This is a genomic window from Saccharomonospora glauca K62 (assembly GCF_000243395.2).
Classification (GTDB): domain Bacteria; phylum Actinomycetota; class Actinomycetes; order Mycobacteriales; family Pseudonocardiaceae; genus Saccharomonospora; species Saccharomonospora glauca.
Window position 1 is genome coordinate 1,988,572 of the sequence record NZ_CM001484.1, and the last position, 57,091, is coordinate 2,045,662.

A 57,091-nucleotide genomic window follows, 5' to 3' on the forward strand; every position below is an offset into this window, starting at 1 on the left:
GTCCGGCCCGCGAAGTGTTTGAGGTAGACGCCCAGCTTCTCCAGGTACATGCGGTCGCCTTGGGTCAGGGCGTCGTACTCGTCCTCCCAGTCGTCGCCGAGGAAACCACTGTGGACGAACCGCACCACGGTGCTGCTTCCGTTGCCCTCGACGTGATATTCGAGTGCCATGAAGGTTCCGTCCGGGTTCTCGTCCTCCCGGTAGGCGAAGTGGCGTCCCGGTTTCCACGCGGTCACCGTGGCCTCGCTGGACCAGTCGGGCATCTCGATTCGCACGCGGCCGCCTTCGGCGGGCTCGACCTCGGTGCGGCCCAGGAACCAGGAGCTGATCCCCGGCCCGGTGGCGATGGCTTCCCACACTTGGTCCGGGGTGGCCTCCACCGTGATGTCCTCACGGATTTCGAAGGGGTGCGGCATGTCACTCAGCTCCTCGTCGTCTCGTCTCACGGTTTTCCGCGTACGGGTGGATGGCCACGATCACGCGGTGGTCGCGCCCGTTCTCGGATTCCTTGCTGTGGTACTTGCCGACCAGGTCGGTCACCGCCTTGGACAGTTCGGAGGCGAAGGCGGCACGGTCCGCCGCGGTGGCGAAGCGCACGCGGGCGTCGATGCCGAACGTCGCCACTCGTTTGCGGGCTCGTGCGGCGCCCGTGATCAGGGCGCCCACCTCGCGCACCAGTCGGGTGGCGAGGGCGAGCAGCCAGCGGGCCGACAGCTGGTCGGGGGCTTGCTCGGGGTCGGGCTGCACCGCCGCCAACGCGGTCGGCGAGATCACATAGGACGCCGCGGTGGCTCGGAGGAGTCGCTCGGTGACGTTGCCCTTCCGGCGGTTCTCCACGAGCTCGATCAGGCCGTGCTTTTCCAGGATCCGCAGGTGGTAGTTCACCTTCTGTCTGGCAAGCCCGACCGTGTGCGCGAGCATGGTCGCCGATTTCGGTTCGGCCAGTTCGGCGAGTAGGCGCGAGCGGGTCGCGTCGAGGCACACCTCGGCGGTGGCCGGGTCCTCGATCACCACGACATCCAGCATGGCGCCACTGTTTCACCGACAAATTTTTTTGTCAAGACAACTCAAGCTGTCGGTGGCTGGGCGAGCGGTGGGGAGGTTCTCGGGAGGACGGGGAGGAGGGAGGTGGCGACATGAAACCGACGCCGGGCGAGCGTGGTCCGGCGTCGGGTGGGTGCGAGTCCCGGTCGGGGGCATCGGAACGCGTTGCGTCACGGGGCGTCGCTGATGACGACCGCCGGGCTCTGGGTTCCGGTGAAGCTGGACGACGACCAGCCCGGCGGGTAGTCGTCCGGCTCGGTGCCGGCGCTGGTGGCGGCGGCGTACTTGCCGGGGCCCGTCGAGGGGGTCACGACGAACGGGCCGCACGTGGTGATCTCGTCGTTGGTGAGGTTCAGGCGGCAGTGTCGCAGGGTGGCCACTTCCCTGGTGCGGTCGTACTGCTGCGCCTCCAGCAGCGCCTCGTCGTGGTGCATCGACCACACCCAGACGCTGACCCGGACGGGTTTGTCGGGTGTGCTGCTGCGCACCTGGGTCGATATCGCCAGCCCGTTCGGAAGGGCCGTAACGCAGGGCCGGATGAGGACCGGGGCGTGCTTCGCGTCGATCCACTCGCGACAGAGCGGGGCCGGCAGCGACGGCGCCGGGGCGGGGCGCTCCTCCTCATGATCGACGGGAGTGCCCTCGGGGGTGTCCGCAGGGGCATCCTCGGGAGCGTCTTGAGGGGTGTCTTCAGGGGTGTTCTCGGGGGCAGCCTCGGGGGTCGAGGGAGCCTCGGTGACGACGGACGGAAGGGTCGTGGGGAGCAGAGCGTGGCCGCCCGTCTCACCGATGACGTCGACCATCAACTGAGCCACCGCGACGAGCAGAGCCAGTACCGTGGCGATAGTGCTGATCAGGGTCGCTTTTCCCGCCACGGGGCGGCGTTGGTTGAATTCTCGGTAACGCTCCACGATGAACGCCCCGTAACGTTCCACGAATGTCATGATCGGTGCCTCCCTCCGGTGAACGAACACGCACAATTTTTTGATCATGGAAAATTCGTGACCGGTGTCGATCCGACGTGACCTCGGGCGAAACCGGTTCCCCGGAGGGCGTTCGCACGCGCGAAGAATCCGACAAATCCGGCGCGGGGGCCGGTGTGATTTCGAGGAAATCACGTTGTGGCACAACGGTTTCGTGCGAATGTCACCGGAGTGCCCACACGAACGGGGGAATCTGTGGTGGCGCGGATCTTGGAGTCCGAAAGAGACTGTCATTCCGTTGGGCGGGAAGCGTTCGCCGTGTCAGACTGCGTTTCGTGCGGGATTTCGCAGTGCGCGCCGTGGCGCTGGTGCGTGCCAGCCATCCGGAACCGGCCGTGGTCGTCACGGTCGTCGCCGCGGTGCTCGCGGCGAGCGTCGGGCGCGACGGCGCGGGAGTGCTCGCGGTGGCGGTGGCGGTGCTCGCCGGGCAGCTCTCGGTGGGGTGGCTCAACGATTTTCTCGACGCGGAGCGTGATCGGTTGGCCGGTCGGCGGGACAAGCCCGTGGTCACCCACGCGGTCTCGCGGCGCGCCCTGGCCCCGGCAACGGTCGTCGCCGCCGTCGTGTGCGTGCCCGCGTCGCTCGCCTCGGGTCTCGCGGCGGGGATGGTCCACCTGCTGGCCGTGGCATCGGCCTGGAGCTACAACCTCGGTGTGAAGTCGACGCCGCTGTCGGTGCTGCCCTACGCGCTGTCGTTCGGGCTTCTTCCCACATTCGTGGTGCTCGGACTGCCGGGATCGCCCCCGCCGCCCTGGTGGCTTCCGGCCGTCGGCGCGTTGCTCGGCGCGGGAGCGCATTTCACCAACGTGCTGCCCGATCTCGCCGCCGACGCGGCGACGGGGGTGCGTGGTCTGCCGCACCGGATCGGCGCGGTGGGGAGCCGGATCGCGGCGGCGGCGTTGTTGCTCACCGCGTCGGTCCTCCTCGCGGTGACGACTACGGCGGAGCCGCTCGTGGCGGTCGGCCTCCCGGCGGTGGCGGCGGCGGTGTTGGTGACGGGTTTCCTGCGGGGACGTCGGGACGGGTCGCGGGCGCCGTTTCGCGCGGTGCTGGTGGTGGCGTTGCTCGACCTCGTGCTTCTTCTCGCGGCTGGTCACACGATCGTGGCGTGAGGGTTCACCGTGACGGTTCCCGTGCCCGGCCGATGGGCTCGGGATCGGGGACACTACGAGAGTGCTTGTCTTACCGGACGGACGAGGGCGGCGATCTCCGGCGGTGCGCCTCCGGGGCGGGGAGCGATGGGGATGACGAGCACGACACGCACGGACCCGGTCGCGGCGGCGCGGGAACTGGCTCCGGTGCTGGCGCGTCGTGCCGCGGAGTACGACGAACGGGCCGCGTTTCCCCAGGCCGACTTCGACGATCTGCGTGCCGCCGGATTGCTGGGGTTGATGGTGCCCACCCGGCTCGGTGGGAGCGGGGCACACTTCGTCGACTACACCACCGTCGCGAGCACGCTGGCCAGAGGCTCGGGTGCGACCGCGCTGATCTTCAACATGCATGCGTCGGTGACGGGCGCGTTGGCGCACACCCCGGACGACGTGGTTCGGGCGATGGGCGCGCCCCCGAGCTACTTCGCCGCCCGCGACCGGATTCTCGCCGACGCCGCCGAGGGTGCCTTCTACGCCGTGGCCATGAGCGAACGCGGTGCGGGGTCCCGGCTGTCGCGCGTGACGACCCGGTACGAGCGGACCGCCGAGGGATTCCACATCACCGGCTCCAAGGCGTTCGTCTCCGGAGCCGGACACGCCGACGCCTACCTGGTGGCGGCGCGGGCCGCGGAACCGGACGCGGACGGGCGGCCGGTCGTGTCGTACTTCCTCGTCCCGGCCGGTGCCGGGGTGACCGTCGAGCCGACGTGGAACTCGCTGGGTATGCGGGCCACCGGCAGCCACGACCTTCACCTGGACGTCCACGTCCCCGCCGACGCGCTCCTCGGTGGCGTCGAAGGACTCACCCTGCTGGTGGCGCAGGTCATGCCGCACTGGCTGGTGGCCTCCTACGCGGCGGTCTACGTCGGGGTGGCGCAGTCCGCGATCGATGCCGCCGCGGCGCACCTGACCGACCGGGGCCTGACCGACCTGCCCGCCGCACGGGCCCGGATCGGCCGGGCGGACGCGGAGGTGGCGGCGGCCCGCCTCGCAGTCACCGAGGCCGCACGACGGGTGGACGCCGACCCCGGAGCGGAGGAGACCCGTCGTGCGGCCTGGCGGGCGAAACTGCTGGCCGGGGACACGGCGGCACGGGTCGCCACCGGCATGCTGGAAGCGGCGGGCACGTCGGCCACCCGCCGTGGTCACGCTCTCGAACGCATCTTCCGGGACGCCCGGTGCGGGGCGCTTCAACCGCCGACCTCCGACGTGTGCGCCGATTGGCTCGGAGTCGCCGCACTGGGTGGTGATCCCGAGCGGGATACGGCAATTCCCCGATGGTGACCACGACCGCCCACATCACCGGGTTCGGGATCGCGACGCCCGAGGACGTCGCCCAGGACGCCCTGTGGGAGGGGTTCTTCGCCCGGCACTTCGCCGAGGCCCCGGCGGCGGGCCGGGTGTTCCGGTCCGCTCGGGTCCGCCGACGCCATGCCGTGGTGAATCCCTTGGTGGAGGACGTGTCGTCGTGGTCGACCGGCGCCCGGATGCGACGGTATGCCCGTGAGGCGCCTTCCCTGGGGCGACGTGCGGTCGCCGCCGCCCTCGCCGACGCCGGACTTCGGCCCGAGGAGGTCGGCATGGTGGTGGTCGCCTCCTGCACCGGGTACACCACGCCGGGGCTGGACATCCGGGTCACCGCGGACCTCGGGATGTCACCCGACGTGCAACGGCTGTTGATCGGGCACATGGGCTGTTACGCAGCGATCCCCGGAATCGGTGCGGTCGCGGACTTCGTGGTGGCCCGGCGGAAAGCGGCGGTGCTGCTGTGTCTGGAACTCACGTCGTTGCACCTGCAACCGGCCACCGGGAGCCTGGACCAGGCGGTGGCGCACTCGCTGTTCAGCGACGCGGCGGCCGCGGTGGTCGTGCGTCCCGACCCCGTGGGGGAACGGGGAGGGCTCGCGATCGTGGACCTCGCGGCGTTGACCGACCCGGCGGGCGCCGACCACATGAGCTGGCACGTCACCGACCTCGGGTTCCGCATGGGACTTTCGCCCAGGGTGCCGGACGTGCTGTCCCGCCACGTGGCTCCGATGATCACCGGGTTGCTGGCTCGGCACGGCCTCACCGCGGCGGACGTCGACGCCTGGGCCGTGCATCCGGGAGGACCGCGCATCCTGGAGGTGGTGGGCGAGGGACTGGGGCTTCCCGACGCCGCCCTCGCGGAGTCGCGGCGGGTGCTGGCCGAACACGGCAACTGCTCCTCCGCGACGGTGCTCCTCGTCCTGCGGGCGCTTCGCCGCGGGGGCAGGCCCGGAGCGGGACGTCGCGGAGGCGTGATGGCGTTCGGCCCCGGTCTGACCCTCTACGCCGCGCTCGTGCGCGCCACGTGACCGAGTCGGTGCCGCACCGTGAGCGGTCGCTCACTGTGAGGGCGCGGGTGTCCGAGTTCACCCGTTTGGAGTCGCTCGTTTTCTTGAATGATTCCAGAAAAGGTGCTTACCTGAAGGCATGCGCCGCTCCCACCACGACCTTCTCCGCGAGTCCGGGCTGCGGGTGACCGCTCCCCGGCTGGCGGTGCTGGACGTGGTCGAGGCCACGCCGCATGTGGACGCGGACACCGTCCGGGGCGAGGTGGCCGAACGCCTGGGAGCCGTGTCGACGCAGGCCGTCTACGACATCCTGCGAACCCTCACCGACGCGGGAATCCTCCGGCGCACGGAACCCGCCGGCTCACCGAGCCGGTACGAGATCGCCACGGGCGACAACCACCATCACTTGGTGTGTCGGGGATGCGGGAACGTCGTCGACGTCCCTTGCGCCGTCGGCAAGTCCCCATGCCTGCACGCGAGCGATGACCACGGCTTCCTCATCGACTCGGCCGAGGTCATCTACTGGGGCTACTGCCCGTCTTGTTTGTCAAACTCCGCTTCCTGAAGGAGAAAGCATGGTCGACACCACGAGCACCTCGTACAACGAGACACCGTCGACACGCGAGAACGGTGCGCCCGCCGGCAGCGACCGCAACTCGCTGAGCGTGGGCAGCAACGGCCCGCTGCTGCTGCACGACGTTCGTCTGATCGAGACGCTCGCGCACTTCAACCGGGAGCGCGTGCCGGAGCGCAACCCTCACGCCAAGGGAGCGGGGGCATTCGGCGTCTTCGAGACCACCGAGGACGTCTCCCGGTACACGAAGGCCGCGTTGTTCCAGAAGGGCGCCAAGACCGAGATGCTCGCCCGGTTCTCCACCGTGGCCGGGGAGCAGGGCTCGCCCGACACCTGGCGCGACGTGCGTGGTTTCGCGCTGAAGTTCTACACCAGCGAGGGCAACTACGACCTCGTCGGCAACAACACCCCGGTGTTCTTCGTGCGCGACCCGATGAAGTTCCCGCACTTCATCCGCTCGCAGAAGCGCACGCCCGACACCGGCCTGCGTGACGCCACCATGCAGTGGGACTTCTGGACCCTAAACCCCGAGTCGGCGCACCAGGTCACCTACCTGATGGGTGACCGCGGCCTGCCGCGCACCTGGCGCCACATGAACGGCTACGGCTCCCACACCTACATGTGGATCAACGCCGAGGGCGAGAAGTTCTGGGTGAAGTACCACTTCAAGACCAACCAGGGCATCGAGTGCATGACCAACGAAGAGGCCGAGCGCCTCGCCGGTCAGGACGCCGAGTACCACCGGCGTGACCTCGCCGAGGCCATCGACCGCGGCGAGTACCCGAGCTGGACGCTGTACGTGCAGGTGATGCCGTACGAGGAGGCGAAGACCTACCGGTTCAACCCGTTCGACCTGACCAAGGTGTGGCCGCACGCGGACTACCCGCTCATCAAGGTCGGCACCATGACGTTGAACCGGAACCCCGAGAACTTCTTCGCCGAGATCGAGCAGGCCGCGTTCGCGCCGTCGAACCTGGTGCCCGGCATCGGTGTGTCGCCGGACAAGATGCTGCTCGGCCGGACCTTTGCCTACGCCGACGCCCACCGTGCGCGGATCGGCACCAACTACTTCCAGCTCCCGGTCAACCGGCCGAAGGTGAAGACCAACTCCTACACCTTCGACGGCAACATGACCTTCGAGCATTCCGGCAAGGCCCCGGTCTACGCGCCGAACTCCTTCGACCGGCCGTGGGCTGACGAGACCGGTCCCGTGGAGGACGGCTGGGAGTCCGACGGCGAGATGGTGCGCAGTGCCTACGAGCTGCACGCGGAGGACGACGACTTCTCGCAGGCGGGCACTCTCGTGCGGGAGGTGTTCGACGACGCCCAGCGCGACCGCCTGGTCGACACGGTGTCGAGCGCGCTGGCCGGTGTGAAGGAGCCCGTGCTGTCGCGGGCCTTCCAGTACTGGCGCAACATCGACGCCACCATCGGTGAGCGCATCGAGAAGGCGTACTTCGAGAAGAAGTGAGCCGCTCCCCGTAGCGGGTGAACACGAGGGCCCGGCCGTCCCCACCCCTGGGGCGACCGGGCCCTCGGCGTTACGGACCGAGGCCCCGGGGCAGCGACGTGAGGCCGTGGTTGAGTAGGGCGTCACCCCTCGGGCCGGAAGGCCGCCACCGCGGCTTCGGCGATGGCCTGGTCCTGCTCACCGGTCCCGCCGCTGACCCCCACGGCGCCGACGACCTGACCGTCCCGCTGGAGTGGGATTCCGCCCGCGAAGACCATCACCCGGCCCCTGTTGGAGACGTGGATCCCGAAGAACTGCGATCCGGGTTGTGCGTTGTCGGCGAGGTCGCCGGTCTGGGTGTCGAAGGCGCGGGCGGTGAAGGCCTTGTTGATGGAGATGTCGATGCTGCCGATCCAGGCGCCGTCCATGCGCGCGTGTGCGACCAGGTTGCCGCCCGCGTCGACCACCGCGATGTTGGCCGGTTGCCCGACCTCCCGCGCTTTGTTCTCACCTGCCGCGATGATCTCACGTGCTTCGTCCAGCGATACCGACGGCAGCTGTCGCATGGCTGTCACCTCCGCATGTGTGTGGCCGCCTGTCGGCCACACCGGCCACCTACCACCGAGAGACGGGCCGAAACACCGAGGACTCGGCGACCCCTCAGCGCCGTCCGTGGTCGATCGGGCGCCCCGTTCCAGTGGGTGGTACGCCCCTCCGAGGACGACCTTCCCGACCGAGAATGGGCGCATGACAACCCGACCGGACAAACGTCTGCCCGACTCGCTGTCGTTCCCGACGAACGCCGTTCACGCGGGTAACGAGATCGATGCCGGTTCGGGGGCGATCCGCACCCCGATCGTCATGGCCAACTCCTACGCGCTGCCCGAGGACCCGGCCCAGTTGAGCTGGTCGGGGACCGACGTCCCGCTCTACACCCGTAACTCGGGCGCCAACCAGCTCGCGCTGCAGAACAAGCTGGTGGCCCTGGAAGGCGGCGAGGACGCCGTCGTGCTGGCCTCCGGAGTCGCCGCGCTGCACGCGGTGTTCTTCACCCACCTGCGCACGGGGGACCACGTGGTCGTCGCCGACGTCACCTACGAGGCGACCTGGCGGTTGTTCGCCGAGCTGCTGCCGGCCCGCTACGGTATCGAGGCCACCTTCGTCGACATGACGGATCTCGACGCCGTGCGGGCGGCGATCCGGCCCAACACGCGGATGGTGCACGTCGAGACCATCGCCAACCCCACCACCAAGGTCACCGACATCGCCGCGGTGGCGACGATCGCACATGATGCGGGAGCGATCCTGGTCGTCGACTCCACGTTCACCCCACCGCCGCTGTACCGGCCGCTGTCCGACGGCGCGGACCTGGTCGTGCACTCGCTGACGAAGTACATCAACGGACACGGTGACGCGATGGGCGGCGCGGTGATCGGCTCGGCCGAGCTGATCGCCCCGATCAAGAACGACGCGATGGTGGACGTGGGCGGGGTGATCTCGCCGTTCAACGCATGGCTGATCACCCGTGGTTCCGTGACGCTGCCGCTGCGCCTGCGCCAGCAGAACTCCTCCGCAGCGCGGATCGCGGCCCGGCTGCGGGAGGATCCGCGCATCGCCTACGTGGCGTACCCGGGACTGCCCGACCACGCGCAGCACGACGTCGCGACACGACAGTTCGGCGGTCGTGGCTACGGGGCGATGATGGCGTTCGCCGTCGCGGGCGATCCCGAGACACAGAACCGGTTCGTCGCGAACCTGCGTGTCATCACCTCGGCGGTGTCGCTCGGCCACGACGAGTCCCTCATCGTGCACGTCGGCACCGAAGGGCCACGGGTCGCGCACTACCCGGAGGAGTTCCGCAAGTGGGGCCACCTGCGGTTCTCGGTCGGTATCGAGGACCCGGACGACCTGATCGCCGACCTGACCTGCGCGCTCGACGAGACCTTCGGGTGAGGGGTCCGCAGCCACCCGGCAGAGCGGGAGCCGCCGGAGCACGCCGCCTGCGGAAACGCTCCGGCAACGGTACGCCACCCTGTGGGCCCGGCTCGGGGGGAGCGGGCCCACAGGGGATCGCTCACCGCATCGCGGCGTGGCGGGCGGTGTCGGCGGCCTGTCTCATCGACTCGACGAGCAGGTCCCGGTACTTCGCCGCCGTGGCGGCGTCTCCTGCGGCGATGGCGTCGTCGATCGCGGACAGTGGCTGCACGGCGTAGCCGGTGTAGAGACCCGGTGCGTAGACCATGTGCTTGAACCACTCGCGGCCGGGCAGCCCCTCTTCCTGGATCAGGGCGCGTTCCTGGGCGATCAGCGCGTCGTTGATCGCATCGAGGCCGTGGCCCTCGGCGCGGACCGCCGCGTTCTCCAGTTGCCGTGTGGCCGCCCGCCAGTCGCGGGCCGCGTCGTAGGCGGGCCGGAGGTCGACCACGGCAGCGTCGGCCTGTGCCTCGTCCAGCGCCCGCAGGTGCCGTACCACCTCGACCGCGTAGTCGGAGTAGGTCATCGGCAGGACGTCGGAGTCGGCCATGCGCAACGCGAACGTCCCGGCGTAGGCGGCGGCGACCGCGTGGTAGGTGTAGCCGGGGTCGAGGAAGTTGCGCATCATGTGCAGGTCGTCGTAGGCGCTGTGGTACTCGCCCGCGGGGGTCGAGGTCCCGAAGTCGGCCGACGCGATGCCGAGGTGGTCGAGGAACGCGGTGTAGTCCGAACCGCTGCCCAGCCGCCCCGGCACGGGACGCTGCGCGCCGGAGGACTGCTGCCAGTTGGCGTACACCGTGCCGTGGTTCGGGTCCGCGACCTCCTTCGCGATGTCGGTGAGCACCTCGTCGAGCGCGGGCACGGAACTGGCGGAGAAGTTCTTTCCGCCGCCCGCGCCGTCCATGTTGAGGTAGACCACCGCGTTGTCGACGAGGTCGGCCCGGTGTTGCTCGGCCCACTCGGTGGCCCCGAGCAAGCCGTACTCCTCACCGTCCCAGCCCGCCAGCACGATGGTGCGCTTGGGACGCCATCCCTGGTCGAGCAGGGTCGACATCGCCCTGGCGGTCTCCATCAGGGTCACCCATCCCGACACGTCGTCCTTGGTCCCGTAGGCCCAGGAGTCGTAGTGGGCGCCCAGCACCACCTTCTGTTCCGGATACACCGAGCCGGGGATCTCGACGACGACGTCGTTGACCGGGATCTGCTCGTAAGCGATGTCCAGATCGAGGTGGACGGTGGTGGGGCCGGGGCCGACCCGGTAGTCGAGGTCCAGTCCACCCTGCCAGTCCTCCGGGGCTCGCGGGCCTTCCAACGCGGCCAGCAGGTGTTGGGCCTGGCCGTAGGAGATCGGGGTGGTGGGGATCGCGGGCAGATTCTCGGCTTCGGACGGATCGAGTCGCGGGGTGCCGGGAACCGACGGCTCGCCGGGGGTGAGCGGGTCGCCGGGGTAGGTGAAGAGGTACTGGACACTGCCCCGCTGGATGCCGTCGGCGTTGCGCCACGGTCCGTCCGGATAGACCGGCCCCCGCGTGAAGCCGTCGTCCGCGGGATCGGAGTACAGAATCACCCCCGCCGCACCGTGTTCCTCCGCGACCTGCGTTTTGACCCCACGGAAGCTGTTGCCGTAACGGGCCAGCACGATCTTGCCCTCGACGTCGACGCCCAGCTCCTCGAGCTTCGCGTAGTCCTCGGGAAGGCCGTAGTTCACGTAGACCACGTCGGCGGTGACATCACCGGCGGGGGAGTAGGCGTTGTACCCCACGACGACGTCGTCGAAGTTCTGATGCCACGGAAAAGGTGGTTCCTTGACCTCCAGCGACCGGTGTTCGGGGCCGGTCATCGTCACGGCGATGTTCTCGGGCACGGAGGCGTAGACGTCGTAACTTTCCAGCTTCGCGTTCAACCCCCAGGAGGTGAGCATGTCGACCGAGTACGCGGCCCGGCGGGCGGCACCCTCGGTACCTACCAGGCCGGGATAGGTCGACATCGCCTCGCTCAGCCGCGCGGCGCTGTCGGCGCTCACTTCCTCCCGGAGCACGCGTTCCCACTCCCGTGGGTCCTCCGATTGGTGCGGCGCCGCGACCGCCGTGGTGGCGGCGACACCGGTGACGAGCCCGAGGGCCATCACCGTCGAACCGAGGGTTCTCCTGATCCGTCGGGGTGCCGACAGGTGTGTCATCCCGTCCTCCCGCTCAGAGGGGGCGAATACCGAACACACCCATACTCACAGTGCGCGACGAGTTTCGTGCTTTTGGTAACCGGGACGAGTGGCAACCTTCGGGGGTGCGAGTGACCGGAAGGGAGCGTCGAGGGCGGTGAGAACCCGGGGACGGCATGGCGTGATCGCCCGTGGTGCTCGCCACGTGGAACCCCGCCACGTCGGCGGGTAAGGTCCTTCGGTGGTCACACTGACGGGTGTGATCAGTTGGCTGTGCATCTACCGGCCGTCGGCACTCCGACGGACAGCGGCGGCACTCAACCACCGCGTCCGCGGAGGTGTTTCATGACGCAGACGGTCGAGAAGATCTCGTCCTCACCCTCGCCGAGCCTGCTCCGCACGGCCGGGCTTCCCTACTTCCTCATCGCGTTCGCCGCGCGGCTGCCGTTCGCGATGATGGTGGTCGGTGTCCTCACGCTCGTCGTCTCCGCGCGGGACTCGATCTCCCTCGGGGGCCTCACCTCGGCCTCCGTCGGCGCGGGGACCGCGTGCTTCGGCGCGCTCATCGGAGCGGCCGCCGACCGTTTCGGGCAACGCCCGGTGTTGCTCGTGATCGCCGCCGCGAACTCCGCGATGCTGCTGGCCCTGGCGCTCGTCGCCTACAGCGACGCTCCGGACGGTGCCGTGCTGGCGGTCGCGTTCGGAATCGGCGCCACGGCACCCCAGGTGGCACCGATGTCACGCTCCCGCCTCGTCACGTTGATCACCCAACGGATGGAGCCCTCCCGCCGGGAACGGACCCTTTCGTCCACAATGGCCTACGAGTCTGCGGCGGACGAGACCGTGTTCGTCGTGGGACCGTTCATCGTCGGGCTTCTCGCCTCCGCCCTCGCCCCGTGGGCGCCGCTGGTGGGGGCCGCCGTGCTCACCGTGCTGTTCGTTGGCGCGTTCGCCCTGCACCCGAGTGGCCGTCTCGTCGCCGCGGAGCGGAGCGCTGACGGGACGGCGCCGTCCGCGGTGCGCGAGTTGTTCCGTGCCCGCCTGCTCGTCGTCGTGGTCGGGATCTTCGGGGTGGGCACGTTCTTCGGCACGATGCTCACCTCGCTGACCTCGTTCATGGACGACCGTGGTCTTTCCGAGCGGGCCGGGCTCATGTACGGGGTGATGGGCATCGGTTCCGCGGCGTTCGCGCTCGGCGTCGCGCTTCTGCCCGCGCGGTTCTCATTGCGTGCTCGCTGGGCGACGTTTTCCGCGATCCTGTTCGCCGGCAGCCTGCTGTTGCTCGCCGTGGACGACGTGGCCGGGATGGCCGGCGCCCTGGCCCTCATCGGCGTCGGTATCGGTCCGACGCTGGTCACCCAGTACAGCTTCGGTGCCACGCGCAGTCCGGCGGGGCGCACGGCCACCGTGATGACGATGCTGGGTTCGGGGGTCATCGTCGGCCAGTCGTTGGGGGCCGCCGTCACCGGTGAGGTCGCCGAGCGCGCCGGAACGCACCCGGCTCTCCTGCTTCCCGTCCTGGCCGCGGCGGTCGTCGCCGTGGCGGGGGCGGTGAACTGGTTCCTCACCGGTGCCCGGAACGAGAACCGGTAGGCGGACTCAGCAGTCCCCGTCGAAGCAGAACGACGACTCGGCCTCGCGGGTCTTCACGACCTCCAACCGGATCTCCGTGTCCGTGGACCGCGTGCCGGTGGGGGTCTGGTCCACGACCTCCCAGTTGGCGTAGTTGAGCGCGAAGGCGTGCCCGTCGACCGGAACGACCTCCACGTCACGGAAACCGGCGTCTTTCAGCTCGTCGTAGGCGAGAGACAGCAACTCGCCCTTCACGTCGGGAACCTCGGCCATGGTCGGGGCCTCCACCTCGGCCATGGCCGGATCCTCGTCGGTTCCCGTGACACTGCTGCCGACGTCGACCGCGATGCCGGTCTCGGCGCTGGAGTGGGTGGTCCTCACCTCGTCGTCCCCACCCTTGGAGAGGGTTCCGATGAGGGCAAGGACGACGACGGCTCCCGCGCCGATGGCGAAGTTCCTCGATGTGTCGGACACGAACGAACCTTTCCGGATTAGCTGGACGGTGAAGGATGGGAAACATCCACTCCGGGTACGAAGGACAGCGCGTCGCATGACGCGAGCGCGGCGTTCGAGACCGACTATTCACGCGATCGAGTGACATGCATCGTGGTGTGGGCGTTCGAGCTTCAAAGTTCCGCGCCGTAGACCCTGACCCGCTCGATGTGGCCGCCGAAGTGCCACTGGGGGCCCGCGTCGTCGACGTTGCGCCCCACCCAGAGCCCGTCGAGCCCGGTGAGATGGCCGAAGAATCCGGAGTCCTCGCTCGATGCCGCCCGGACGCCGTCCACGTGGACGCGAGTTCCCGTGGCGTCGGTGAACACGACGACCGTGTGGCGGTCGCCGTCGGCGATCGAGGTTGAGCCTTGAGTACGGACGAGGTACCGGCTGTCCTGCCGTACCTCGAAGTACGGGACTCCGCTGTTGAGCGACACGGTCAGGTTCGTGGAGGGAGCACCGGTGTCGGAGGCCGACAGCAGCGCTCCGGCGAGTTGCGTGGCCGAGGTGCGGACGTCGACCACGATCGCGCCCTCGGTCAGGTCGCGCACCGACGGCAGGGCGGCGGTGAGGTCGGTGAAGTCGTCGACGCCGTCGTAGTCACGGGCCGGACCGGTGTCCAGTGTCGCGTCACCGCCGAGCACCGGGACCGTCGCCCGCGCCGTCATCCCGGCCGTCCCGACTCGCCAGGTCAGGGTGTACTCGCCGGTGCGGACATCCGAGCCCGGCGTGAGCGGAAACGAGACCACGGTGTCGGCACCGGGATCGAGCGCGGGAAGGGACTGGCGCGGCGCTTCGGCCGTCCAGCCCTCGGGGACGTCGAGCGTGAGGGAGTCGGGGACGCTGGGCAGGTGGCCGTGGTTGGTCACGGTGACCTCGACCGTGCCCGGCCTACCCGCTTCGCCGAGATCCGTGCCGCGGATCTCGGCGCGGAGTCCATTCCGCCCGTCGGCGGGACAGTCGGCGCCCAGCCAGGCGGCGTTGAAGCGGACGAACGTGAGGTGTTCGTACGCGCCGCGCTCGTACAGCAGGCCGAACGAGTCGTTCCCCAGCTCGACCAGGGTGGAGTAGCCCGCCGCCCCGGACTCCACGGTCTTCGCGATCGGCCAGCTCTCCCCGTCGTTGCAACTCATCCTGACGGTCAGGTTGCGGCGTTGGTCGGGGTCGGCGGTGTTGGAGAACATCAGCCAGTGGGAGCGCGGGTCGGAGGTGGTGGCGTTCTCGTCGTACCGGATGATCGCCGCGTTGTTGGTGGGGTCGACCAGTTCGTCGTCGGCGATGGGGCTGCTGTAGGTGACACCGCCGTTCGTGGAGTAGGCGACCAGTCGGTAGTCGCCGCCGGCGGTGCGACTGTTGAGCATGATCCGGCCGTCGGCGAGTTCGACCGTCTTGTTCTCGTCCATCAGTGGTCCGACGGGTTCGCCCGCCCGCCACGTCTCCCCGTGGTCGTCGGAGTAGGCGCTGACCGCCCAGATGCTGCCGTCGTCCTTCCGGAACGCGTACTGCTGGATCAGCCTGCCCGCGAAGGGGCCGTGCTTGACCTGGATGCCGGTGCCGGAGGACGCGAAGATGCCGTACCAGGACGGGTCCTTCACCTCTTCGGTCAGTCGGCGTTCGGTCCAGGTGCGGCCGCCGTCGTCGGAGTAGGAGTAGTCGAGGTGGATCAGGTTCGGGTCGTCGTTGTCGTTGCCGGGGCCGGAGTTCCGGAAGCCGTTGCCGGTGGCGTAGAACAAGTGGACGCGGCCGGTCTCGTCGTCCACGATCAGGCTGGGGTCCCCCGAGCCGACCGTGGTGTCGCCTCCGGCCACGACGACCGGCTCGCTCCAGGTGCGGCCGCCGTCCTCGCTGCGTCGGACGAGGACGTCGATGTCGCCGGGCAGGTCGCCCGCGCCGTCGTTGCGCCGGTCGTAGGCGGCGAGCAGGGTGCCGTCGGGCAACTTCTCCAGCGCGGGAATACGGTAGGTGTGGGCTCCCTCGCCGGAGTGGGCGAGGTCGACCTGTTCGAACAGCGGTTCCTCGGCGTGTGGTCGAGGAGTTCGTTCCTCGGCGGAGCCGGGCAACGCGATCGCGGTGACGCTCGTGGCGAGGCCGACGACGAGCGCCAGGGAGCGGAAAACTCTCACGGTACCTCCCGGGACGGCAGGGGAAGGCACCAGACATCAGACGTGGGACGACCGTAGGAAAGTGGGCGAACCGCGTCAAGCCTCTTTTCGGCCGCTTGTGTCCGGGATCGGGGACCTCTACAGTCCCAGGCTGTCTCGGCATCAGACATCAGACGTCAGATGCTGCGCCGTCGGGTTGTTCGCCCGAGAAGTTCGGCGTGCCCTCGGGCGAGGGGTTTGAGTCCACAATGTACTCCAGGGGGAGTCGGGTTCGACGAGCTTCCCGGTGGTCTCGGGGTGCGGTCCGGACCGCGAGGGCCGCCGCGGCGAGCGGGGCGAGCGCCGGTGGGTTTCCCGGAGTGGCGGTGGTGGTAGTCGAGCGGTCGGAGCATTCCGGCGCCCCGCGCGGTCGCCCCACGGAGGAACCCGGGAGGAAAGCCATGGAACCACCGCGCATCCTGGTGGTCGGCGGAGGGTTCGCCGGCGTGGAGTGCGTGCGCCGGCTGGAACGACTGCTCGCCCCCGACGAAGCGTCGATCACGCTGGTGGCCGCGCGTAACTATCAGCTCTACCTGCCGCTGTTGCCACAGGTGGCGGCGGGCATGCTCACTCCGCAGTCGGTCGCGGTGTCGCTGCGCAGGCTCTTTCGCCGCACCCGGATCGCGCCGGGGGTGGCACTCGGGGTGGATCTCGACGCGAAGGTCTGCGTCGTCCGAGGCATCTCCGATCGCATCCGTATCGAGCCGTACGACTACCTCGTGCTCGCACCGGGCAGTGTCACGCGCACGTTCGACATCCCGGGGCTGGCCGAGCACGCCCGCGGCATGAAGACCCTCGCCGAGGCGGCGTACCTGCGGGACCACGTGATCGCCCAGCTCGACATCGCCGCGGCCGTGCCGGAGCGCGAGGAGAAGGAAGCCCGGCTGCAGTTCGTGGTGGTGGGCGGCGGTTACTCGGGCACGGAGACGGTGGCGGCGCTGCATCGGCTCACCGCCGCGGCCGCCGATCGGTATCCGGGGCTCGACCCGAGCATGATCAAGTGGCACCTCGTCGACATCGCCCCCAAGCTGATGCCCGAGCTCGGGGAGGACCTGGGGGAGAAGGCCACGAGTCTGCTGCGGCGTCGCGGCGTCGACGTCGCGCTCGGGGTGTCGGTCGCCGAGGTCGGGGAGGAGACCGTGCGGCTGACCGACGGCCGGGTGCTGCCGTGCCACACCCTCGTTTGGACCGCCGGGGTGCAGCCGAGCCCGCTGATCGGCACGCTCGACGCGGAGACCGAGCGCGGGCGGCTCAAGGTCACCGAGTACATGGACGTTCCGGGGCACCCCGGCGTGTTCGCGGTCGGGGACGCCGCCGCGGTGCCCGACATCGCCAAGGGGGACGGGGCGATCTGCCCACCCACCGCGCAGCACGCGCAGCGGCAGGGGCGAATGGTGGCCCGCAACGTCGTCGCCGCGCTCCGAGGGCAGCCCATGGTGCCGTACCAGCACCGGGACATGGGCCTGGTCGTGGACTTGGGAGGCACGGACGCGGTGGCCAATCCGCTGGGGGTGCGGCTGACGGGCCTGCCCGCGCAGACCGTCACCCGTGGCTACCACATGATGGCTCTGCACACGTCCGTCGCCAGGGCGCGAGTGTTGACGAACTGGGTCCTCAACGCCACGGCCGGGGACGACTACGTGCGCATGGGATTCCTGGCCAACCAGCCCGCGACGCTGCGGGATCTGGAGCAGACCGACGCCTACCTGAGCAAGGAGCAGATCCGCGACTACGCCCGTGCTTCCGGCGTGTCCCGGTAGCGGCCGGGGGTGTTCGTCACCGTTCGGTTCCGGAAGTGGCGTCGTCCCCGGTGGTCTCCGGCGTGAGCCGGGCCCGAAGCACGTACGCCACCACGACCGACACGATGACCAACGGCATCACGACGAGTCCGCTGGAGAGCAACAGCAGGGTGGCGAGCAATACCGACACGAGGGGCAGGCCGAGCATGGCCACGCACATGGCCCCGATGCCCATCGCGGCGGCCGGAACGGGGTCGAGTCCGGGGAGGTGGGACAGCAGCAGACCTCCGGTGGCGCCGAGGAACATCGCCGGGAACACGGGGCCGCCCCGGAACGCGCTGAGTGACACGCCGTACGCGACGGCCTTGCACACGAGCAGCAGTGCCAGCGTCCCGGCCGAATACCCCGCGCTCTCGACCAACAACGGCCCCAGCGCCTCCTGACCGGAGAACAGCACGTCGTCCGTGCCCTTCGGGGTGAGCACCGCGTAGAGGAAGGCCAGCAGGCCCACGACGAGACCCGCCCCCGCCGTGGCGATGACGACGCGTCGCCGGACTCCGTCCCGCAACGTGCGGCCGAGGCGGTGGAGCGCGGCACCCAACAATGCCGCCCCGATGCCGATGACGAACGCCCACCCGAACTGCGCCACCGTCAGCTCGGGCACCGGCGGCAGGTCGGGCACCGTCAGCGACGGCTTCGGCAGGCCGGTGACCGAGTCCAGACCGCTGAAGAGCAAGGCTCCGAGGCCGGAGGCCAGCAGTCCGGGGACGAGGAGCACCGACGTCCGTCCCGTGCCCGCGCCCGCGACCTCCATCAGCAGGAACGCGCCGAGCAGCGGGGAGCCGAGCAACGTGCTGATGGCGGCGAAGCTTCCCGCCGCCCCGATCAGTGTCACGGCTCGGTCGGGAGCGTCACGGTCGAGCGCGCGCACCGCCCGGGCCGCGAGTCCACCGCCGAACGCGATCAGCGGTGCTTCGGGGCCCAACACCGCTCCGAACGCCAGCGTGCCCAGCGCCGCGAGCACGATGCCGGGCAGGTTCCGCGCCCGAGGTGGACGTCCGGCGTGGAAACCGTCCACAGGGGATTCCCCGCCCGCGCCGGGGAGGTAGCGGATCACGAGCCCTACCGCCAGTCCCCCGATCGTCACCACCGGCAGCGGCCACCATGCCGGTGCTCCGTTGAGACCGAACGCGTGCGGCAGGTCGTCGAACAGCCAGTGCCGCGAGTACAGCGAGAGCTGGAGGAACCCGTACGACACCAGCGCGACGGGCAGGCCGAGCGACCCCGACAGCACCAGCGCCTTCAAATAGTCGCGGGAGCGCAGCAACTCCAGCGGGCTTCGTGGCGTGCCCTCCCGGTCGGACGGACCTTGCGGTGGTGCCCGTTCCGGACCCGCTTTGCCGCTCATGCCTCAAGTGTGCGGTCCTTCGGGGGTGAGTGCAGAGGTTTCGAACTCGTGGCCGCCTCGACGAGTGCGGCGACCGATGCCCTGCCGGAACCGCGTGACGTGCGTAGGCTCGATCGTCAGAACGCCACCGGTGTCTCGACGATGATCACTAGCGCCCACGGGCGGGGCCGACCCACCGCGAGGGAAGGGACGAGATGGCATTGCAGGTGATCGACTCCCCGGGAGACAGCGCTCCGCCGTGGCGCGCGTACGGACGGTTCCGGGCCACCACGACGTGGAACACCGGCCTTCGGCGAGCGGGGTCACCGACTGCATGACCGGCGAATCCACCCGCGGACGGAACCGAGGAAAGCGTCGGGCACTGCCGGGCCAGGTGCCCGCCCCGATGCGCCGGTTCCTCAGCACCGAGGCGGGGAGCGCGGCGGTGCTCCTCGCCGCCACGATGGTGGCGTTGCTGTGGGCGAACTCGCCGTGGTCGGCCACCTACGAAGCCGTGTGGGATACGGAGCTGTCCCTGTCGCTGGCGGGCTGGGAGCTGTCGATGAACCTGGAACACTGGGTCGTCGACGGGCTGATGGCGCTGTTCTTCTTCACGGTCGGGCTGGAGGTGCGCCGGGAGTTCTCCGTCGGGGAACTCACCGACCGGCGACGCGCCACGATCGCGATGGTCGCGGCGGGTGGCGGGCTCCTGGTTCCGGCGATGGTCTACCTCGCCCTGGCACCGGGAGGCGACGCCGGGCACGGCTGGGGAGTGGTCATCGGGACCGACACGGCGTTCTTGCTCGGCGCGCTCGCCGTGGTGGGCCCCACCTTCTCGACCCAGCTCCGTGTCTTCCTGCTGACGTTGACGGTGATCGACGACATCATGGCCGTCAGCGTGATCGGGATCTTCTACTCCGAGTCGATCGACCCGGTGGCTCTGCTCGTCGCGCTGCTGTTCGGGGGAGTGCTCTGGGGGCTCGGGCGGCTCGGCGTGTGGCGCGCGAGCCCCTATGTCATCGCCGTGATCGGGTTGTGGCTCGCCACGGTGGAATCGGGGCTTCACGCCGCGATCGCCGGAATGCTGGGCGGGCTTTTGGTGGGCGCTCGCAACCCCGTCCGGGAGGAGGTCGAGCAGGCGGCACGTCGGTTCCGCGCGTTCCGCCAGTCGCCTCGGGTGGACGTCGGGCGTACGGCCCGGTGGGGATTGGAACGCGCGATCTCCGTGAACGAGCGGCTCCAGGCGGCCGTGCACCCCTGGGCGAGTTACGTCGTCGTGCCGTTGTTCGCCCTCGCGGAGGCCGGGGTCGACCTCCGGAACGGGGTACTCGCCGAGGCGCTTACCTCGCGACTCACGTGGGCGGTGGTCGTCGCGCTGGTGGGCGGCAAGCTCGTGGGGATCAGCCTGAGCACGGTGATCGGGCTGCGGGTAGGGCTGGGCCGGTTGCCTCGGGGAGTCGGGCTCGGGCACGTCGTCGGGGGTGCCGCGCTGTCGGGGATCGGCTTCACGGTGTCGTTGCTCATCGCGGGGCTCGCCTTCGACGACCCGGTGCTACGCGACGAGGCGGTCGTCGGAGTCCTGGTGGCCGCGGTGCTCGCGACGGCCCTGGGGTGGGTGGTGTTCCGCGTCACCGCGCGGTTCGGTGGGCGGCCCGACGCGGATCTGCCCCGCAGGCTCGATCCGCCGGTCGATCCGGTGAAGGACAACGTCCGAGGGAACCCCGACGCCCCGTTGACACTCCTCGAGTACGGCGATTTCGAGTGTCCCTTCTGCTCCCGCGCCACGGGGGTGACCCGTGAGTTGCGGGCGAGGTTCGGCTCGGACCTGCGATATGTGTTCCGGCATCTGCCGCTGTCGGACGTGCACCCGCATGCCGAGTTCGCGGCGCGGGCCGCAGTGGCGGCGCGCAGGCAGGACAAGTTCTGGGAGATGCACGATCTGCTCTTCGCGCACCAGGACGAGCTCGAGTTCGAAGACGTCGTCGGCTACGCCTCGGAGCTGGGGCTGGACGTCGAGACGTTCCTGCGCGATCTGGAATCCGAGGAGACGGCCGCCGTGGTGCGCGCGGATGTGGCGAGCGCGGAGGCCAGCGGGGCGAGAAGCACGCCGACCTTCTTCGTCGGGGAGCATCGGCACGTGGGCCCGCACGACACGGAGACGTTGGCCGAGGCACTCGAATCACTCCGTGACCGGTCGGGCGTCTGACGTGGCGGGCACGGGGCGCGCCCCGGCGCTCACGCCTGCGTCCGCACGGGTGTGCCGGCGTGGTGCAACAGCAGCCACGAGCCCGCGGACCGGGCCCAGATCGACGTCCGCAGTGAGATCGCCCCGCCGCGGCGGGCCGTGTAGGTGAGCAGGATCGCGTCCGGTCCCAACCGCACCGGACGGAAGTCCTCGGCGACGATGCGCTCCGCCGTGTCCGACCTCGTCGCTTCCACGACGGAGCGGCGATCCCACACCCTGCCCGTGGAGCCGAACTCGCGGAAGTCGTCGTGCAGCAGTTCTCGCACCGCGTCGTCGTCCGCCCTCACCGCCGGGTCGAGCAGTCGCAGCTCGCGGGCGATGACGGTCTCGAAGTCCCGATCCACGGGGACGATCCTGCCTCACCGAGCGGACACGCCGTCGCCGTTACTCGTGCTCATCCCAGAATTGACCATTCAAAAAGACTATTGACCGGTCAATTGAGGGTCGGATAGTTTGCCCGCATGGCGACCCCGACGTACCTGCGCATTCGAGCGGAGCTCGAACGGCGGATTCGTTCGGGAGAGTTGCCACCCGGCAGTCGGCTTCCCACCGAGGCCGAACTGCAACGGCGGTACTCGGTCAGCCGCGCCACGGCACAGCGGGTTCTCAACGAACTCGCCGCGGCCGGGCTGGTCGAACGCCATCGGCGACGAGGCACCTTCGTCGCCGGGACCGCTCGCCGAGAGAACCTGCTGCGACTGGTCAATCCCACGCTGACCGGCCCGGAGATCCCCGGCCGGCACGCCGTGGAGACGGCCGCGGTGATTCCCGCCCGTGAGGCGGACGTCGCCCTGCCGGGCGTCGACGACGACGCGCCCGTGAACCAGCTGCGCCGTCTGAAGTTCGACGCCGACGACAACCCCATCGCCGTCGAGTTGTCCGCGGTGCCCTTCGCGCTGGCACCCGCACTGCTTGAGGAGGAACTCACCCACCTCACCGTCCACGACTACTTCGTCCGGCACGGAGTTCCCGTGGCGACCTCGCGGGTCCACATCGACCCCGTGCTGTTGGGGGAGACCGAAGCCCGGCAGCTCGCCTGCGAACCCGGTCGCCCGGTGATCCGGCTGCGCCGACTGACCTGGCTGGTCGACGGCCGTCTCGCCGAGGCGATGTGGCACGTGTTCCGACCGGATCGGGTGGAGTTCTTCATCGAGCAGTCGGTGCTCCCCGCCACCGACCCCGCGTGACGTTTTCCGCACGCTGCTTGTCGTTGCCGTACCCGGCACGCACGCCACAGGAGTGAGCCATGTCCGCATCCCCTCGCGTCGCCGTCGTCGGTACCGGCGTGATCGGTGCCATGACCGCCTGGCGCCTCGCCCGCCGTGGGGCCGAGGTGCTCGCCTTCGACACCTACGCGCCCGGTCACGATCGAGGCGCTTCCGCGGGTGAGTCCCGCATCTTCCGCACCGTCTACAAGGAGGGCGCGGAGTACGTGCCGCTGCTACGACGCTCCGCCCGGCTGTGGCGGGAGCTCGAACGGGACACCGGCAGCGCCCTGCTCACGCTGTGCGGTGGGCTCACGATCGGCCCGCCCGACGACCCGGACGTCGTGGCCGTCCGGGCGTGCGCCGAGGACTGTGGTCTGGACCATGAGGTGATCGACGCCGCCGAGGCCGCCACCAGGTTCCCGCAGCACCGGTTGGACCCCGACGAGATCGCCGTGTTCGACCCGGCTGCCGGGGTGCTGCGCCCGGAGCCCGCGGTGCAGGCGGCGTTGCGGGCGGCCGAGACCGCGGGTGCCCGGCTGGTGTCGTACCAGCGGGTCGACGACGTCACCGAGACCGCGAGTGGCTGGCGGGTCAGCACCGCCGAGGCCCGCCACGACGTCGACCACGTGGTGTTCGCGCCGGGACCTTGGGCACGGCGGCTGGCCCCCTTGCGGAAACTGCCCGTGCGGGCACGGCTGATCACCGCGTGCTGGTTCGCCGCGCGAGACGTGGCCGCGCACCGCACCGACCGGCTGCCGATCGCGATCCGTCGTCACCGGACGGCCGGATTCTCCTGCTTTCCCTCGCTCGACGGCGTGTCGATCAAGATCGTGCCGCATCACCTCGGTTGGCCCGAGTTGGGCGACCCGGACGACCTGCCGCGTACCGCCGACGTGGAGTTCGTCCGCGGGGCCTCCTCCGCCGCCGAACGGCTGCTGCCCGGCGTGGTCCCGCACCCGATCCGAATCGGCACCTACGTCGAGGGATTCACACCCGACGACCACGCTCTGGTGGGACCGGTTCCCGGCTGCTCCAACGCCACCGTCCTCACCGGATTCTCCGGACACGGTTTCAAACTCGCCCCGGTCTTCGGTGAGCTCGCCGCCGAACTCGTGCTCACCGGCACGACCTCGCACGACATCGACACGCTCGCCCCGTCCCGCTTCGCCTGAGTTCCCACTTCTCGTCTCGCGCCGACCACGCCGGCAGCACCTTCCGCTCGCTTCCTGCCCACACCCCGGAGGCAGAGTCATGCCCACTGGTTCCCCCGGTCAGATCATCGGAATCGTCCTCGCCAGTCTCGCCGTGATCGGGTTCGGTCTCGCCATGTCCGTCTACTTCGGACGAAGAGCGAAGACGTCCGCCGACTGGCTCACGGCACGGGAGTCCCTCCCCCTAATCGTCGTGGTCATCACCCAGTTCGCCACGGCCACCGGAGGCGGCGTCCTCATCGCGCACGTCGGCATCGGTTACCGCTCGGGATGGTCGGTCTTCGTCTACGAAGCCTGCGTGATCGTGGGTTTCCTGGTGCTGGCGCTGATCGCGCGCTGGCTACGGGAACAGCGGTTCACCACCGTCCCGGACATCGTGACCCGGTTGTTCGGGGACCACAAACTCGTCACCGCGATCGCCGCACTGGCCGCGCTCGTGGTGCCGTTCGGGTGGTTGGCGACCCAGTTCGTGGCCTTCGCGCAACTGTTCGGCCGGCTCACGGGACTGTCACCCACCGTGCTGGTTTTGGTGATCATGGTGGCGTCGTTGCTGTTCGTCCTTCCCGGAGGTCTCACCTCGGTGGCGTGGACGGACTTCGTCTTCGGCCTCTTCATGATCGTGATGTCGCTCGCCACCGCGTTCTACGCCATCCATCTCGCGGGCGGTTGGTCGGAGATCACCGCCACCGTGCCCGAGAGGATGTGGAGCCTCGCGGGCCTCACCGCCGCGGGCTGGGAGCAGCTCGTCCTCTGGCTCGCCGCGATCGTTCCGGGAACGCTGACCAACCAGCTCTACTACCAGCGGGTGTTCGCCACGAAGAAGGTCACCGACGCGCGGCGGGGGCTCGCCCTGTCCGGGCTGACGATGCTGATCGGCGGCCTCTACGCCGGATGCCTGGGTTTGGCGGTGCGCGCCATGAACCCTGGGCTGGCGAACGAGGAGGAGGCAACGGGGTGGCTGCTGGCGCGCCTGCCGTCCGTGCTGCTCATCGTCTTCGGCGCCTTCCTCGTCTCCACCATCGTGTCCACGACCGGCGCGGCCTTGCAGTCGGTGGTCGCCAACCTCACGCGGGACGTCTACCAGAACATCGTGGGCGGCAAGGCGAGCGAGAGGAAACTTGTGCCGCTGTCGCGCGTGCTCACCGTCGGGGTCTCGGTGCTGGCGGCGGTCCTGGCGATCCTCTTTCCGAAGGCACTCGACTGGCTCGTGGCCACCTACGCTTACTCGGCCGCCGCGCTCGCCGTGCCGATCTTCGGCGGATACCTGCTGCACCGGCGCCGACGACTCACCCCGGCGATCGCGATCGGGAGCATGTTCGCCGGAGTGCTCGGCTGCGGTGTCGCCCACCTCGCCGACACCACCGTGCCGTACGCCGTGTACGGAATCGGCGCGTCGGCGGTCGCGCTCGTCCTCCTCACCTATCTCGTGGGCGGCCCGAGAAGGCCGTCCCCCGACCACACAGCCACGGAGGTGACGTCATGAGAATCGTGGTCGTCGGACTGGGCGTGCTCGGCGCGTCCGCGGCGCGGGCACTGGCACGCGCGGGAGCATCGGTCACCGTGCTGGAACGCACCGGGCCGCTCGCGGGCACCACGGGCACCACCTTCGCCTGGGTCAACTCGCACGGCAAGGACCCGCGCTCCTACCACGACCTCAACGTGGCCGGGATGGAGGAACACGCGGCGCTGGCGCGGTCGGGGAAGGGGCAGCTCGCGTGGTTCCACCGGACGGGGAACCTGGAGTGGGCCGAGGACGAGGCGGGGGCCGAGCGGCTCGCCCGGTCGGTGGCCCGACTGCGGGACCGGGACTACCCGGTGGAGTGGATCACGCCGCGCGCGGCCCGTGACCTCGTCCCGGACCTGCGCGTCCCGGACGGGGTACGCGACATCGCCTACTACCCGAGCGAGGGGTACGTGCTTCCCCCGCTCCTGCTCGCCGCGTTGTGGGGGGAGGCACGGGACGCCGGGGCCGAGTTGCGGTGTCCCGCGGAGGTCGTCGGCATCACGGAAGGCCGCGGCGGCGTCCGTGTCGCGTTGGCCGACGGCGACGAGCTACGGGCCGACGCCGTGGTGCTCGCCACGGGCCGGTGGAGCGAGGCGGTGACCGCGCTCGCGGGCCGCCGGGTCCCGATGGCCTCCCCGGACGTCGCCGGGTCCGCCACGGTCGGCTTCCTGGGCTGGACCACGCCCGTGGCCGCCCGCATCGACCGGGTGCTGACCACGCCGAGGCTCAACGTCCGCCCCGACGGCGGTGGCCGCCTCGTGGTGCAGGGCCTGGACCTCGACGCCCACGCCGACCCCGCCGAGCGACCCGACCCGGACGGCGAGCACGCCCGCACGCTGCTCGCCCGGCTCGCCGATCTGATCGAGGGCACGCGGGGAGCCCGGCTGGAGTCGTTACGAGTGGGGCAGCGATCCCTGCCCGCCGACGGACACCCGGTGTGCGGGTTTTTGGGCGACAGCAGCCGGGTCTACGTGATGGTCACGCACAGCGGCATCACGCTCGGGCCGCTGCTCGGCAAGCTGGCGGCGCGGGAAGTGGTGGACGGGCGGCCCAGCGAGCTGCTGGCCGACTTCCGTCCCCAACGGTGGGAGGGAGTCGACCCCGCCGAGCTTCCTCCCCTGCGGCCCGCTCGGTTCGCCGGTCAACAGTGAGCCGTGGCCCTCGGCGCCACGGGACGCCGAGGGCCACGGCCGGTTCCTAGCCGAGCACCAGCGGGAGGAACAGCACCGCCACGTAGTAGGCCATGAACTGCACCCCGGACGTCATGCCGAGGAACTTGTTGGCCAGACCGCCCACGGCACCGACGGTGACGCTGACGACGAACCCGAGCAGTCCGCCCTCGTACCACGACACCACGGCGATCAGCGCGACGAACGCCCCGATCAGCGCCTCGTGGCTGATGGTGCGGGACACCCACGCGCTGGCCTTCCGGGCGTAGCGCATCGCGAACGGGTAGGCGATCAGCCCCGCGAGGACGACTCCCAGGAGCCCGAAGACGAGGAACTCCCAAGAACCCAACAGCGTGTGCAGGTTGTGCACGCCACCGTCCTCGGCGTCGACGGTGTAGACCGGCGGCGCGTTGAACAGTGGCGACGCGGGACCCGCCGCCACCGGGCTGAGCGGCAGCCCGAACGCCACCAGCGGGATCAACGCCTCGGCGAGGTACGTCGATTCGGTCGTGCCGTTCTTCACGGCCATCAGCGTGGACAGCCGCCGGTACGGGTGCTTGATGCGCGAGCCCACGATCTCGCCGGTGAGCACGGTGGCCGCGACGGGGCTGAGCATGAACGTCGTCGAGGTGGCTCCCGCGGCGACGGCCGTGATGGTGGCCTGGCGTCGGTCGAGCACCCGGAGGGGGTTGGGCCACCACCGGCTGCCGGTGCCCACGTCCGGGGCGAGCCACACGGCGCGCGTGCCGCTGCGCGGCAGCGTCTCGCGACCCGACCGGGAGGTCGACAGCAGCAGGTCCACCACGAGCGGGCCGATCGCGATGCCGAGGAAGAAGCTGATCGACAGCGACGAGCCGAGCTGGTCGGACGCCAGCCCGTTGAGCGCGGACACCAGCAGGGCGAACGGCGCGATCGCGACGACGCTGGCCCACCGGCCGGGGGAGAAGTAGGCGACGAACGCCGCCGCCACCACGAAGACGTACGGCGCGACCGCGGTGATCGGCTCGGCCAGCGGGGCCAGCAGCGACGCCACTCCCACGGCGATCGGCACGGAGATCAGCGCGGCGAGGAACCCGCCCGCGAGCGCCTTGCGTAGGGCGATGTGCGGCGCGCCGAGGCGCCGCATCGCGGTGGCGTCGTCGAGCAACGGCACCGCCGTCGTGTCACCCGGAATACCCAGCAGCGTCGTCGGGATCGCGTGGGTCATGTGCTTGGCGACCGCGCCCGCGATGAAGAACGTCAACACGCCCGCGGGAGGAACTCCTAGGAGCACCACGAGCAGGGTGATCGGGGCCAGGGTGGAGGTCTCGTCGGTACCGGAGACCAGACCGATGGCGGCGAAGACGACGGCACCGAGCAGCCCCATGCCCAGCGCCCACATCAGGTCAGCGACGATCACCGCGGTCCTCCGTTCTCGGGGCGAGGCCGAGTGACCGCATCTCGTCCCGCACGTCCTTCGGCAGTTCGGCGAACGACTCCGGCGTGCCGCCCATCGTCTCCAGCTCCGCCAGCGCCTCCGCCCTGTCGGTGGAGCCGTCCTCGGCCAGCACCCGCTTCGGCGGGAACAACCGCGTGCACACGGCGGCGCCCACGACACAGCCCGCGAGCCCGATGAGCAGCGCGTAGCCGCCCGCGAGGGACGACTGCTCCAAGCTCGCCTCCAGGATCGCCTTCGCCCCGAGATAGACGGGCAGGCCGATGGCCACGCACACCACGATCGAGGCGGCGAGATGGCGCAGGTCGACGGCGTCGTTCCAGACGATCCGGTACGGCCCTTCCTCGGGGCGGGAATCCGCCACGGGGCCGGTGTCCGGGGTGCCGTCACCGGTGACGGCAGGGGTAGTGGCCACGGTTTCCTCCGTTGTGATCGGCGTGCTCGCGTCAGCCGCCGGTGAGAGCCCGAACGGTACGCGAGGGGCTGGGACGACCGAGCTCGGCGGCGAGCCAAACGCTGGTCTCCACGAGCTTGTCGAGGTCGACACCCGTGTCGATGCCGAGCCCGGCGAGCTGCCACACGAGATCCTCGGTGGCGAGGTTGCCGGTGGCGCTCCGGGCGTAGGGGCAGCCACCGAGTCCGCCCGCCGAGGCGTCCACCACGGTGACGCCCCGGCGCAGCGCGGTGAGCGTGTTGGCCAGCGCCTGACCGTAGGTGTCGTGGAAGTGCACCGCCAACCGTTGGATCGGAATCCCGGCGTCGACGAGCGCGTCCAGCACGGCGGCGACCCGGCCGGGGGTGGCGACCCCGATCGTGTCGCCGAGGCTGAGTTCGGTGCAGCCGAGCCGCACGAGCCGTGAGGCGACGTCGACGACCCGCTCGACCGGGACCTCCCCTTCCCACGGGTCGCCGAAGCACATGGACAGATACCCTCGCACGCCGAGCCCGGCCTCGCGGGCACGGGCGACGACGGGCGCGAACATCCGCAGCGCCTCGGCGACGGGGCGGTTGAGGTTCGCCTCGGAGAACGACTCCGTCACGCTGGCGAACACCGCGATGTCGGTGACTCCCAGATCGAGCGCCCGGTCCAGGCCGTGTTCGTTGGGCACCAGCACGGGATACCGCACCCCGTCCCGGCGGGACAGCCTCCGCAGCACCTGCTCGGCGTCGGCGAGCTGCGGCACCCACTTCGGATGCACGAGGCTGGTGGCCTCCACGACCGTGTGCCCGGCGTCGACGAGCCGTTCGATGAACTCCACCTTGACCTCGATGGGCACGAGCGCGGCCTCGTTCTGCAGGCCGTCACGGGGACCGACCTCCCAGATCGTCACCCGGCTCGGCAGCCCCTCCAACGGCGTGGTCCCGTAGTCGGTCGGCATGGCACTGACCTTTCGTGGCGCCGCCGGGTCAGGCGTTCGCGCGCAGCTCGGCGAGCACGCGCTCGGCGTGGTCGACCCGCACCGCCTTGTCGGCGATCAGGCGGGCGACGACGGCCGGCAGTTCCTCCGGCGTGGCTCCCGCCGTGGTCGCGACGTTGCGGGCGTGCAGCGACATGTGCCCGCGCTGGATGCCTTCGGTGGCCAACGCCCGCACGGCGGCGAGGTTCTGCGCCAAGCCCACGGCGGTGATGATCTCGGCCAGCTCGGTGGCCGAGGACACGCCGAGCACGGACAGCGCCGCCTTCGCCACGGGGTGTGCCTTCGTGGCGCCCCCGACCAGGCCGACGGCCATGGGCAGCTCCAGGGTCCCCACGAGGTTACCGTCGGCGTCCTTTTCGAACCTCGACAACGACGTGTAGCGACCGTCGGGGGAGACGGCGTGCGAGTGCGCCCCCGCCTCCACCGCCCGCGTGTCGTTGCCCGTCGCGAGGACCACCGCGCTGATGCCGTTCATGATTCCCTTGTTGTGGGTGGCCGCGCGGTAGGGATCGGCCTCCGCGAGCGCGGCGGCGTGCACGATGTCGTCGACGACCGTGCCGCCCCCGAGCGCGTCGGCGTCGAAGACCGCCCGCGCACGGGCGAGCCGCAGGTCGGCCTTGTTCGTGAGGATGCGCAACAGCGTGCGCCCGCCGGCGATCTCCCCGGCTCGGTCGGCAACGGCCTCGGCCATCGTGTTCACGGCGTTGGCTCCCATCGCGTCGCGCACGTCGACGTGCAGGTGCGCCACCACGTACGTGCCCGCCCGAGACGGCACCAGCCGCACCGTCAGGTCACGCACACCGCCGCCGAGCTTGCCGAGCAGCGGGTCCTGGGAGTCGGCGAGGGCGATGAGTTCGTCACGATGCTCCAGCAGGCGCAGCCGGGCGCCCTCGGGGTCGGCGACGCCGACGATCTGCACCTGAGCCTGCATGATCGGTGTCGTCGCCGACGTGGTGAAGCCCCCGTGCACGCGGGCGATCCTGGCGGCGTTGCTGGCCGCGGCCACGACGGAGGCCTCCTCCGTGGCCATCGGCACCAGCAGCTCGCGCCCGTTGACCACGAAGTTGGTGGCGATGCCCACGGGGACGCCGAGGACCCCGACGACGTTCTCGATGAGACGGTCGGCGAGGTCGACCCCCAACCCCCGCTCGGGGTCGAACACCGCCAGCGACTGCGGGTCGATCTCGGCCGTCTCGGCGACGCGGGCACGCCGTTCGGAGACGGAGAGATCGCGGAAACCCGGAATCCGGCTGGTGCGCGGCATGGAAGTCCTCCCACTTCGGTGTGGCTGCGTTCGACTCGCCACACGCTAAGCCGCAGTGGCCCCCGAGAGTATGGACCGGGAATCCATATTTTCCGGGATCACGATGGGCCAGTGGCCTTGGCCAGCGTGCACAGCCGTACCGCGATGCCGATCCGGAACAGTCGCTCGGGCCGTTGCCACTCCTCTCCGAGCAGGTCGGTGACCCGTTCCAGCCGCTGGAGCACGGTGTTCTTGTGCAGGTGCAACGCCCGCGCGGTGGCCACGGGACTGCACCGGTTGTCGAGGTAGGCGGCCAACGTGGGCACCAGCGCGCTGCCTCGCTCGTCGTCCCACGCCAGCACCGGCCCGATCGTCGCGTCGACGAACGCGGCCACCCGGTCCTCGCCCGGACCGAACAGCGCCGTGTACGGCAGGTACTCGTCGGTGGTGACCGCGCCGTCCCGGACGCCGAGCGCCGGGAGTACGCGCAGACACGACTCGGCGGCCTCGCACCGCTCCCGCAGGGTCGCCACCTCCCCGGTCGAGGGCGCGCCGACGGCCACCACCCCGCCCCCGACGGCCCTGGTCACCGCCGCGTGCACCGTCTTCGCGGCCGTGGCCGGGTCCTCCTCCGCGGTGAGCGCGACGACCCGGTTGGCGTGCTCCCCGACCAGGCCTCCGTTCCCGACGGCCCGGCCGGCGGCCCTGACCGCCTCCCTGCGGTGTTCGCTGTCCGTGGCCACCAGCACCACGGACCGTGTCCGCTCGACGTGCACCCCGCGCGCCATCGCCCTCGCCACGGCGGGCTGCACCCGAGCCGGGTCGTCGGACAACAGGTCGGCCAGCAGATCGCCGCGCAACCGTTGTTCGGCCTCCACCACGGCGTCCTGCTTCAGCAACAACAGCGCGGTGATCTGCGCGGCCCGCTCCGCCGTCCGCTGCTCCACGGGACCGAACGCGAGCGTGCCCTGGTCGAGCACCAGCGCGCCCAGCAGGGTCGATCCCGCCACGACCGCGACGACCACCCGGCTGCGCCCCTCCGGGGTCGTAAGGAAGACACAGCGACCACTGCGCCTGCTGCGCGTGACGGCCTCCCGCACGTCGCCCGCGTCGAGCGAAACGCCGTCGCGGGTGCGCAGCTCGGCGTCGAGCATCGTGACCGTGCACCGCAACGCCCTGCCCAGCGCATCGGCGACATCGGTGGCGTCGCCGCCCTGCAACACCAGGGCGGTCAGGTCCTCGTGAACCCGGCTCGCGCGTTCCATCGCCTCCACATGCCGGGACAGCTCGCCGTAGGCCTTGCGGGTCTCGGCGTCCGACCGCCGGGTCTCGGCGAGCAGCCGAGCCGTCTGAAGCACGACGGCGGCGTGGTCGGCGAACGCCGACAGCAGGGAGATCTCCTCGTGGGTGAAGGTGTGCGGGATGCGGTTCGCGGCGAACAGCGCCCCCAGCACCTCGTCACCGGCGAGCAGCGGCACCCCCAGCAGTGACACCAGCCCCTCGGCCGCGACGGCGGCGTCGATGTCCGAGTCGTGCGGTGCTTGCGTCATCCCCGCGTAACTCGACGTCCACTGCGGACTCCGGGTCGTGACGACCATGCTCGCCAGTCCCATGCCGGGAGGCACCCGCAGGTTCGGAAACGACGGCGCGACGGTGCCGAGCGTGGTGCGCACCCTCAGCTCACCGCTCGCGACGTGGTACTCCGACAGGTAGGTGACGTCGGTGCCGATCAAGTCGTGCGCCCGCTGCACCAGGCGCTCCAACAGCTCGTCGACGTCGCGGAGCTGAGCCAGTTCGTGAGCACTCGAATACAGCGCGGCCAGTTCCCGGCCGCGCCGCCGCCAGCGCGCCGCGGTGGCCTTCAACCTGCGCACCTCGGCGCCGACGCGGGCGGCGACGTCCTCGGGAAGGTCCGCCTCGGCGAGCAGTCGGGCGATGTCGTCGTCACCCGCGTCGGCGTCGTCTCCCAAAGCCGCGGTGAGGACGTCGACGACCAGATCGACCGGAACGAGTTGGGCCATGGAACCACCTGTCGGTGCCGGTACATGGACCCGCCAACCATAAGGGGGACGACGTCGCGGGCCCACCCGGTGGGTGGGGAGAAACCTTCGATCGCCGCCCACGCGAAAGTTCTCAAGCCCTGATTCCCCGCGGTCCCCCACCCGAAGGACACCGTGCGTGGGCTCCCGGCGCCAAACTCCTCGTGGGCGTGGACGGCGGCGTCGCCCCGGCTCGTGCGTCCGCTGCGACGTGCGAGGAACCGGCTTATCGTCGACAGAGCAGGAGCCACCACGGCCGAGTGGAGCGGTTGATGAGCTCACTGACCACACCCACCAGGAGTTCCGGGTTCCTCCAAAGACGTGCCGCGGAGTCCGGTGACCAGGCCGACCGCCGGTACTTCCTGGCCAAGGGGTTGCGGCACCAGATGAACAAGGTGTTCCCGACCCACTGGTCGTTCCTGTTGGGCGAGCTGGCGCTCTACAGCTTCATCATCCTGATCCTGTCGGGGATCTACCTGACGCTGTTCTTCGACCCCTCGATGAGCGAGGTGGTCTACGACGGCCCGTACCGCAACCTTCAGGGCATCGAGATGTCCAGGGCGTTCGAGTCGACCCTGGAGATCTCGTTCGAGGTTCGCGGTGGTCTGTTCGTCCGTCAGGTGCATCACTGGGCGGCGCTGATCTTCGTCGCGGCCATGTTCGTGCACATGTTCCGGGTGTTCTTCACCGGGGCGTTCCGCAGGCCGCGTGAGGCGAACTGGGTCATCGGTGCCCTGCTGCTGATCCTGGGCATGTTCGAGGGCTTCTTCGGTTACTCGCTGCCGGACGACCTGCTGTCCGGTACCGGTATCCGGGCGACCCTGTCGGGCATCGTGCTCTCGGTGCCGGTGATCGGTACCTGGCTGCACTGGGCGCTGTTCGGTGGCGAGTTCCCCGGCACGGTGATCGTGCCGAGGATGTACGCCCTGCACATCCTGATCATTCCGGGCGTCATGCTGGCGCTGGTGGCCGCCCACCTGGCGTTGGTGTGGTACCAGAAGCACACGCAGTTCCCCGGCGTGCGGCGCAAGGAGACCAACGTCGTCGGCGTGCGGATCATGCCGGTGTTCGCCCTCAAGGGTGGCGCGTGGTTCCTCGTGGTGACCGGGTTCCTGATCCTGATGTCGGGAGCCTTCCAGATCAATCCGATCTGGAACCTGGGCCCCTACAACCCGTCGCAGGTGTCCGCGGGTTCGCAGCCCGACTGGTATCTGGCGTGGGCGGACGGCATCCTGCGAATCTATCCGCCGTGGGAGCTCTACCTCGGCAACTACACCGTGCCTCCGGTGTTCTTCGCCGGGGTCTGCGGCATGGGCATCCTGTTCGCGCTGCTGATCGCCTACCCGTTCATCGAACGCAAGTTGTCGAAGGACGTGGCGCACCACAACCTTCTGCAGCGCCCGCGTGACGCACCGGTGAGGACGAGTCTCGGGGTGATGGCCCTGACGTTCTTCATGGTGCTGGAGCTGTCCGGCTTCAACGACATCATCGCGCTCGAATTCGGACTCTCCCTCAACGGGCTGACCTGGGCGGGACGCATCGGACTCCTGCTGTTGCCGCCGCTGGCGTACTTCCTCACCTACCGGATCTGTCTGGGCCTGCAGCGCTCCGACCGGGAGGTGCTGGAGCACGGTGTGGAGACCGGCATCATCAAGCGCCTGCCGCACGGTGAGTTCATCGAGATCCACCAGCCGCTGGGGCCGATGGAGGACGGCCACCCGGTACCGCTGGACTACCAGGGCGCTCCGGTGCCGAAGAAGATGAACAAGCTCGGCACGGCGGGCAGGCCGGTGGCGGGCTCGCTGTGGTCGCCGGACCCGCCGGAGGAGACCGAGGCCCTGGAACGCGCCAGGGCGGAGCAGGGCGACCTTCTCGAAGGAGGCGAGCTGGAGGCGCCGCCGCCCGAGGAGACCGCCCGACGCTCGGGGCGGTGGGGGCGGCAACGCGCGAGGCGTTCGTGACGTCCCGCGACGGCAAGCCCCCGGCGACCGACTCCGCGGCGGTGACGCGGTGTTCAGCTCACGCGCAGCACACTCACCGCGAAATCGGACTCGTCGGTGAAGGGGTCCAGCTCCCAGGTGGCGAACCGGTGTTCGAGCCGTAACCCGACCGCGGCGGCGTCGGCGTCGAACCGCGAGTAGGGGTAGGTGTCCTCACGGCGATACCCGACCACGACGCGGCCGCCCGAACGCACACAGTTCCCTAGGTTGCGCAGCACGGTGCGTTCGGACCCCGGAGCGAGGAAGACCATCACGTTGCCGGGCACCACGGCGAGGTCGAACGGTTCCTCCCCGAGCGTGGCGAGGTCGACGTCGGCCAGATCGCCGACCACCCAGCGCGGTCCGGGGTGGTCCCGCTCGGCGGCCTCGATCAACACCGGGTCGACGTCGACGCCGACCACCGTGTGGCCACGGCGGTGCAGGGCCGCGCCCACTCGGCCGGGGCCGCACCCGGCGTCCAGGATCCGCGAGCCCGGACGCACCATCGCGTCCACCAGCCGAGCCTCCCCTTCCAGGTCGGCGCCCTCGCGGGCCATGGTGCGGAAGCGCTCGACATACCACTCGGAGTGGCCCGGCCGGGTGTCGGTGAACCAGCGAGGTCGGTTCGTCATGCCCCCATCCTGCCCGATCACCGCTCGGCGCCAAGGTATTGGATCTTTCGTCGCCGCTGCGAATTGGCCATGCTCGATACGAGCAACCTGTCGTCGTCGGCGATCCCGACGGCGGTGTGGAAGGGAGGTCCCATGACCACGCGGACGAGCGAGCCGTTGACCGCCGAGTTCCTCGACCTCATCTCCTCGGTGCGTCGGGCCGTGGGCGACGGAGCCGACTCGGCCGTGACCGCGCGGCGAGTCGGGGAGGCACTGTCCGAACGGCTGTCGGCCGGACTGCCGGTGCCGGACCACCTGCGTCGCCACGACCCGGACCACTACACCCAGCACATCGCGCACGTGGAGCCGGGCGGGGTGTTCTCGATCGTCGTGCTCGTGTGGTTGCCCGGCCAGGCCACCGCCATCCACGACCACGTCTCGTGGTGTGTCACGGGCGTGCTCGAAGGGCAGGAGACCGAAGAGGTCTACGAGCTTCGCGAGACGGACGGTCGGACGTGTCTCGTGCGCACCGGCGAGTCGGTCAACGTGTCCGGGGCCGTGTCGGTACTGGACCCGCCCGGTGACATCCACCGGGTCCACAACAGCTGCTCCGAATTGGCCGTGTCGCTGCACATCTACGGCGCCGACATCCACAAGCTCGGCAGCAGCATTCGCCGCACCTACGACCTGCCGGTGGTCGAGCGGGCGGGGTGATCCGGGCGGGCCGTCGTCACTCGGTCGTCACGTCCAGCACCGCCGCGGTGCTCGACGAGGCGATCACGGAGAAGGTGACGGTCAGGTCGTCCCTGCCGAACCGTCCGGTGCCCGCTCCGGTGAGCCGGATCAGCCCGCTGTCGTCGGCGAGCCACACCGTCCCCTTGCTGACGGTGGCCGTGAAGACGGCGTCGCGCACGGGGATGTCCACCGGCGTGGACACCTCGATCCGGCACTCGCCGTCCTCGCACGCCGCGACGTCGGTGCCGTCCTCCGCAGCGGGCAGGGGGGTCGGGGACGTCGACGGCGCACCCGGCGGTTCGCAGTTCGGCGCGAGGTCGTGGGCGGCGGAGAGCGCGGGGTCTTCACGGACGACCTCGCCCAGGTCCGGGTCGCGGGGCTCGATCGCCGAGACGGTCTCGGCGACCTCCCGTGCCCGCGCGCGGAGCCGGTCGAGCGGAAGGTCGTAGTAGTCGAGCGGGGATTCCGCGCGCGGTAGTGTCCGCTCGGCCTCGCGCAACGCCGAGAGCAGGGTGGAGCGGTAGGTGTCCGCGGCGGGGACGCCGATGTCGGGCAACCCCGCCACGGGCTCCCCGACACCCCCCCAGCTCCCCCGACACGGAGCCGAGGTACGACGCCAGGACCGAGTCCTCGAACGCGGCGAACCTCGGATGTTTCAGCACGTCGTCGTCCGGGGACGGCACCCCGGCGAGGACGGCGCGAGCCCGGCACATCGTGTTCGCCCAGTTCACCAGGTCACGACTCGCGAGGGTGTCCATCGTGGGCGGCTGGTCCAGGGGAGGACAGCCGGGGGCGAGGTGCATCGACGGCGCGAGGTCCTTCGTCCGTTCGGCCAGCGCGACCAGCTCCGGCTCCTGACGTCCGATCCCGTCGAGGAGCTCGACGATGCGGGAGGGAGCGAGTTCCCCCGACGTCTCGGCGGAGAGTTCGTCCCGCAGGCGTTCGAGGTCGCGCACCAGCGCGCCGACGTAGTCGTCCGCTTGCCGGATCCCCGAATCCTCCAGGGCATCGAGCCGGGTCAGGACAGTGGACACTTCGGACCGGACCCACCCGGCGTAGCCCGGCGAGTCGGTGCCCTCGCGTAGGTCGTCGAGAGCCTTGGCCTGCGTGCACACGGTCTCCGACCACGACACGAGCGCCCTGTCCGGCCGAGGTTCCGGCAAGGGCTGCCGCTGTGGTTCCTCGGCAGCGCACCCCGTGACCAGGACGAGACCGATGAAGGTGATCGCCGGACGAATACGCATCCCGAACCAGTCCTTCCGCTCACTCGACCGGACGGACACTAATCGCTCCGGACGGAGCGGCGCGCGCTCGTGACAGCAACCGGACACGGGGAGGCGCTCCGCCGTCGCCGGCCTCGGTGGGGTGGAAAGGCCGGCGACGGCGACCGCTCACCGGGTCTCGGTGGTCTTGCGCAGGCCGTCCGGGCGGTCGGGGTCCAACCCGCGTTCGACGGCGAGCCGCCACGCGAGCTGTTGCAGCGGGAGCACCTCCAGGACGGGAGCCAGGTTCTCGCTCAACGAGGGAACCGGGAGGTCGTGTCCGGCCTCCGGACCGACACGCAGCACCTCGGCACCACGCGCGGTGAGGCGGTCGAGCACCTCCGACATCGTCCGGCCGCCCGGTCCGGTACCGCAGACGGCGAGCACGGCGGTGCCCGCCCCGACCGCCGCGATCGGCCCGTGCAACAGGTCGGCGGCGCTGTAGTAGCGAGTGAGGAGGTAGCTGGTCTCGGCCAGCTTCAAGCCCGCCTCGGCGGCCGTAGCCAACGAGTAGCCGCGCGCGGTGGTGACGATGCGCTCGGCGAACCGCAGGCGCGCCGCCACCGCGTCCACCCGCTGGACGCCCGTGTCGAGGCACTGCCACGCCAGCTTTTCGAACTCGTCCGCGTCCGGCGTCGTCGAGGACTCGCGCAACTCCCGCACCAGCAAGTACAGCGCGAGCAGGCTCGCCGTGTACGTCTTGGTGGCGGCGACCGCGCGTTCCGGACCGGCGCCGATGTCCAGCGTGTGCTCGGCGACCTCGCCCAGGGCGGAGTCCGGGGTGTTGGTCACGGCCACCGTCAGCGCGCCTCGGCGACGGGCGGACTCGGTCACCTCGACCAGGTCGGGCGAGCCACCGCTTTGGCTGACCGTGACGAGCAGGACGTCACGCAGGTCCGGCTCCGCCCCGTACAGCGTGGTGGTCGACGGGGACACCGACCCGGCGGGCAGTCCGAGTTCGACCTCCACCAGGTACTTCCCGTAGAGCGCGGCGTGATCGCTCGAACCGCGGGCGGCGAACAGCACGAACCTCGGCCGGAACCGCCGGATGTGGTCGGCGATCCGGCGGAAGGCCGTCCGATCGCGCATCAGGTCGGCCAGGACCCGCGGCTGCTCGGCGATCTCCCGTGCCATCCACGTGCCGAGCTCGGTCTGTGTCGTCGTCATGAGCGTCCTTGTCGGGGGAGTCGGAGCAGGCGGGCGGCGTTGCCCCCGAAGATCTTCGCGATGTCCGTCTCGGGCATGCCCATCTCGTGGCAGACCCGCAGTTGGTCGGCGAGGTAGCGATAGCAGTAGCCGCGCGGGAACCACGACGAGTCGCTGCCGAACACGATCCGGTCGGGGCCGATCGTCTCGTAGCAACGCCGGAACAGGTCCTCCAGCGTCAACTTGTACGGCATCCAGCGCACCCACTGGTTGGAACCGGAGGTGTCCACGTGCACGTTGGGACACGCCCAGGCGAGGAACAGCACCTGCTGCACGTGCTGGACCCCGAAGTGCGGGATCACGAACGGGATTCCGGGGAACCGTTTGGCCACCGGTTCCAGCCACGCGGGCTCGATGTGCGCGTTGTGCGCGATGCCACCGCTGGAACCACAGTGTCCGAAGTGGATGAGAACGGGAATGCCGTGTTCGGCCGCGACCCGCCACACCTCCTCGGCGCCCGGATCGTCGATCCGGTGCGGCAGCAGGGGAGCGAACAACTTCAACCCGCGCAGCCCGAGTTCGGTGACAGCGCGCCGAAGCCGGTCCGCGGCACCCGGTTCGGTCAGGTCACGCAGGTTAGCCATGCCGGAGAACCGCTGCGGGTTCCGGGCCACGAGCTCGGCCACCCGGTCGTCGCCGCACCCGGTGACGAACGTGGCGTGGGCGATGCCGTACCGGTCGAGCTCGTCGAGCCAGAGATCGGCCTCCTCCTGCCAGGTGCGCTCGTCCGAGGGCTGCGGGTCGGGGAAGTCCCACGCCCGCCGCCACTTCGCCGACTGCGCGGCCACGAGCTCCGCGCGTCGGCGTTGGGCCTCCTCGTCATGGTCGGAGCAGGCGAACTGACCTCCGGAGAGATCACGGGTCGCCGGGTCGTGCTCGATACGGAAGTGCAGGTGGAAGTCGATCACTTCGATCCCCTGCACCGTGGGGACGCTCATCGTGACACCACCTCGTCGCGTTGCTCGGGCAGGACGTCGGCCGGTGAGAACCGGCGGTCGTGCGAGGGACGGCTGATCACGGTGGCCGCGACCCGGACCCCGTAGCCGGCCGCCTCGACGAGGGACGCCCCGTCGGCGAGCCGGTGCAGCAGGCCCGCGTTGAACGCGTCCCCGGCACCCGTGGAGTCCTGCACCCGTACCCGCGGGGTCGGACACTCGGTGACCGACCCGTCCGGGGTCACCACGAGCGCGCCACGGGAACCGCACTTGGCGACCACCGTCGTCCCGCTGCTCGCGGCCACCGTGCGCGCGGCGGAGTCCACGTCGGAGTCGTCGGCCAACGCGCACACCTCGTCGGAGTTCGGCAGGAAGACGTCCACGCACTCCAAAAGACGCAGCACCTCGGTGCGGGTGTCCGCCGACCAGTCGCCGGGGTCCCATCCCGTGTCCAGCGCGGTACGGGCCCCGGCCCGGCGTGCCGAGGAGAACAGCTCCCGCGCGCGCTCGCCCCGCATGACGGGAAGGAGGAAGTAACCCGACAGCAGCAGATACCGGGAGGCCAGCGCGTCCGAGGGCACGGCGGAGGAGTCCATGTCGGCCAGCGCGCCGAGCGCGGACAGGAACGCGCGATCGTGTCCGGGGGCCTCCGCCGCGACCGTCACCGAGGTCGACTCACCGGGCGCGCGCACCAGGTGGGCGTGCAGTCCGGGAAGGTTCAGTTCCTCGTCCAGCAGGCGGGCCGTGCCGTCGTCGCCGACGCGACCCACCAGCACGGTGTTTCGCCCGAGGTTGGCCAGGGTGACGGCGGTGTTGGCCGCGGAACCCCCCGGCCGCACGGCGATCGAGGGCACGATCCGCTCCGTTCCGGGCGGTGGGAGCTCGGCCACCCCGGCCACGACGACGTCGAGGTTGACGTTGCCGACGACGGTGATGCGCTCCGCGTGAGGACCTTCCGGCACGGCCGGGGTCACCTCCGATCCCCGGCGAGCACGGCGTCGACCGCGGAGGTCAACGCGTCCTCGGCCCGCCGCAGCTCGGCCCGGCGGGAGTCGAACTCGCGAGTGAGCGCGTCCACGCGCTCGGCGACCCGCTGCGCCGTGCGCCGCACCGCCTCCGTCCCCGGACCTCCCGGCTGTGGGCGGTCCAGCACCCGCTGTGGACGCAACCCGGCGGCGAGCGCGGACGCCACGACGGCGTCGTCGGCCTCGCCGAGGCCCGCCTCGGTGATCGCCTTCGCCACCAGCTCCGTGGTCCATTCCACCGGGGGAGCCTGCCGCACGAGCGCGCCGACGACGGAGTGCGCGCCGCGCCAGGGAAGGCCCGCCGCGGCGAGCGCCTCGGCGACGGCCGTCGTGGTGGCGCCCGTGGCCACCACCTCCTCCGGGGTCGGCGGTTCCAGGGGAGCGATCTCCGTCAGCAGCCCGTGCATCAGGGTGAGGAAGCGCACCGAGCGGTCCCCGGCACGCCACAGGTGCTGCTGCACGTCGGTGGTGGCGTTGTTCGAGTCCTCGTACCAGGCGGCGCCGACGTTGTTCATCGTCGCGGCCAGGTCGGCCGCGGCGGCACCGGCCATCGAGCACATGTGCTCGAGCACCACCGGGTTCTTCTTCTGCGGCATGATGCTGGAGCCCTGGCAGTAGGAGTCGGGCGTGACGATCCAGCGGAACGTCATCCAGTCCAGCATGGTGCGGGCCATCCGAGCCCCGGTCGCCAGGATGCGGGCCTGCACCGCGGCGGTCCGCACGAGGTGTTCGGCGCCCGCCACCGCCTCGTAGGACGAGGTGAAGGTCTCGCGGAACCCGAGCAGCTCCGTGAGCCGGTCGGGTGCGATCGGCAGGTCGGTGCCCGCGAACGCGCACGACCCGAGCGGCGAGACGTTGAGCTCGTCGTAGACGGACAGCAGCTCGTCGGCCTGGCTGAGCAGCGCCTCGCCGTACCCCGCCAGGACGTGGCCCAGCGTGGTGGGCTGCGCGGGCCTGCGGTGGGTGTAGCCGATGATGAGCACGTCCGCGTGCTCCTCCGCCCGCGTCGCGGCGGCCTCGGCGGCCGCGCACGCCATGCGCGCCTGTTCGAGCACGTTCTCGCGCAGCACCATGCGGAAGACCCCGGCGTCGAGGTCGTTGCGGGAGCGGGCGAGTTGCACGTCCAGTTCGGAGCGCTGGATGCCCGCGGCCGCGGCGAGTCGCTGCTCGACGAGGTAGTAGACGTCCTCCACGCTGCCGTCGAACTCGAGTCGGTCGTCGGGGGCCGCGAGCAGCTCGCGCAACCCGGTGAGCAGCGCCCGAGCGCGCTCACCGGGCAGCAGACCCTGCTCGGCGAGCATCACGACGTGCGCGAGGCTGGCCGTCAGCATGGGGCGGTAGAGCTGGGGCGCCGACTCCTCGAAGGCGACCCTGAGATGGTTCTGCCAGTACGTGGACAGCTGGGGCATGAGACAACTTTCTTCGTCGGAAGGCACGGTCAGGCCACCGGAAGCGCGGTGGCCTCGGCCGTCTTCTTGCGCGGCCCGTCGCCGAGCCGGTTGGACAGGACGAGCACGGCCAGGATCAACACGATCTGCAACGTGCCGTAGGCGGCGGCGCTACCGAACTCGGAGGAGTAGATCCGGTTGTAGATCTCCACCGACATCGGCGGCAGTCCCGGCGGATAGATGATCACCGACGCGACGTACTCGCCCACGCCGTCCACGAACGCCAGCAGCGCCCCGGCGAGCACCCCGCGCACCACCAACGGAAGGGTCACGGTGCGCAGCACGCGCCACGGGCCGGCTCCCAGGTTGCGGGCGGCTTCCTCCAGCGACGGGTCCATCTGGTCGAGCGAGGCGCTCGTCGACCGGAACACCAGGGGAACGAACCGGACGAAGTAGGCGACCGGCAGGATCCACAGGGTGCCGACGAGGGTCAGGCCGAGGTTGCCCGCGTTCGGCTCGTTGAACGCGGTCACGAGGTTCACACCGATCACCGTGCCCGGCAACGCCCACGGGAGCATGATCATCACGTCGAGGACGGACCGACCGGGCAGCTTCCACCGGGCCACCACCCACGCCGTCGCCGCGCCGACGAGAATCGCCGCCGCCGTGGCCAGCAAGCTCATCTGCAGACTCACCGAGATGGGCAGCAGACTGTGGGGGTCGGTGAAGATCCGCACGTAGTTGTCGAGTGTGTACTCGCTGGGCAGCACCTGGGTCGTCCACGAGCTGTCCACCGAGAACGACACGAGCACGATCACCAGCACCGGCGCCATCAACACCACGGTGAGCACCAGGCTCCCGACGCCCGCCAGCGTCTTGCCCAACGCGGAGCCGGGGGAGCGACGCGGGCTCGGGTGGCCCTTCGACAGACTGCGGTGCACTCGGCGCCCCTGGTACCAGCGCATCGCCACGAGGAACGCGATCGACACTACCGTGAGCGCCGTCGCCTGGGTGGCCGCCAGCGCCTGATTGCCCGAGGTGCGGGCGGAGACGATCTCCATCGTCAGGGTCTGCACATTGTACAGCTGCGGGGCCGTGAACGACGCCATCGACATCATGAACGTCAACAGCGCGCCGGAGACCAACGCGGGGGTGAGCATCGGCAGCAGCACCGTGCGCCACACCCTGGCCCGGCTCGCCCCGAGGTTCGTGGCCGCCTCCTCCAACGAGCCGTCCATCCCGGCCAGTGCCGCGGACACCGACAGGTAGAAGTACGGGTACATGGTGAAGGCGTGCACGAGGATCACCCCGGCCACGCCTCCCACCGAGGTGGTCGACGGTGCGATGCCGAAGAGCTCGTTCAGCGACCGGGGCACGATCCCGGTCTCGCTGTACAGCAGGACGAAGGAGACCGCGCCGATCAGCGGCGGCAGCGCCATCGGCAGGATCGCGAACACCGACAGCAGTCGCCGCCCCGGAAAGTCGAACCGGTGCAGCAACACGGCCAGCAGCGTGCCGATGACGCCGCAGAACACCACCGAGGCCAGCGACGTGACCACCGACAGCAGCAGCGCCCGACCGGAGGCACCGCCGAACAGGCTGCCGTAGTTCGCCGCGAAACCGTCACCGTCGGCCGAGGTCGCCGCGGTGGTCGCCATCGGGATGACGACGAAGAACAACAGGACCGCGACGACCGGGAGCGCGAGCACGTAGACGAACCGGTCGCTCTCGGGCGAGAACAGCTTCCGTCGTCCGGAGGCGGCGGGCGGGGCAGCGGCCCGGTCGTCGATGGGACGGGTGGTGGTCGGAGCGCTCATGGCCGCACCACCCAGGCACGTTCGGGTTCCACCCGCACGCCCACCCGGTCCCCCGGACGCGGTAGGTCGGCTCGATCGGCCGCGGTGACCGCCAGTTCGAGCTCACCGGCGAGCAGGTCGAACTGACAGCTCGACCCGGTGAACTCGATGTTGCGCACGACGGCGTCGAAGATCCCCTCACCGGCCTCGGTGAACGCGAGGTGCTCCGGGCGGACCGACACGGCGACCGGCTCGCCCGTGGAGACCCCGAGGTCCTCGGGATGTCCGGCCAGCACCGTCGCTCCGCTGCCCAACTTCACCGCCGCCCGGTCGCCCTCTCGGCCGACGACCTCGCCGGGCAGCACGTTGCTGCGCCCGATGAAACGGGCGACGAACGCCGACGCCGGGTGGTGGTAGACCTCTCGGGGCGTGCCGACCTGGTGCAGCTTTCCCGCCTCGAACACGGCGATGCGGTCGCTCATTGCCATCGCCTCACCCTGGTCGTGGGTGACGTAGACGCTGGTGATGCCGGACTTCTTCTGGGCTCGCCGGATCTCCGTCCGCATCTCCTCTCGCAGCTTGGCGTCCAAGTTGGACAGCGGCTCGTCGAGCAGCAGCACGGCGGGCTCGATCACGAGCGCGCGGGCCAGCGCCACTCGCTGTTGCTGACCACCCGAGAGCTGGTCGATCCGGCGCTCGGCGTAGCCGCCGAGCCCGACCAGCTCCAAGGCGTCGGCGACCCGACGACGGCGTTCCTCCTTGGGCACCTTCCGCGACACCAGCCCGTACGCGACGTTCTGGGCGACGTTGTAGTGCGGGAACAGGGCGTAGTTCTGGAACACCATGCCGGTGCCGCGCTTGTTCGGTGGGACGGCCGTCATGTCACGACCGTCGAACAGGATGCGACCGCTGGTGGGCGAGACGAATCCGGCGATCATGCGAAGCGTCGTGGACTTTCCGCACCCGGACGGGCCGAGCAGGGTGAAGAACTCCCCGGCGGAAATGGCGATGTCCACGTCGTGCACCACGGGTGCCGCCGAGCCGTAGCTCTTGCTGATTCGGTCGAGGTGAACGGGGATCATGGGCTGGGTTTCCTCCACACGGGCACCGGTGCGGTCACTGCTTGTTCTTGATGTGCTCGCTCCAGTAGGAGATCCATTCCTTCTCCTTGGCGGAGACCAGATCCCAGTCCACCGGCATCTCGGTCAGCTCCAGCGGGGCGAGCCAGCTCGGCTCCTCCGCGAGCTCGATGGTGGGGAGCTGGTAGTACTCCTCGGCGAGGTGCTTTTGGGTGTCCTGCTGGAACAAAAACTTCAGGAACTCGTCCGCGGCCTTGTCGTTGGGGCCACCCTTGACCTTGGCGATGCCGTCGACCAGCTGCGGGACTCCCGAGGCCGCCGAGACCGTCTTGAACGGGGCGTCGTGGTCCTTCTGCTGCAGCAGCACGTCCTGCAGGTTCCACACGCTCACGGGCGCTTCCTCGCGTTGGATCCGCAGGTACAGGTCGGTCGGGTTGGCGGCGTAGACCTTGGTGTTGGCGTCGAGCTTGCGCAGCCACTCGTAACCGGCTTCGGTGTCGCCGGCCCGCGCGATCATCGCCGAGTAGATGCTGCGCATGGTGCCGGAGGCGGCCACGTCGCGGACGATGATCTTGTCCTTGAACTCGGGCTTGATCAGGTCGTCCCAGTCCTTCGGGGCCTCCTCGGGACTGAGCATGTTCTCGTTGTAGAAGATGACCTCGGCGAGCACCATCTCGCCCACCCAACGGCCCTCCGCGTCACGGTAACGCTCGGGGACCGCGTCGAGCACCTCCTCGGGAGCGGGCGCGAGCAGGTCCTGCTCCGCGGCGAGGGTGAACTGCTGCTGAGTGCCGCCCCACCAGATGTCGGCCTGCGGGCGGCCCTTCTCGGCCGAGACGCGCTCGAACGCCTCCTGCGCGCCGAGGGTCAGCAGTCGGACCTTGCCCTCGTACTCGGGATGCGCGGCTTCGAAGTCCCGCACCACCTTCTCGGCGAGGCCCTTGTCGCGGGCCGTGTAGATCGTCAGTCCGCCGCCGTCCTCCGCGGACTGGAGTCCGCAGCCGGCGGTGAGTCCGGCGAGGAGCAAAACGCCGGAGAGGAGGGTCAGGATTCTACGCATCTAGCTGCTCTTTCGTGGCGATGGCTGCGCGGGGTTCGCAGCGTGGGACAACAGGGAAGGGGAAACGGCCCCGATGTTCAGGGCCCTGGTTCCGAGTTCGGCGTAGACGACTTCGGGAGCGGAGGGAGCCGCTGCCCGAACGAGATCACGAAGTTCGGCGAGCCCGTCGGCGCCGAGCCGGGGCGCGGCTCCGGCGAGCACCACGCGGGCGGGGTTGGTCACGCACGAGCAGACGACGACGGCGAAAGCCCACGCCTCGATGGCCCGGCGACGCAGCGAGGCCACGGCGGGCTCCGCACTGCGTTCCGCCAGCGCGGTGATCGGGTCGGGGCTTTCGTGACCGTCCAGTTCGGCCAGTGCGGCGCCGATACCCGGCACGCTCCACCGCTGCTCGAAGGGACCGCGGTCACCGGTGTGCGGGCCGGGCGGAAGACTCGTGGGCAGGAAGCCGATCTCGCCCGCGAAACCGGCCGCTCCCCGGCACAGCGATCCGTCGCTGACCACGGCGGCGCCGATGCCGTAGCCGATGTAGACGAGCACCAGGTCGTCCACGTCGGTCGCCGCGCCGCGCTCCCGTTCCCCCAGGGCGATGAGGTTCACGTCGTTCTCGATCTGCACCGGCAGACCCAGCTTGTCGGACAGCATCGCGGCCAGCGAGTCCTCCCCGAGGGCACGCAGCACGGGGGAGAGGGTGACCGCTCCTTTTTCCGTGGCGACACCGGGAAGGGAGAACACCACCCGGCTGGGGCGAGGTCGCGGGTCCGCGTCGAGTGCTTCGGTGGCGACCGCGACCAGATCGCCGAGGGGTTCGGCCGGGTCCACCCGGCGGCTGTGACCGCTGAGCAGTTCCCCGGCGAGATCGACGACGGCCGCGTTGGCCTGTTCACCTTCGAGCGAGAGCGCGATCAGCGACTCGGCGGACGGATTGAACCCCAGCAGACGAGGACGTCGCCCACCCGACGAGCCCGCGGTACCGACCTGAACGATGTGGCCGGTGGCCATGAGGTCCCGAACGATCGCCGTGAGCGAGGACGGCCGGTAGCCGGTCAGTTCGGCCAGTTCCGTCCGGGAGACGGGGCCGTGCTCCCGAAGCGCTGCCAGCACTGCTCCGGTTCGGATGCGGCGTAACGCCTCCTGCCCGGTCGGCGCCGACCGGTCGGTTGGGTGAGACATGGCGAACTTTATACGGCATCCGAAGTAAGTTTGGGAAGATCGTTTTGCGTAGTGGTTCAGACACGTAGTGCAACGGTTCCGGCGATGGTCGTCGGGGGAGAGGGTGCCGCCGCCGGGTACGAAATGACGTGGCGCCCGGCCGGAGAGGAGCCGGTCCCGTGCGGGATTCGGCGAGGTCGGAGCGGGGATGTCGCGGCACGGGTCGCCGGGCCCGCGTCCCCGGCGGGGCCGTGCTCGGCGGGCCCCGACCGCCGAGTGGACGCGGGTTCGGCGCGACGGCTGGAACGATTCCGTGACGATCGCCGACGAGAGAGGAAATTGTCGGTTCCTCGCGGTTTTCCAGACGTGCCCGGCCGCGAGATCGCGGGTTACGCGCAGGACATCGACAATCCACCGTCCACGGGCAGGCAGACGGCGTTGACGTAGGCGGCCTCGTCGGAGGCGAGGAACAGACACGCGTTGGCGACGTCCCACGGCGTTCCCATGCGTCCCGTGGGGCTTTGCGCGTGCCGCGCGGCGAGCAGGTCGTCGAGGGAGGTCGCCTGCGACGCCAACTGGTGGCGCACCAGGGGAGTGTCGATGAGGCCCGGTGCGACGGCATTGGCGCGGATGCCGTGAGGCGCGTAGGTGAGTGCGAGTGACACCGTGAGCTGGTTGACGGCCGCCTTCGAGGCCATGTAGGCGGGGTAAGGGTAGCCCACGTGTCGCAGCGCGGCGATCGACGACACGTTCACGATGGCGCCCCGGCCCCGCTCGACCATGCCGGGCAGGACGTGCTTGCAGGCGTGGAACACGCCGTCGACGTTGAGCGCGAACGCCCGCCGCCACCGCTCGTAGCTCAGCTCGACGGGATCGCCGAGGACGGTCGCGCCCACGTTGTTGTGCAGGACGTCGACCGGGCCGAACTCCTCGACGGTTCGGCGGGTGGCTTCGGCGACCCGGTCGCCGTCGGTGACGTCCGCGGTGAGGGCCAGCGCCGTGCCGCCCTCGCCGCGAATGGCGTCGACCGTGCGCCGGGCGGCCTCGGGATCGAGGTCGGCCACGGCCACCAGCGCGCCCTCGCGGGCGTAGGTCATGGCGGCGGCCTGTCCGTTGCTGACGCCGTGTTCTCCGCCTCCGCCGCCGAACACGAGAACCACTCGGTCCTTGAGTCGTTCACTTCGCGACATGATCCGCCTCCTCGGAAAAACGATCGGACCGGCATCTTCCTACCCGCGTGTCCCCGATGGAAAGGCTGTGTTTTCGAGCACATCGGATGGTCGAACGCGACAGTCTGCACCGGATGTCCGCGCTGGCGAGCACCTGTTCGTCCGGAGATCGGGCGGCAGCGACCCGACCGAAGGGAGTCCACATTATGGGACGTTAGTCTCGCTAAGTGGTTGACACGCTCGAACGTCGTCTCCCACTATTCGGAGTGCCCCGTGGCAGGGGTGGACGAGGAGAGCGGCAATGAGGTCGATGCGTTTCCTGCGCGGCGTCGCCGTGCTGGCCTGTCTCGTGCTGAGCGCGTGCGGGTCGGTCACTGCCACGCCGGGCGGGCCGGTCTACACCTGGACCATGACCATCACCGTCGGCGAGTCGTCGACGTGGTACCGGGCGGCACAACGTTTCGCCGACACGCTGAAGCGCGAATCGGACGGCCGGATGCGATTGCGCGTCTTCACCGGTGAGCAGCTCTCCGCGGGAGACGCCGTCGCGGGCGTCGAACAACTGATGAACGGCGACAAGGACTTCTCCTACAACTCCACGATCATCTACGCGGGCATCGACCCCCGCTTCGGCGCGATCAACGCCCCGTTCCTCTACCGGGACCACGAGGAAGCCGACCGGGCGATCGAACACGGCGCGCGCGAGGCGTACGAGCGACTGTGCGCCGAGTTCGGCGTCACGATGCTCGGGTTCGGGGAGAGCGGTTTCCGGCAGCTCACCAACAACGTCCGGCCGATTCGCACGCCGGAGGACCTCGACGGCATCAAGATCCGCATCCCCGGCATCGGACTGTTCACCGACATCTACCGGTCTCTCGGCGCCAACCCGACCACGATGAACTTCTCGGAGGTCTTCACCTCGTTGCAACAGGGGACCATCGAGGGGCAGGAGAACCCGATGGACGTCATCTCCTCCTCGGGACTGGCCGAGGTGCAGGAGTACCTGACGATCTGGAACTACGTGTACGACCCGATCATCCTCGGGATGAACCAGGAGCTCTACGACTCGCTCGACGAGGACGACCGGCGAATCATCCGGGAGGCGGCCCGCGAGGCGAACGAGTTCCAGATCCGGGCCAACCGGCAGGCCGAGAAGTCCCAGATCGAAGAACAGTCGCGGTTGATGGAGCTCACCGAACTCACCGAGGAGCAGATGGACCGGTTCCGGCGGGCCGTGCGCCCGATCTACGACGAGTACGCCGACGTCTGGGGCCCCACCCTGACGAAAGCCGTGACCCCGGAGCGCTGAAGCCGTGCTTTCCCGTCGTCTCGCGCTCGTCGAGAACCTGCTGGCCGCGATCCCCTTCGCCGTCGTGGCCGTGGTCGCCTTCGTCAACGTCGTCAGCCGGTACTTCTTCAACGCCTCCCTGGCCTTCACCTCCGAACTCACCGTCAACCTCGCCGTATGGATGGTCATGATGGGAACCGTCATCGGGCTGCGCGAAGGAGCGCACCTCGGTTTCGGTGCTCTCTACGACAGGACGCGCGGGGTGACCAGGACGGTGTTCACGATCGTCGTCACCGTCGCCGTGCTCGCCTTCCTCGTGGTGCTGTTGTACTTCGGACTGGAGATGGCGCTCCGACAAGCGGAACGAGGTCGAGTCACCCCGTCGATCGGGATTCCGCAGTGGGTGTTCACGATCGCGTTGCCGATCGGCGCTTTGCTCGGGGTATATCGGACGATCCGGGCGAGCCGTTCCGGATTCGGAAGCTCCCCGGTGGATCGGGCACCCGACGAGGAGGCGGACCGGTGATCGGGCTCGTGTTGTTCGGAACGTTCTTCCTCCTGTTGCTGGTGGGCGTTCCGGTGGCGTTCGCGCTCGGTGGCGCGGCGGTGTGCTCGCTGGTGGCGATGGGAGGAGTTGGGGAACTGTCGCTGGTTCCCAACGTCTTCGTCGCCTCCGTCTCCTCGGAGACCCTCCTGGCGATCCCGTTCTTCATCCTCGCCGGCGTGATCATGGAGTACGCGGGGATCTCCCGGAGGCTCGTGGATTTCGCGCAGGCGTGCGTGGGTGGCCGCAAGCACGGCCTCGCCATCGTGGTGATCGTGGCGGCGTTCTTCTTCTCGGCGATCTCGGGCTCGGGACCGGCCACCGTCGCCGCCATCGGGTCCATCCTCATCCCCGCGCTCGTGAAACAGGGCTACGAGGCCCGCCATGCCACCTCGTTGATGGCCAGCGCGGGGTCCATGGGCATCATCGTGCCGCCGAGCATCGCGTTCATCGTCTTCGCGGTGGTGGTCGGCGATTACGCGGGCGTGTCGATCGTGCGGCTGTTCGTGGCCGGAATCGTGCCCGGCCTCCTGCTGGCCGTGGCACTCGGGCTGGCGTGCCTTCGATTGCCGCGAAGGACGGCCACCGTGGCCGCCGGGGGTCCCGGAGCCGCACGAGTGACGGATCCGGTGGAACGGGCCGACGGGGAACGGGAGACCGACGGCGAGGCACCCCGGACGACGGGCGGTTTCCTCGGCACGTTCGCCGGGGCGATCCCCGGTCTGCTCGTGCCCGTGATCATCCTCGGAGGAATCTACGGCGGCATCGTCACACCCACCGAGTCGGCGGTCCTCGCGGCCACGTACGCGCTCCTCGTGGGCGTGTTCCTCTACCGGGAGATCAAGCCGAGGCACCTGTACCGCATCCTCGTCTCCTCCGCCTCCCAGTCGGCCGTGGTGATGCTCATCGTCGGCGCGGCCTCGGTGTTCGGCTACGTCGTGACGGTGAACGACATCGCCTCCAACGTCGCCGACGCGCTGCTCGGACTCACCGACAACCGTGTGCTCATCACGCTGTTGGCGGTGGTGCTGCTGCTCGTGGTGGGCGCGTTCATCGACGCGGTGTCGGCGCTCTATCTGTTCGTCCCCATCGTCGCGCCGGTTCTGCTGGAGGTCGGCGTGGACGTCACGACGATCGGCGTGATGATGGTCGTGAACCTGGCCCTCGGGCTGATCACGCCTCCGGTGGGCATCAACCTGTTCGTGGCGGCCGGCATCGCCAAGGTGTCGTTGGTGGAGGTGGTGCGGGGCATCCGCCCGTTCTTCGTCGCGGGTCTGGCGGTGATCCTTCTCGTGGCCTACGTCCCGGCGATTCCGAACTGGTTGCCCGACCTGCTCGGTTTCTAAGGGGAGGCCAAAGCGGCGCCCGAGGGCGAGCTCGGACCCGTGCCGAGGTCAATGCGGTAAACGATCTTGCTTCCTGATAGGAAGTACTCCGTGCGGGACTTCGTGAAGGGCGTCGGATTCTTCGGGCGAGGACTGGGCATTCTGCTGCGATCGCCCAAGCTGTTGTTGCTCGGTGTGCTGCCCGTGGTGGTGACTGCGCTACTGCTGGCGGCCGGGTTGATCGCGCTGATCTACTGGATCGACGATCTGTCGGCGTTGGTTACTCCCTTCGCGGAGGACTGGGCGGAGGTCTGGCGGGCAGCCGTCCGGATCGCAGCCGGGATCGCGCTGGTCGGACTTGCCGTGGTCGTCGGCATGGTGAGCTTTTCGGCGCTGACGCTCGCCGTGGGAGGCCCGTTCTACGAACACATCGCGGAAAAGGTCGAGGATGACCTCGGCGGGGTACCCGGCGACGCCGAACTCTCGTGGTGGCGGATGCTGTGGGTGGGATTGCGGGACGGCGTCCTGCTCGCGCTGCGATCGCTTCTGTTCACGCTTCCGTTGACCGTGGCGGGATTCGTCCCGGTGGTGGGTCAGACCGTGGTGCCCGTGCTCACGGCACTGGTGTCCGCATGGTTCCTCGCCCTGGAGTTGGTGGCGGTGTCGTTCTACCGGCGTGGGATGGACCTCCGGCAACGACAGGCGGCGATGCGCCGGCGGCGGGGCCTCGCGCTCGGTCTCGGGTTGCCCGCGACGCTGCTGTGCATGATCCCGTTCGCCGCGCTCGTCGTCTTCCCGGTCGCCTTCGTCGGGGGCGTGCTCGTCGCCCGCGAGACCCTGCGTACCGCCGTGCCCGCACACGCCTGAGCCCTCGCACTCGGGTCCTCGCCCAAGGCGACGTCCCGGTTTTGTCGGTACCCGTGGCTAGGTTTCCGACATCGACCGAGACCGCGGACGAGAAAAGAGGGATACGGTGCGGCGAGTGGATTCCGCAGAGGGTGGCCCGACGAGGTTCCGGACGAGCGGACGGTGTACGGCGACCGTCCGAAGGGACCGGCCCCGAACCGGTGGATGGGCCGGTCGCCGTGGGGACACCGAGGGGCGCCTGCTCGGCCCCGCCCCGGCGCCTCGCTCGTCGAGGCGATACGCGAGGGGCACCCGCAGGCCACCCCGGCACGGGAGGCCCTGAACTCGGACGAGCCGAGCAACGCGGTGCGAAGACCGTGCGGGGGCCCGAGCCGGGAAGCGAGCTCGCCGAGAGCTCGGGCTCCGCGATGCCGCCCCGGCGTCCGCTTGCAAACGTCCGTCACCTCGCCGGAAGTGGGCCTCTCCGTCGAGCGAACGTCCGCGGAAAAGTGGGGCTTCAGGAAAGGACTGGTGCGGCATTGGGGACGTATCCGGCATTCGGTGGTGGCAGTGTCGACGTGCTCCCGAGAAACGAGGGAGGGACGCCTCGCTGACACCCCGCCCTTCTCGAGCACGGATTCGCATTTCGTGGTCACGCGTGCCGCCACGGTATCCGGCTGATCGTCGTGGCCGTGGGTGTGGGAATTCGCGGCCTCACCGAATCTTTCCGTCGTCACTCATGGATACCCGACGCTCACCGACCGACACCATCGTCGCGGTGAGCGGGAACCGGCATGGGGCATGGAGGAATCCCGCCCGCCGAGACGAGGCGGCCCGGCACACGCCGAGATCGGCAGGGGCGCGGGGCTCCGTGGTGAGAGCGAGGGGTGCATCTCCGCTCCCGACGTGCTGGCTCGACCGGATGACGAGACGCATCCGAACGAATGAATATCGGAATCGGCAATTGCTCCTGGCGCACGCTACGGTGACCCGTTAGGTTGACCACCACCAATTCTGCAAGCCAGGCCTTTTCGAGGAGGAAACCGTGCCGGGCACCGGTATCTGGCGGACGAAGTCCGTCGAGCAATCGATCGCAGACACCGACGAGCCAGATACCCGGCTACGACGGAATCTCGGTGCCTGGGACCTGATGGTCTTCGGGGTCGCCGTGATGATCGGCGCCGGTATCTTTACGCTCACCGCGCGCACCGCGGGGGACATCTCGGGCCCCTCGGTGGCGCTGGCGTTCGTCTTCGCCGGCATCGCCTGCGCCCTCGCCGCGCTGTGTTATGCCGAGTTCGCGTCCACGGTGCCCGTCGCGGGTAGCGCCTACACCTTCTCCTACGCCACGTTCGGTGAGTTCATCGCCTGGATCATAGGCTGGGACCTCGTCCTGGAGTTCTCCGTGGCCGCGGCCGCGGTGGCCAAGGGGTGGTCGGTCTACCTGCAGGAAGTCCTGGTGATGCTTTTCGGTGAAGGTGTCAGCACCACCGTGCAGCTCGGTTCCGTGAACTTCGACTGGGGTTCGTTGCTGCTGATCGCCATCCTGGCCACCCTGCTCACGCTCGGTACCAAGCTGTCCTCGCGGTTCAGCCTCGTGATCACGTCCGTGAAGGTCGTGATCATCCTGTTCGTCATCTTCATGGGCATCGCCTACATCAGCCCGGACAACTACACGCCGTTCATCCCGCCCGCCGCCGAGGGCGGCGAGGCCGGCGCCGGTGTGGAGCAGTCGCTGTTCTCCGTCCTCGTCGGTGGCTCCGGCAGTGTCTACGGCGCGTTCGGTCTGCTGGCCGGTGCGTCGCTGGTGTTCTTCGCGTTCATCGGGTTCGACGTCGTGGCCACCACCGCCGAGGAGACCCGTAACCCGCAGCGCAACGTGCCGCGCGGCATCCTCGGCTCGCTGGCGATCGTGACCGGTCTCTACGTGGCCACCTCGCTCGTCGTCGCGGGCATGGTGCCCTACGAGCAGCTGGCCACCGATGCGGAGCCGGAGGGCCGCAAGACCCTGGCGACGGCCTTCGCCTACCACGGTGTCGACTGGGCGGCGAACATCATCTCCCTCGGCGCGCTCGCCGGTCTCACCACGGTGGTCATGGTGCTGTTGCTCGGTCAGCAGCGGGTGTTGTTCGCGATGTCGCGTGACGGGCTGCTGCCTCGTAAGCTCGCCAAGACCGGCTCGCGCGGCACCCCGGTGCGGGTGAACGTCATAGTCGGCATCGTGGTGGCCGTGGCCGCGACCTTCTTCGACGCCGGCAAGCTGGAGGAAATGGTCAACGTTGGCACGCTGTTCGCGTTCATCCTGGTGTCGGCGGGCGTGATGGTGCTGCGCAGGACGCGCCCCGACCTCAAGCGCGGTTTCCGGGTTCCGTTGATGCCGCTCGTGCCGATCCTGGCGATCGCCGCGTGCCTCTGGCTGATGCTGAACCTGACCGTGCTGACGTGGCTGCGCTTCCTGGTGTGGATGGCGCTCGGCGTGATCGTGTACTTCCTCTACAGCAAGCGGCACTCGCTGCTCGGCAAGCGGGAAGCGGAGTCCGGTGGAGAACCGGAGGCGGTGGGGGAGAGCTCGGCCAAGGACTGATCCCCTTTCCCCGACAGCGGGTGGGCTTTTCGCCGCTCGAAACGAGCGCGGCGCCCACCCGCTTTTTTGTTCCGACGGGGGTTCTCCGCGCGTTGTCCGTTCGCGCGCCCGCGTGGTATGCAGCTTTCGAGCGGATTCCCCTAGGTGGCGGAGGTGACGGTGGAAGCCACGGAAGTGCTGCGCAATCGGATTTTCAGTACCGTGGCCAAGTCAGCTCTGGTGCTTTCGATTCCCGCTTACTTCGTGGCGTTGTTCGTCAATCGTGAGCTGGGTTTTCTCGAATCGTTGGAAATCCCCATCATCGCGGCTTCCATTCTCGTCGTGCTGAACACCGTGGAAAGGATCGAAAGTCGACTTCAAAACCCCGACTGGTCCCAGGTCAGGACGTACGAGAGCCACACCGAGTTCTACCTGGCATTGCGCGCCAGGGTCGACAAGGCCCGTAGGCGGGTGCACACGAGTTACCTGCGTCCCTATCCGCCGGGGGAACTGGGGGAGAGCGCGTTGAGCTATTTCGCGACCTGTCGCGCGTGGGCGGACCGTTCCGACGAGCATCGATTTCGTCGGGTGCTTCTCGGGTCACGAGACGATGGTATGGCCGACTGGCTCGGGAGGAGCTCGACGCGCAGGAGAACGCGACGCACAGGAATTATCAGGTCCGGGTGTTGGACTGGTCGTTGCGCGGGGAGTCCGAGGCGGTGAGTGTCGCGCTCATCGACGACGAGTACCTTTTCTTCGCCTTCTCCGGCGAACAGGACAACCTGGTGGGATTCAGTGTGCGGAGCAGGAAGTTGGTCAAGGACTACTTCGCGAAGTACCACGACAATCTGTGGAGGGCGGCGCGTCCGTTGACGTCCGAGGTGTTGTCCGGCGGCCGGGCGACATAGGGACGCGGTTCCGCTCGGGCCCCGGTCCGAGCCCGACGTCGGGGCGCGATCGATGAGCGTTCCCCCGTGAGCGGGGTTCGGGCGTCGGTGATGCGGGGAGGGGCGGAGCCGCGTTCGGCAGGAGGGTTTCGCGGTAGTGCCGCAGGGGATCGTCGGTGACGCTGCACCAGCGCCTCAGGTGGTCGGGTACGCGCCAGGAACTTGCGTGTTCGGCGATCCGACGATGGGCGGCCAATGCGGTACTACAGGTGTTGTGCCAGACGCTGGCGAGCTGTTCGCGGGCGTACCGTCGGTCGACGACTTGGCGGTAGGTTAGGAACTGGGAGTGCAGAGAATGCCGTAACGCCACGGCGCGCGGGTTTTCGGCAGTACGAAGCCGGGCGAGGGTGTTCCCGCCGCAGACGGCACAGTTGCAGAGCCAGAAGTGACCGGTCTCCGGGGCCAGGGCGAACACCGCCTCGCACGTGTCGAGCCGGTGATAGCTGAGTAACTCCTTGACGAAGACGGAGACCGTCGTGGGACGGCCCCCACGGTAGGACCTCGCCGGGTAGAGGTGGCGAAGCGTGCTCGTGGTGCCGATCGCGGCGGCGTGGGCACCGTGGCAGAGCGCGCCGATGGCCGAGACGTCGCTGCGCAACACCAGCACCGGCACGCTGACCTTCCGGAGCAGGCGAAGGAAGTGGCGGACCACGTACCGGGCCCCGAAGGGGTCGCCGGAGTGTTCGAGGGCGATCGCGACGGGCACGCCGTGGGCGTCGAGCTCGCGTGCCATGTGATCGACGTCCTCGCGGTGGAACAACCAGCGGGCGGCCAGAGGAAGCATGGCGATGACGGGACCGCGTTGCCACGCCGCGGTGTACAGGATGCTGCGGAGACTATCCCAGTCCCCGAGTTCGAGGTAGCCGGAGTCGGTGACCGCGATCAGGCCCAGCTCGTGCTGCCGCCGGCACCAGGCGGGACGGAGCCCCCGCCTCGCGTTCACCCGATGCGGTCCCGAATACCGGTTGGCGTCGCAGAGCACTGGTCCGGTGAACCCTCGTGCGCGAAGCTTGCTCACGATCGGCTCGGGTGAGTCGCCCGTGATGACCAAGCCGCCGTCGTGAGCGGCGGCAATGTCGGCGGCGACGTTCACTTGGGCCGGGGAGCACTGGATGAGCAGCCGGTGGGCGAGCTGATCCAGTGAGCGGTCCATGATCCCACGGTGAGGGAGGACCGGTTCGGATGTCACCGGTCTTCACACGGTCGCCGACCCGTACCGCTCGAACGGCCCAGAGTGCTGTCGCACGGTGCACGACGCGGCGGAGAACGAATGGTCCGGAGGGGCGAAACCGGACATAGCGGTCGGCGGGCATCGCGTTCGTCTCGGGCGGGGGAGCGGATCGGCGGGTGACACCGGGGCCGTGTCCGGAGCCACGTCGGGTGATTCGAAAGCCGCTGACCTGGAACGATCATGGACTGATCGGGTGATCGTCGCGTCGAGGGCGACGGTTCCACCGGTGCAAAGTTGACTTATTCCAGAAAAGCTGGTTGGCTGCCGCCGTGGCAATCATCGACGCCCCCGCCCTCCTGCGTGGGGCATCACTGCGGGTGACCCGTCCGAGGGTCGCCGTGCTGACGATGGTCGCGGCCAATCCCCACTCGGACGCGGAGACCATCGCGACCGCCGTCCGTCGCGAGCTCGGTTCGGTGTCGACCCAGGCGGTGTACGACGTCCTGCGAGCCCTGACCGACGCCGGTTTGGTCCGTCGTATCGAGCCGGCGGGGT

General features: G+C 69.6%; 48 protein-coding genes (2 of these 48 running past the window's edge). 22 read left to right on the plus strand and 26 right to left on the minus strand.

Annotated features, from left to right (window positions below; all coding sequences use genetic code 11):
* The 3 genes from SACGLDRAFT_RS09555 to SACGLDRAFT_RS09565 all read right to left on the minus strand — a co-directional run.
* Positions 1-416 carry the 5' portion of an SRPBCC family protein gene (locus SACGLDRAFT_RS09555; protein WP_005464019.1) on the minus strand. 322 nt of this gene lie to the left of the window's left edge, so the window shows 416 of its 738 coding nt (coding positions 1-416); the start codon lies at positions 414-416; its stop codon lies beyond the left edge, outside the window.
* A 1-nt stretch (position 417) separates the two neighbouring features.
* Positions 418-1,026 carry an ArsR/SmtB family transcription factor gene (locus SACGLDRAFT_RS09560; protein WP_005464020.1) on the minus strand — a complete coding sequence of 203 codons (609 nt, stop codon included), beginning with the start codon at positions 1,024-1,026 and terminating at the stop codon, positions 418-420.
* 188 nt (positions 1,027-1,214) lie between these two features.
* Positions 1,215-1,988 carry a hypothetical protein gene (locus SACGLDRAFT_RS09565; RefSeq protein WP_005464027.1) on the minus strand — a complete coding sequence of 258 codons (774 nt, stop codon included), beginning with the start codon at positions 1,986-1,988 and terminating at the stop codon, positions 1,215-1,217.
* A 314-nt stretch (positions 1,989-2,302) separates the two neighbouring features.
* On the opposite strand from SACGLDRAFT_RS09565, the gene SACGLDRAFT_RS09570 reads away from it, so the two are divergent.
* The 5 genes from SACGLDRAFT_RS09570 to SACGLDRAFT_RS09590 all read left to right on the plus strand — a co-directional run bounded on the left by SACGLDRAFT_RS09570 (position 2,303) and on the right by SACGLDRAFT_RS09590 (position 7,538).
* Positions 2,303-3,139, plus strand: a complete 837-nt coding sequence (locus tag SACGLDRAFT_RS09570) for a UbiA family prenyltransferase (protein ID WP_040918855.1) — start codon at positions 2,303-2,305, stop codon at positions 3,137-3,139.
* A 132-nt stretch (positions 3,140-3,271) separates the two neighbouring features.
* Positions 3,272-4,462, plus strand: coding sequence for an acyl-CoA dehydrogenase family protein (locus tag SACGLDRAFT_RS09575; RefSeq protein WP_005464034.1), 1,191 nt, complete (start codon positions 3,272-3,274; stop codon positions 4,460-4,462).
* The gene (locus SACGLDRAFT_RS09580) at positions 4,456-5,514 is read left to right on the plus strand and encodes a type III polyketide synthase (protein ID WP_005464036.1); all 1,059 of its coding nucleotides are present in this window, start codon (positions 4,456-4,458) and stop codon (positions 5,512-5,514) included. Before SACGLDRAFT_RS09575 ends, SACGLDRAFT_RS09580 begins: the two co-directional genes overlap by 7 nt.
* Before the next feature lie 118 nt (positions 5,515-5,632).
* Positions 5,633-6,058, plus strand: a complete 426-nt coding sequence (locus SACGLDRAFT_RS09585; protein ID WP_005464039.1) for a Fur family transcriptional regulator — start codon at positions 5,633-5,635, stop codon at positions 6,056-6,058.
* 10 nt (positions 6,059-6,068) lie between these two features.
* Positions 6,069-7,538 (plus strand): catalase, encoded by a 1,470-nt coding sequence (locus tag SACGLDRAFT_RS09590; protein ID WP_005464041.1) that lies wholly within the window; start codon positions 6,069-6,071, stop codon positions 7,536-7,538.
* Between the two features lie 122 nt (positions 7,539-7,660).
* Here the strand turns inward: SACGLDRAFT_RS09590 and SACGLDRAFT_RS09595 are convergent, their stop codons facing one another.
* A complete protein-coding gene (locus tag SACGLDRAFT_RS09595; protein WP_005464043.1) occupies positions 7,661-8,083 on the minus strand; it encodes a GlcG/HbpS family heme-binding protein in 423 nt (140 codons plus the stop codon).
* Between the two features lie 181 nt (positions 8,084-8,264).
* On the opposite strand from SACGLDRAFT_RS09595, the gene SACGLDRAFT_RS09600 reads away from it, so the two are divergent.
* Positions 8,265-9,470 (plus strand): trans-sulfuration enzyme family protein, encoded by a 1,206-nt coding sequence (locus SACGLDRAFT_RS09600; protein WP_005464044.1) that lies wholly within the window; start codon positions 8,265-8,267, stop codon positions 9,468-9,470.
* A 121-nt stretch (positions 9,471-9,591) separates the two neighbouring features.
* Here SACGLDRAFT_RS09600 and SACGLDRAFT_RS09605 read toward each other — a convergent pair whose 3' ends face one another.
* Complete coding sequence (locus tag SACGLDRAFT_RS09605) at positions 9,592-11,670, minus strand: M28 family peptidase (RefSeq protein ID WP_005464046.1); 2,079 nt, start codon at positions 11,668-11,670, stop codon at positions 9,592-9,594.
* A 324-nt stretch (positions 11,671-11,994) separates the two neighbouring features.
* Between SACGLDRAFT_RS09605 and SACGLDRAFT_RS09610 the strand changes: the two genes are divergently transcribed.
* Complete coding sequence (locus SACGLDRAFT_RS09610) at positions 11,995-13,242, plus strand: MFS transporter (RefSeq protein WP_005464048.1); 1,248 nt, start codon at positions 11,995-11,997, stop codon at positions 13,240-13,242.
* 6 nt (positions 13,243-13,248) lie between these two features.
* Here SACGLDRAFT_RS09610 and SACGLDRAFT_RS09615 read toward each other — a convergent pair whose 3' ends face one another.
* Positions 13,249-13,695 carry a hypothetical protein gene (locus tag SACGLDRAFT_RS09615; protein WP_005464050.1) on the minus strand — a complete coding sequence of 149 codons (447 nt, stop codon included), beginning with the start codon at positions 13,693-13,695 and terminating at the stop codon, positions 13,249-13,251.
* 152 nt (positions 13,696-13,847) lie between these two features.
* Entirely contained in the window at positions 13,848-15,839 is a 1,992-nt protein-coding gene (locus SACGLDRAFT_RS21860) for an exo-alpha-sialidase (RefSeq protein WP_005464052.1), read from the minus strand.
* A 419-nt stretch (positions 15,840-16,258) separates the two neighbouring features.
* On the opposite strand from SACGLDRAFT_RS21860, the gene SACGLDRAFT_RS09625 reads away from it, so the two are divergent.
* The gene (locus tag SACGLDRAFT_RS09625) at positions 16,259-17,617 is read left to right on the plus strand and encodes an NAD(P)/FAD-dependent oxidoreductase (protein ID WP_005464058.1); all 1,359 of its coding nucleotides are present in this window, start codon (positions 16,259-16,261) and stop codon (positions 17,615-17,617) included.
* Positions 17,618-17,633: 16 nt separating this feature from the next.
* Here SACGLDRAFT_RS09625 and SACGLDRAFT_RS09630 read toward each other — a convergent pair whose 3' ends face one another.
* The gene (locus SACGLDRAFT_RS09630; protein ID WP_005464059.1) at positions 17,634-19,004 is read right to left on the minus strand and encodes a chloride channel protein; all 1,371 of its coding nucleotides are present in this window, start codon (positions 19,002-19,004) and stop codon (positions 17,634-17,636) included.
* 313 nt (positions 19,005-19,317) lie between these two features.
* On the opposite strand from SACGLDRAFT_RS09630, the gene nhaA reads away from it, so the two are divergent.
* Positions 19,318-21,189, plus strand: coding sequence for a Na+/H+ antiporter NhaA (nhaA, locus tag SACGLDRAFT_RS09635; protein ID WP_051036250.1), 1,872 nt, complete (start codon positions 19,318-19,320; stop codon positions 21,187-21,189).
* 29 nt (positions 21,190-21,218) lie between these two features.
* Here nhaA and SACGLDRAFT_RS09640 read toward each other — a convergent pair whose 3' ends face one another.
* Positions 21,219-21,572, minus strand: a complete 354-nt coding sequence (locus SACGLDRAFT_RS09640) for a nuclear transport factor 2 family protein (RefSeq protein WP_005464062.1) — start codon at positions 21,570-21,572, stop codon at positions 21,219-21,221.
* Between the two features lie 117 nt (positions 21,573-21,689).
* Here SACGLDRAFT_RS09640 and SACGLDRAFT_RS09645 point away from each other — a divergent pair, with 117 nt between their 5' ends.
* From SACGLDRAFT_RS09645 to SACGLDRAFT_RS09660, 4 genes are all read left to right on the plus strand, one after another.
* Positions 21,690-22,415, plus strand: coding sequence for a GntR family transcriptional regulator (locus tag SACGLDRAFT_RS09645; protein ID WP_005464063.1), 726 nt, complete (start codon positions 21,690-21,692; stop codon positions 22,413-22,415).
* A 59-nt stretch (positions 22,416-22,474) separates the two neighbouring features.
* Positions 22,475-23,608, plus strand: a complete 1,134-nt coding sequence (gene solA / locus SACGLDRAFT_RS09650; RefSeq protein WP_005464064.1) for an N-methyl-L-tryptophan oxidase — start codon at positions 22,475-22,477, stop codon at positions 23,606-23,608.
* A gap of 79 nt (positions 23,609-23,687) precedes the next feature.
* A complete protein-coding gene (locus SACGLDRAFT_RS09655) occupies positions 23,688-25,130 on the plus strand; it encodes a sodium:solute symporter family protein (RefSeq protein ID WP_005464065.1) in 1,443 nt (480 codons plus the stop codon).
* On the plus strand, positions 25,127-26,302 hold the full coding sequence (locus tag SACGLDRAFT_RS09660) for an NAD(P)/FAD-dependent oxidoreductase (RefSeq protein ID WP_005464066.1): 1,176 nt from the start codon (positions 25,127-25,129) through the stop codon (positions 26,300-26,302). Before SACGLDRAFT_RS09655 ends, SACGLDRAFT_RS09660 begins: the two co-directional genes overlap by 4 nt.
* 46 nt (positions 26,303-26,348) lie before the next feature.
* On the opposite strand, the gene SACGLDRAFT_RS09665 is transcribed toward SACGLDRAFT_RS09660, so the two are convergent.
* The 5 genes from SACGLDRAFT_RS09665 to SACGLDRAFT_RS09685 are packed head-to-tail and all read right to left on the minus strand — an operon-like array spanning position 26,349 to position 32,437.
* The gene (locus SACGLDRAFT_RS09665; RefSeq protein ID WP_005464067.1) at positions 26,349-27,719 is read right to left on the minus strand and encodes a tripartite tricarboxylate transporter permease; all 1,371 of its coding nucleotides are present in this window, start codon (positions 27,717-27,719) and stop codon (positions 26,349-26,351) included.
* A complete protein-coding gene (locus SACGLDRAFT_RS09670; protein ID WP_005464068.1) occupies positions 27,706-28,170 on the minus strand; it encodes a hypothetical protein in 465 nt (154 codons plus the stop codon). Before SACGLDRAFT_RS09670 ends, SACGLDRAFT_RS09665 begins: the two co-directional genes overlap by 14 nt.
* A 31-nt stretch (positions 28,171-28,201) precedes the next feature.
* Positions 28,202-29,134 (minus strand): hydroxymethylglutaryl-CoA lyase, encoded by a 933-nt coding sequence (locus SACGLDRAFT_RS09675; RefSeq protein WP_005464069.1) that lies wholly within the window; start codon positions 29,132-29,134, stop codon positions 28,202-28,204.
* 28 nt (positions 29,135-29,162) lie between these two features.
* On the minus strand, positions 29,163-30,479 hold the full coding sequence (locus SACGLDRAFT_RS09680; RefSeq protein ID WP_269728987.1) for a hydroxymethylglutaryl-CoA reductase, degradative: 1,317 nt from the start codon (positions 30,477-30,479) through the stop codon (positions 29,163-29,165).
* A 56-nt stretch (positions 30,480-30,535) separates the two neighbouring features.
* Positions 30,536-32,437 carry a helix-turn-helix domain-containing protein gene (locus SACGLDRAFT_RS09685; RefSeq protein ID WP_005464072.1) on the minus strand — a complete coding sequence of 634 codons (1,902 nt, stop codon included), beginning with the start codon at positions 32,435-32,437 and terminating at the stop codon, positions 30,536-30,538.
* A gap of 290 nt (positions 32,438-32,727) precedes the next feature.
* Here SACGLDRAFT_RS09685 and qcrB point away from each other — a divergent pair, with 290 nt between their 5' ends.
* Complete coding sequence (gene qcrB, locus SACGLDRAFT_RS09690) at positions 32,728-34,416, plus strand: cytochrome bc1 complex cytochrome b subunit (protein WP_005464075.1); 1,689 nt, start codon at positions 32,728-32,730, stop codon at positions 34,414-34,416.
* A 53-nt stretch (positions 34,417-34,469) separates the two neighbouring features.
* On the opposite strand, the gene SACGLDRAFT_RS09695 is transcribed toward qcrB, so the two are convergent.
* A complete protein-coding gene (locus SACGLDRAFT_RS09695) occupies positions 34,470-35,066 on the minus strand; it encodes a class I SAM-dependent methyltransferase (RefSeq protein ID WP_005464077.1) in 597 nt (198 codons plus the stop codon).
* Between the two features lie 132 nt (positions 35,067-35,198).
* Here SACGLDRAFT_RS09695 and SACGLDRAFT_RS09700 point away from each other — a divergent pair, with 132 nt between their 5' ends.
* Positions 35,199-35,759, plus strand: coding sequence for a cysteine dioxygenase family protein (locus SACGLDRAFT_RS09700; protein WP_005464078.1), 561 nt, complete (start codon positions 35,199-35,201; stop codon positions 35,757-35,759).
* Between the two features lie 16 nt (positions 35,760-35,775).
* On the opposite strand, the gene SACGLDRAFT_RS22495 is transcribed toward SACGLDRAFT_RS09700, so the two are convergent.
* The 10 genes from SACGLDRAFT_RS22495 to SACGLDRAFT_RS09755 all read right to left on the minus strand — a co-directional run bounded on the left by SACGLDRAFT_RS22495 (position 35,776) and on the right by SACGLDRAFT_RS09755 (position 47,873).
* Positions 35,776-36,345 (minus strand): hypothetical protein, encoded by a 570-nt coding sequence (locus tag SACGLDRAFT_RS22495; RefSeq protein ID WP_005464086.1) that lies wholly within the window; start codon positions 36,343-36,345, stop codon positions 35,776-35,778.
* Between the two features lie 826 nt (positions 36,346-37,171).
* Positions 37,172-38,209, minus strand: a complete 1,038-nt coding sequence (locus SACGLDRAFT_RS09715; RefSeq protein ID WP_005464090.1) for an SIS domain-containing protein — start codon at positions 38,207-38,209, stop codon at positions 37,172-37,174.
* Complete coding sequence (locus SACGLDRAFT_RS09720; RefSeq protein ID WP_005464092.1) at positions 38,206-39,186, minus strand: amidohydrolase family protein; 981 nt, start codon at positions 39,184-39,186, stop codon at positions 38,206-38,208. The genes SACGLDRAFT_RS09715 and SACGLDRAFT_RS09720 overlap by 4 nt, the downstream gene beginning before the upstream one ends.
* Positions 39,183-40,145 carry a carbohydrate kinase family protein gene (locus SACGLDRAFT_RS09725; protein WP_005464094.1) on the minus strand — a complete coding sequence of 321 codons (963 nt, stop codon included), beginning with the start codon at positions 40,143-40,145 and terminating at the stop codon, positions 39,183-39,185. Before SACGLDRAFT_RS09725 ends, SACGLDRAFT_RS09720 begins: the two co-directional genes overlap by 4 nt.
* An 8-nt stretch (positions 40,146-40,153) precedes the next feature.
* Entirely contained in the window at positions 40,154-41,617 is a 1,464-nt protein-coding gene (locus SACGLDRAFT_RS09730; RefSeq protein ID WP_005464096.1) for a lyase family protein, read from the minus strand.
* A gap of 29 nt (positions 41,618-41,646) precedes the next feature.
* Entirely contained in the window at positions 41,647-43,413 is a 1,767-nt protein-coding gene (locus SACGLDRAFT_RS09735; protein WP_005464098.1) for an ABC transporter permease, read from the minus strand.
* The gene (locus SACGLDRAFT_RS09740) at positions 43,410-44,474 is read right to left on the minus strand and encodes an ABC transporter ATP-binding protein (protein WP_005464104.1); all 1,065 of its coding nucleotides are present in this window, start codon (positions 44,472-44,474) and stop codon (positions 43,410-43,412) included. The genes SACGLDRAFT_RS09735 and SACGLDRAFT_RS09740 overlap by 4 nt, the downstream gene beginning before the upstream one ends.
* Before the next feature lie 34 nt (positions 44,475-44,508).
* Positions 44,509-45,531 (minus strand): extracellular solute-binding protein, encoded by a 1,023-nt coding sequence (locus tag SACGLDRAFT_RS09745; RefSeq protein WP_005464107.1) that lies wholly within the window; start codon positions 45,529-45,531, stop codon positions 44,509-44,511.
* Positions 45,532-46,704: an ROK family transcriptional regulator gene (locus SACGLDRAFT_RS09750; protein ID WP_005464108.1), complete on the minus strand. Its 1,173-nt coding sequence runs from the start codon at positions 46,702-46,704 to the stop codon at positions 45,532-45,534.
* Positions 46,705-47,072: 368 nt separating this feature from the next.
* A complete protein-coding gene (locus tag SACGLDRAFT_RS09755) occupies positions 47,073-47,873 on the minus strand; it encodes an SDR family NAD(P)-dependent oxidoreductase (RefSeq protein ID WP_005464109.1) in 801 nt (266 codons plus the stop codon).
* A gap of 280 nt (positions 47,874-48,153) precedes the next feature.
* On the opposite strand from SACGLDRAFT_RS09755, the gene SACGLDRAFT_RS09760 reads away from it, so the two are divergent.
* The 6 genes from SACGLDRAFT_RS09760 to SACGLDRAFT_RS09785 all read left to right on the plus strand — a co-directional run bounded on the left by SACGLDRAFT_RS09760 (position 48,154) and on the right by SACGLDRAFT_RS09785 (position 55,141).
* Complete coding sequence (locus SACGLDRAFT_RS09760; protein WP_005464110.1) at positions 48,154-49,161, plus strand: DctP family TRAP transporter solute-binding subunit; 1,008 nt, start codon at positions 48,154-48,156, stop codon at positions 49,159-49,161.
* Between the two features lie 4 nt (positions 49,162-49,165).
* The gene (locus tag SACGLDRAFT_RS09765; RefSeq protein ID WP_005464112.1) at positions 49,166-49,666 is read left to right on the plus strand and encodes a TRAP transporter small permease; all 501 of its coding nucleotides are present in this window, start codon (positions 49,166-49,168) and stop codon (positions 49,664-49,666) included.
* Entirely contained in the window at positions 49,663-51,030 is a 1,368-nt protein-coding gene (locus SACGLDRAFT_RS09770) for a TRAP transporter large permease (RefSeq protein WP_005464120.1), read from the plus strand. The genes SACGLDRAFT_RS09765 and SACGLDRAFT_RS09770 overlap by 4 nt, the downstream gene beginning before the upstream one ends.
* A gap of 90 nt (positions 51,031-51,120) precedes the next feature.
* Positions 51,121-51,876 carry an EI24 domain-containing protein gene (locus SACGLDRAFT_RS09775; RefSeq protein ID WP_005464122.1) on the plus strand — a complete coding sequence of 252 codons (756 nt, stop codon included), beginning with the start codon at positions 51,121-51,123 and terminating at the stop codon, positions 51,874-51,876.
* Between the two features lie 1,024 nt (positions 51,877-52,900).
* On the plus strand, positions 52,901-54,439 hold the full coding sequence (locus tag SACGLDRAFT_RS09780) for an amino acid permease (protein ID WP_005464124.1): 1,539 nt from the start codon (positions 52,901-52,903) through the stop codon (positions 54,437-54,439).
* Positions 54,440-54,592: 153 nt separating this feature from the next.
* Positions 54,593-55,141 carry a hypothetical protein gene (locus SACGLDRAFT_RS09785; protein WP_157608788.1) on the plus strand — a complete coding sequence of 183 codons (549 nt, stop codon included), beginning with the start codon at positions 54,593-54,595 and terminating at the stop codon, positions 55,139-55,141.
* 93 nt (positions 55,142-55,234) lie between these two features.
* Here SACGLDRAFT_RS09785 and SACGLDRAFT_RS09790 read toward each other — a convergent pair whose 3' ends face one another.
* Positions 55,235-56,518, minus strand: a complete 1,284-nt coding sequence (locus SACGLDRAFT_RS09790) for a hypothetical protein (RefSeq protein WP_005464129.1) — start codon at positions 56,516-56,518, stop codon at positions 55,235-55,237.
* A 347-nt stretch (positions 56,519-56,865) separates the two neighbouring features.
* Here SACGLDRAFT_RS09790 and SACGLDRAFT_RS09795 point away from each other — a divergent pair, with 347 nt between their 5' ends.
* On the plus strand, positions 56,866-57,091 hold the 5' portion of the coding sequence (locus SACGLDRAFT_RS09795; protein WP_005464131.1) for a Fur family transcriptional regulator. 200 nt of this gene lie beyond the right edge of the window; only the first 226 of its 426 coding nucleotides appear in the window; it begins with the start codon at positions 56,866-56,868; the stop codon falls past the right edge of the window.

What these genes read in the sequence shown, in the direction of transcription:
- SACGLDRAFT_RS09560 (WP_005464020.1), bottom strand. Translation starts at nt 1,026, where the DNA reads ATGCTGGATGTCGTGGTGATCGAGGACCCGGCCACCGCCGAGGTGTGC.
- SACGLDRAFT_RS09565 (WP_005464027.1), bottom strand. Translation starts at nt 1,988, where the DNA reads ATGACATTCGTGGAACGTTACGGGGCGTTCATCGTGGAGCGTTACCGA.
- SACGLDRAFT_RS09575 (WP_005464034.1), top strand. Translation starts at nt 3,272, where the DNA reads ATGACGAGCACGACACGCACGGACCCGGTCGCGGCGGCGCGGGAACTG.
- SACGLDRAFT_RS09580 (WP_005464036.1), top strand. Translation starts at nt 4,456, where the DNA reads ATGGTGACCACGACCGCCCACATCACCGGGTTCGGGATCGCGACGCCC.
- SACGLDRAFT_RS09585 (WP_005464039.1), top strand. Translation starts at nt 5,633, where the DNA reads ATGCGCCGCTCCCACCACGACCTTCTCCGCGAGTCCGGGCTGCGGGTG.
- SACGLDRAFT_RS09590 (WP_005464041.1), top strand. Translation starts at nt 6,069, where the DNA reads ATGGTCGACACCACGAGCACCTCGTACAACGAGACACCGTCGACACGC.
- SACGLDRAFT_RS09595 (WP_005464043.1), bottom strand. Translation starts at nt 8,083, where the DNA reads ATGCGACAGCTGCCGTCGGTATCGCTGGACGAAGCACGTGAGATCATC.
- SACGLDRAFT_RS09600 (WP_005464044.1), top strand. Translation starts at nt 8,265, where the DNA reads ATGACAACCCGACCGGACAAACGTCTGCCCGACTCGCTGTCGTTCCCG.
- SACGLDRAFT_RS09605 (WP_005464046.1), bottom strand. Translation starts at nt 11,670, where the DNA reads ATGACACACCTGTCGGCACCCCGACGGATCAGGAGAACCCTCGGTTCG.
- SACGLDRAFT_RS09610 (WP_005464048.1), top strand. Translation starts at nt 11,995, where the DNA reads ATGACGCAGACGGTCGAGAAGATCTCGTCCTCACCCTCGCCGAGCCTG.
- SACGLDRAFT_RS09625 (WP_005464058.1), top strand. Translation starts at nt 16,259, where the DNA reads ATGGAACCACCGCGCATCCTGGTGGTCGGCGGAGGGTTCGCCGGCGTG.
- SACGLDRAFT_RS09630 (WP_005464059.1), bottom strand. Translation starts at nt 19,004, where the DNA reads ATGAGCGGCAAAGCGGGTCCGGAACGGGCACCACCGCAAGGTCCGTCC.
- nhaA (WP_051036250.1), top strand. Translation starts at nt 19,318, where the DNA reads ATGACCGGCGAATCCACCCGCGGACGGAACCGAGGAAAGCGTCGGGCA.
- SACGLDRAFT_RS09645 (WP_005464063.1), top strand. Translation starts at nt 21,690, where the DNA reads ATGGCGACCCCGACGTACCTGCGCATTCGAGCGGAGCTCGAACGGCGG.
- solA (WP_005464064.1), top strand. Translation starts at nt 22,475, where the DNA reads ATGTCCGCATCCCCTCGCGTCGCCGTCGTCGGTACCGGCGTGATCGGT.
- SACGLDRAFT_RS09655 (WP_005464065.1), top strand. Translation starts at nt 23,688, where the DNA reads ATGCCCACTGGTTCCCCCGGTCAGATCATCGGAATCGTCCTCGCCAGT.
- SACGLDRAFT_RS09660 (WP_005464066.1), top strand. Translation starts at nt 25,127, where the DNA reads ATGAGAATCGTGGTCGTCGGACTGGGCGTGCTCGGCGCGTCCGCGGCG.
- SACGLDRAFT_RS09675 (WP_005464069.1), bottom strand. Translation starts at nt 29,134, where the DNA reads ATGCCGACCGACTACGGGACCACGCCGTTGGAGGGGCTGCCGAGCCGG.
- SACGLDRAFT_RS09685 (WP_005464072.1), bottom strand. Translation starts at nt 32,437, where the DNA reads ATGGCCCAACTCGTTCCGGTCGATCTGGTCGTCGACGTCCTCACCGCG.
- qcrB (WP_005464075.1), top strand. Translation starts at nt 32,728, where the DNA reads ATGAGCTCACTGACCACACCCACCAGGAGTTCCGGGTTCCTCCAAAGA.
- SACGLDRAFT_RS09695 (WP_005464077.1), bottom strand. Translation starts at nt 35,066, where the DNA reads ATGACGAACCGACCTCGCTGGTTCACCGACACCCGGCCGGGCCACTCC.
- SACGLDRAFT_RS09700 (WP_005464078.1), top strand. Translation starts at nt 35,199, where the DNA reads ATGACCACGCGGACGAGCGAGCCGTTGACCGCCGAGTTCCTCGACCTC.
- SACGLDRAFT_RS09715 (WP_005464090.1), bottom strand. Translation starts at nt 38,209, where the DNA reads ATGACGACGACACAGACCGAGCTCGGCACGTGGATGGCACGGGAGATC.
- SACGLDRAFT_RS09720 (WP_005464092.1), bottom strand. Translation starts at nt 39,186, where the DNA reads ATGAGCGTCCCCACGGTGCAGGGGATCGAAGTGATCGACTTCCACCTG.
- SACGLDRAFT_RS09730 (WP_005464096.1), bottom strand. Translation starts at nt 41,617, where the DNA reads ATGCCCCAGCTGTCCACGTACTGGCAGAACCATCTCAGGGTCGCCTTC.
- SACGLDRAFT_RS09735 (WP_005464098.1), bottom strand. Translation starts at nt 43,413, where the DNA reads ATGAGCGCTCCGACCACCACCCGTCCCATCGACGACCGGGCCGCTGCC.
- SACGLDRAFT_RS09740 (WP_005464104.1), bottom strand. Translation starts at nt 44,474, where the DNA reads ATGATCCCCGTTCACCTCGACCGAATCAGCAAGAGCTACGGCTCGGCG.
- SACGLDRAFT_RS09745 (WP_005464107.1), bottom strand. Translation starts at nt 45,531, where the DNA reads ATGCGTAGAATCCTGACCCTCCTCTCCGGCGTTTTGCTCCTCGCCGGA.
- SACGLDRAFT_RS09750 (WP_005464108.1), bottom strand. Translation starts at nt 46,704, where the DNA reads ATGTCTCACCCAACCGACCGGTCGGCGCCGACCGGGCAGGAGGCGTTA.
- SACGLDRAFT_RS09755 (WP_005464109.1), bottom strand. Translation starts at nt 47,873, where the DNA reads ATGTCGCGAAGTGAACGACTCAAGGACCGAGTGGTTCTCGTGTTCGGC.
- SACGLDRAFT_RS09760 (WP_005464110.1), top strand. Translation starts at nt 48,154, where the DNA reads ATGAGGTCGATGCGTTTCCTGCGCGGCGTCGCCGTGCTGGCCTGTCTC.
- SACGLDRAFT_RS09790 (WP_005464129.1), bottom strand. Translation starts at nt 56,518, where the DNA reads ATGGACCGCTCACTGGATCAGCTCGCCCACCGGCTGCTCATCCAGTGC.